Source organism: Blastococcus sp. SYSU DS0619, from assembly GCF_054051035.1.
This window is the reverse complement of record NZ_JBJHAM010000006.1, coordinates 113,394-171,064: the sequence shown is the minus strand read 5'-3', so window position 1 is coordinate 171,064 and position 57,671 is coordinate 113,394. Positions and strand designations below refer to the sequence as shown.

Annotated in this window: 49 protein-coding genes and 3 tRNA genes (2 of these 52 cut by a window edge); 23 read left to right on the top strand and 29 right to left on the bottom strand. The window is 74.0% G+C overall.

The annotated features are described in order from the left end of the window. The 3 genes from ACI79T_RS10635 to ACI79T_RS10625 form a co-directional block, all read left to right on the top strand. Positions 1 to 219 carry the 3' end of a DUF1707 SHOCT-like domain-containing protein gene (locus ACI79T_RS10635; protein ID WP_456610029.1) on the top strand. The gene continues 243 nt to the left of window position 1, outside the view, so 219 of the gene's 462 nt are visible here — the last part of the coding sequence; the start codon falls outside the window, past its left edge; it ends in the stop codon at positions 217 to 219. A gap of 157 nt (positions 220 to 376) precedes the next feature. Then, complete coding sequence (locus ACI79T_RS10630) at positions 377 to 1,291, top strand: ATP-binding cassette domain-containing protein (protein ID WP_456610028.1); 915 nt, start codon at positions 377 to 379, stop codon at positions 1,289 to 1,291. Then, positions 1,288 to 2,931, top strand: a complete 1,644-nt coding sequence (locus ACI79T_RS10625; protein ID WP_456610027.1) for a hypothetical protein — start codon at positions 1,288 to 1,290, stop codon at positions 2,929 to 2,931. Before ACI79T_RS10630 ends, ACI79T_RS10625 begins: the two co-directional genes overlap by 4 nt. Before the next feature lie 67 nt (positions 2,932 to 2,998). On the opposite strand, the gene ACI79T_RS10620 is transcribed toward ACI79T_RS10625, so the two are convergent. Further along, positions 2,999 to 3,084 (bottom strand) — tRNA-Leu (locus tag ACI79T_RS10620). Between the two features lie 177 nt (positions 3,085 to 3,261). Between ACI79T_RS10620 and ACI79T_RS10615 the strand changes: the two genes are divergently transcribed. The 7 genes from ACI79T_RS10615 to pknB all read left to right on the top strand — a co-directional run bounded on the left by ACI79T_RS10615 (position 3,262) and on the right by pknB (position 12,556). Continuing rightward, positions 3,262 to 4,080 carry an FhaA domain-containing protein gene (locus tag ACI79T_RS10615; protein ID WP_456610026.1) on the top strand — a complete coding sequence of 273 codons (819 nt, stop codon included), beginning with the start codon at positions 3,262 to 3,264 and terminating at the stop codon, positions 4,078 to 4,080. Between the two features lie 85 nt (positions 4,081 to 4,165). After that, on the top strand, positions 4,166 to 4,624 hold the full coding sequence (locus tag ACI79T_RS10610; RefSeq protein WP_456610025.1) for an FHA domain-containing protein FhaB/FipA: 459 nt from the start codon (positions 4,166 to 4,168) through the stop codon (positions 4,622 to 4,624). Further along, the gene (locus ACI79T_RS10605) at positions 4,621 to 6,030 is read left to right on the top strand and encodes a PP2C family protein-serine/threonine phosphatase (RefSeq protein ID WP_456610024.1); all 1,410 of its coding nucleotides are present in this window, start codon (positions 4,621 to 4,623) and stop codon (positions 6,028 to 6,030) included. Before ACI79T_RS10610 ends, ACI79T_RS10605 begins: the two co-directional genes overlap by 4 nt. Next, complete coding sequence (locus tag ACI79T_RS10600; RefSeq protein WP_456610023.1) at positions 6,030 to 7,433, top strand: FtsW/RodA/SpoVE family cell cycle protein; 1,404 nt, start codon at positions 6,030 to 6,032, stop codon at positions 7,431 to 7,433. The genes ACI79T_RS10605 and ACI79T_RS10600 overlap by 1 nt, the downstream gene beginning before the upstream one ends. Then, positions 7,430 to 8,872, top strand: coding sequence for a peptidoglycan D,D-transpeptidase FtsI family protein (locus ACI79T_RS10595; protein ID WP_456610022.1), 1,443 nt, complete (start codon positions 7,430 to 7,432; stop codon positions 8,870 to 8,872). Before ACI79T_RS10600 ends, ACI79T_RS10595 begins: the two co-directional genes overlap by 4 nt. Then, positions 8,872 to 10,623: a serine/threonine-protein kinase gene (locus ACI79T_RS10590; protein ID WP_456610021.1), complete on the top strand. Its 1,752-nt coding sequence runs from the start codon at positions 8,872 to 8,874 to the stop codon at positions 10,621 to 10,623. The genes ACI79T_RS10595 and ACI79T_RS10590 overlap by 1 nt, the downstream gene beginning before the upstream one ends. A gap of 142 nt (positions 10,624 to 10,765) precedes the next feature. Next, on the top strand, positions 10,766 to 12,556 hold the full coding sequence (gene pknB / locus ACI79T_RS10585; protein WP_456610020.1) for a Stk1 family PASTA domain-containing Ser/Thr kinase: 1,791 nt from the start codon (positions 10,766 to 10,768) through the stop codon (positions 12,554 to 12,556). 85 nt (positions 12,557 to 12,641) lie between these two features. Here the strand turns inward: pknB and ACI79T_RS10580 are convergent, their stop codons facing one another. Both ACI79T_RS10580 and ACI79T_RS10575 read right to left on the bottom strand, forming a co-directional pair. Further along, on the bottom strand, positions 12,642 to 13,301 hold the full coding sequence (locus ACI79T_RS10580; protein ID WP_456610019.1) for an aminodeoxychorismate/anthranilate synthase component II: 660 nt from the start codon (positions 13,299 to 13,301) through the stop codon (positions 12,642 to 12,644). A gap of 65 nt (positions 13,302 to 13,366) precedes the next feature. After that, entirely contained in the window at positions 13,367 to 14,116 is a 750-nt protein-coding gene (locus tag ACI79T_RS10575) for a DUF881 domain-containing protein (protein WP_456610018.1), read from the bottom strand. Between the two features lie 134 nt (positions 14,117 to 14,250). On the opposite strand from ACI79T_RS10575, the gene crgA reads away from it, so the two are divergent. Further along, complete coding sequence (gene crgA / locus ACI79T_RS10570; protein ID WP_456610017.1) at positions 14,251 to 14,523, top strand: cell division protein CrgA; 273 nt, start codon at positions 14,251 to 14,253, stop codon at positions 14,521 to 14,523. Positions 14,524 to 15,119: 596 nt separating this feature from the next. Here crgA and ACI79T_RS10565 read toward each other — a convergent pair. After that, positions 15,120 to 16,280 carry a thiolase family protein gene (locus tag ACI79T_RS10565; RefSeq protein WP_456610016.1) on the bottom strand — a complete coding sequence of 387 codons (1,161 nt, stop codon included), beginning with the start codon at positions 16,278 to 16,280 and terminating at the stop codon, positions 15,120 to 15,122. Between the two features lie 94 nt (positions 16,281 to 16,374). Here ACI79T_RS10565 and ACI79T_RS10560 point away from each other — a divergent pair, with 94 nt between their 5' ends. Continuing rightward, the gene (locus ACI79T_RS10560) at positions 16,375 to 16,779 is read left to right on the top strand and encodes a PH domain-containing protein (protein ID WP_456610015.1); all 405 of its coding nucleotides are present in this window, start codon (positions 16,375 to 16,377) and stop codon (positions 16,777 to 16,779) included. 13 nt (positions 16,780 to 16,792) lie between these two features. Here the strand turns inward: ACI79T_RS10560 and ACI79T_RS10555 are convergent, their stop codons facing one another. The 8 genes from ACI79T_RS10555 to gyrB form a co-directional block, all read right to left on the bottom strand. Continuing rightward, on the bottom strand, positions 16,793 to 17,548 hold the full coding sequence (locus ACI79T_RS10555; RefSeq protein ID WP_456610014.1) for a rhomboid family intramembrane serine protease: 756 nt from the start codon (positions 17,546 to 17,548) through the stop codon (positions 16,793 to 16,795). Positions 17,549 to 17,676: 128 nt separating this feature from the next. After that, complete coding sequence (locus tag ACI79T_RS10550; protein WP_456610013.1) at positions 17,677 to 18,210, bottom strand: peptidylprolyl isomerase; 534 nt, start codon at positions 18,208 to 18,210, stop codon at positions 17,677 to 17,679. Between the two features lie 83 nt (positions 18,211 to 18,293). Further along, positions 18,294 to 18,366: transfer RNA gene (locus ACI79T_RS10545), tRNA-Ala, on the bottom strand. Between the two features lie 25 nt (positions 18,367 to 18,391). After that, a complete protein-coding gene (locus tag ACI79T_RS10540) occupies positions 18,392 to 18,607 on the bottom strand; it encodes a DLW-39 family protein (protein WP_456610012.1) in 216 nt (71 codons plus the stop codon). Positions 18,608 to 18,612: 5 nt separating this feature from the next. Next, positions 18,613 to 18,686 (bottom strand) — tRNA-Ile (locus ACI79T_RS10535). A gap of 455 nt (positions 18,687 to 19,141) precedes the next feature. Further along, on the bottom strand, positions 19,142 to 19,879 hold the full coding sequence (locus ACI79T_RS10530; RefSeq protein ID WP_456610011.1) for a DUF3566 domain-containing protein: 738 nt from the start codon (positions 19,877 to 19,879) through the stop codon (positions 19,142 to 19,144). 109 nt (positions 19,880 to 19,988) lie between these two features. Continuing rightward, positions 19,989 to 22,457, bottom strand: coding sequence for a DNA gyrase subunit A (gene gyrA / locus ACI79T_RS10525; protein ID WP_456610010.1), 2,469 nt, complete (start codon positions 22,455 to 22,457; stop codon positions 19,989 to 19,991). 109 nt (positions 22,458 to 22,566) lie between these two features. Then, positions 22,567 to 24,597 carry a DNA topoisomerase (ATP-hydrolyzing) subunit B gene (gene gyrB / locus ACI79T_RS10520; RefSeq protein ID WP_456610009.1) on the bottom strand — a complete coding sequence of 677 codons (2,031 nt, stop codon included), beginning with the start codon at positions 24,595 to 24,597 and terminating at the stop codon, positions 22,567 to 22,569. A 286-nt stretch (positions 24,598 to 24,883) separates the two neighbouring features. On the opposite strand from gyrB, the gene ACI79T_RS10515 reads away from it, so the two are divergent. Continuing rightward, positions 24,884 to 26,380, top strand: coding sequence for an SDR family oxidoreductase (locus tag ACI79T_RS10515; protein ID WP_456610008.1), 1,497 nt, complete (start codon positions 24,884 to 24,886; stop codon positions 26,378 to 26,380). Positions 26,381 to 26,476: 96 nt separating this feature from the next. Here ACI79T_RS10515 and ACI79T_RS10510 read toward each other — a convergent pair whose 3' ends face one another. The 7 genes from ACI79T_RS10510 to dnaA all read right to left on the bottom strand — a co-directional run bounded on the left by ACI79T_RS10510 (position 26,477) and on the right by dnaA (position 36,080). Then, positions 26,477 to 28,243, bottom strand: coding sequence for an ABC transporter ATP-binding protein (locus ACI79T_RS10510; RefSeq protein WP_456610007.1), 1,767 nt, complete (start codon positions 28,241 to 28,243; stop codon positions 26,477 to 26,479). A gap of 14 nt (positions 28,244 to 28,257) precedes the next feature. Then, on the bottom strand, positions 28,258 to 29,247 hold the full coding sequence (locus ACI79T_RS10505; RefSeq protein WP_456610006.1) for a hypothetical protein: 990 nt from the start codon (positions 29,245 to 29,247) through the stop codon (positions 28,258 to 28,260). A gap of 42 nt (positions 29,248 to 29,289) precedes the next feature. Further along, complete coding sequence (locus ACI79T_RS10500; protein ID WP_456610005.1) at positions 29,290 to 29,790, bottom strand: DUF721 domain-containing protein; 501 nt, start codon at positions 29,788 to 29,790, stop codon at positions 29,290 to 29,292. Further along, the gene (gene recF, locus ACI79T_RS10495) at positions 29,787 to 30,965 is read right to left on the bottom strand and encodes a DNA replication/repair protein RecF (protein ID WP_456610004.1); all 1,179 of its coding nucleotides are present in this window, start codon (positions 30,963 to 30,965) and stop codon (positions 29,787 to 29,789) included. Before recF ends, ACI79T_RS10500 begins: the two co-directional genes overlap by 4 nt. Positions 30,966 to 30,981: 16 nt before the next feature. Continuing rightward, entirely contained in the window at positions 30,982 to 31,914 is a 933-nt protein-coding gene (gene gnd, locus ACI79T_RS10490; RefSeq protein WP_456610003.1) for a phosphogluconate dehydrogenase (NAD(+)-dependent, decarboxylating), read from the bottom strand. Between the two features lie 109 nt (positions 31,915 to 32,023). Continuing rightward, entirely contained in the window at positions 32,024 to 33,181 is a 1,158-nt protein-coding gene (gene dnaN / locus ACI79T_RS10485; RefSeq protein ID WP_456610002.1) for a DNA polymerase III subunit beta, read from the bottom strand. A 1,132-nt stretch (positions 33,182 to 34,313) separates the two neighbouring features. Next, positions 34,314 to 36,080 carry a chromosomal replication initiator protein DnaA gene (gene dnaA, locus ACI79T_RS10480; protein WP_456610001.1) on the bottom strand — a complete coding sequence of 589 codons (1,767 nt, stop codon included), beginning with the start codon at positions 36,078 to 36,080 and terminating at the stop codon, positions 34,314 to 34,316. 693 nt (positions 36,081 to 36,773) lie between these two features. Between dnaA and rpmH the strand changes: the two genes are divergently transcribed. The 8 genes from rpmH (at position 36,774) to ACI79T_RS10440 (ending at position 42,386) form a co-directional block, all read left to right on the top strand. Beyond that, a complete protein-coding gene (rpmH, locus tag ACI79T_RS10475; RefSeq protein WP_091930872.1) occupies positions 36,774 to 36,911 on the top strand; it encodes a 50S ribosomal protein L34 in 138 nt (45 codons plus the stop codon). Position 36,912: 1 nt separating this feature from the next. Continuing rightward, the gene (gene rnpA, locus ACI79T_RS10470) at positions 36,913 to 37,293 is read left to right on the top strand and encodes a ribonuclease P protein component (protein ID WP_456610000.1); all 381 of its coding nucleotides are present in this window, start codon (positions 36,913 to 36,915) and stop codon (positions 37,291 to 37,293) included. Then, the gene (yidD, locus tag ACI79T_RS10465) at positions 37,290 to 37,685 is read left to right on the top strand and encodes a membrane protein insertion efficiency factor YidD (RefSeq protein WP_456609999.1); all 396 of its coding nucleotides are present in this window, start codon (positions 37,290 to 37,292) and stop codon (positions 37,683 to 37,685) included. The genes rnpA and yidD overlap by 4 nt, the downstream gene beginning before the upstream one ends. Beyond that, on the top strand, positions 37,678 to 38,784 hold the full coding sequence (yidC, locus tag ACI79T_RS10460; protein ID WP_456609998.1) for a membrane protein insertase YidC: 1,107 nt from the start codon (positions 37,678 to 37,680) through the stop codon (positions 38,782 to 38,784). Before yidD ends, yidC begins: the two co-directional genes overlap by 8 nt. An 88-nt stretch (positions 38,785 to 38,872) precedes the next feature. Then, positions 38,873 to 39,466, top strand: coding sequence for a Jag family protein (locus tag ACI79T_RS10455; RefSeq protein WP_456609997.1), 594 nt, complete (start codon positions 38,873 to 38,875; stop codon positions 39,464 to 39,466). Further along, complete coding sequence (rsmG, locus tag ACI79T_RS10450; RefSeq protein ID WP_456609996.1) at positions 39,463 to 40,155, top strand: 16S rRNA (guanine(527)-N(7))-methyltransferase RsmG; 693 nt, start codon at positions 39,463 to 39,465, stop codon at positions 40,153 to 40,155. The genes ACI79T_RS10455 and rsmG overlap by 4 nt, the downstream gene beginning before the upstream one ends. A gap of 94 nt (positions 40,156 to 40,249) precedes the next feature. Next, positions 40,250 to 41,305, top strand: a complete 1,056-nt coding sequence (locus ACI79T_RS10445; RefSeq protein WP_456609995.1) for a ParA family protein — start codon at positions 40,250 to 40,252, stop codon at positions 41,303 to 41,305. Positions 41,306 to 41,330: 25 nt separating this feature from the next. Beyond that, positions 41,331 to 42,386 (top strand): ParB/RepB/Spo0J family partition protein, encoded by a 1,056-nt coding sequence (locus ACI79T_RS10440; RefSeq protein ID WP_456609994.1) that lies wholly within the window; start codon positions 41,331 to 41,333, stop codon positions 42,384 to 42,386. A 73-nt stretch (positions 42,387 to 42,459) separates the two neighbouring features. Here ACI79T_RS10440 and ACI79T_RS10435 read toward each other — a convergent pair whose 3' ends face one another. The 9 genes from ACI79T_RS10435 to ACI79T_RS10395 all read right to left on the bottom strand — a co-directional run bounded on the left by ACI79T_RS10435 (position 42,460) and on the right by ACI79T_RS10395 (position 54,715). Then, a complete protein-coding gene (locus tag ACI79T_RS10435) occupies positions 42,460 to 43,455 on the bottom strand; it encodes a D-alanine--D-alanine ligase family protein (protein ID WP_456609993.1) in 996 nt (331 codons plus the stop codon). Continuing rightward, a complete protein-coding gene (locus ACI79T_RS10430) occupies positions 43,452 to 44,738 on the bottom strand; it encodes an aminotransferase-like domain-containing protein (protein ID WP_456609992.1) in 1,287 nt (428 codons plus the stop codon). Before ACI79T_RS10430 ends, ACI79T_RS10435 begins: the two co-directional genes overlap by 4 nt. Positions 44,739 to 45,223: 485 nt before the next feature. Continuing rightward, entirely contained in the window at positions 45,224 to 46,321 is a 1,098-nt protein-coding gene (locus ACI79T_RS10425; RefSeq protein ID WP_456609991.1) for an N-acetylmuramoyl-L-alanine amidase, read from the bottom strand. A gap of 202 nt (positions 46,322 to 46,523) precedes the next feature. Further along, positions 46,524 to 46,853: a thioredoxin gene (gene trxA, locus ACI79T_RS10420; protein ID WP_456609990.1), complete on the bottom strand. Its 330-nt coding sequence runs from the start codon at positions 46,851 to 46,853 to the stop codon at positions 46,524 to 46,526. Between the two features lie 119 nt (positions 46,854 to 46,972). Next, complete coding sequence (gene trxB / locus ACI79T_RS10415; protein WP_456609989.1) at positions 46,973 to 47,977, bottom strand: thioredoxin-disulfide reductase; 1,005 nt, start codon at positions 47,975 to 47,977, stop codon at positions 46,973 to 46,975. A 69-nt stretch (positions 47,978 to 48,046) separates the two neighbouring features. Further along, entirely contained in the window at positions 48,047 to 49,705 is a 1,659-nt protein-coding gene (locus ACI79T_RS10410) for a hypothetical protein (protein ID WP_456609988.1), read from the bottom strand. Between the two features lie 80 nt (positions 49,706 to 49,785). Beyond that, on the bottom strand, positions 49,786 to 51,537 hold the full coding sequence (murJ, locus tag ACI79T_RS10405) for a murein biosynthesis integral membrane protein MurJ (RefSeq protein ID WP_456609987.1): 1,752 nt from the start codon (positions 51,535 to 51,537) through the stop codon (positions 49,786 to 49,788). 314 nt (positions 51,538 to 51,851) lie between these two features. After that, positions 51,852 to 54,242 carry a DUF6049 family protein gene (locus ACI79T_RS10400; RefSeq protein ID WP_456609986.1) on the bottom strand — a complete coding sequence of 797 codons (2,391 nt, stop codon included), beginning with the start codon at positions 54,240 to 54,242 and terminating at the stop codon, positions 51,852 to 51,854. Continuing rightward, positions 54,239 to 54,715 carry an NUDIX hydrolase gene (locus ACI79T_RS10395; protein ID WP_456609985.1) on the bottom strand — a complete coding sequence of 159 codons (477 nt, stop codon included), beginning with the start codon at positions 54,713 to 54,715 and terminating at the stop codon, positions 54,239 to 54,241. Before ACI79T_RS10395 ends, ACI79T_RS10400 begins: the two co-directional genes overlap by 4 nt. A 214-nt stretch (positions 54,716 to 54,929) precedes the next feature. Here ACI79T_RS10395 and ACI79T_RS10390 point away from each other — a divergent pair, with 214 nt between their 5' ends. Both ACI79T_RS10390 and ACI79T_RS10385 read left to right on the top strand, forming a co-directional pair. After that, positions 54,930 to 56,417, top strand: coding sequence for a CCA tRNA nucleotidyltransferase (locus tag ACI79T_RS10390; protein ID WP_456609984.1), 1,488 nt, complete (start codon positions 54,930 to 54,932; stop codon positions 56,415 to 56,417). A gap of 76 nt (positions 56,418 to 56,493) precedes the next feature. After that, positions 56,494 to 57,450, top strand: a complete 957-nt coding sequence (locus ACI79T_RS10385) for a matrixin family metalloprotease (protein WP_456609983.1) — start codon at positions 56,494 to 56,496, stop codon at positions 57,448 to 57,450. Positions 57,451 to 57,457: 7 nt separating this feature from the next. Here ACI79T_RS10385 and ACI79T_RS10380 read toward each other — a convergent pair whose 3' ends face one another. Beyond that, a protein-coding gene (locus ACI79T_RS10380) for an MFS transporter (RefSeq protein ID WP_456609982.1) crosses the window boundary here: on the bottom strand, positions 57,458 to 57,671 show its final stretch. The gene runs 1,058 nt beyond the window's last position; the window shows 214 of its 1,272 coding nt (coding positions 1,059–1,272); the start codon falls outside the window, past its right edge; the stop codon is at positions 57,458 to 57,460.

The window sequence follows — 57,671 nt, the reverse complement described above, 5'->3', positions numbered from 1 at the left end:
TGCGCAGGTCAGCAGCGGGCCCTCTGGGCGGTGTGGGGCTCCTGGGCGAGCACCGCGCTGATCGTGCTGGCGGTCTGGGCCGTGTCCTGCGTGGCCACGGGGGAGCTGCGCTACTTCTGGCCGTTCTGGGTCATCGTCCCCTGGGGCGCCATGCTGGCCTTCGGCACGCTCGGCGACCGCATGCGGCCGGGCGGCCGGGACGACCGCCGGCTGACCTGACGGCCGGGAGCGCCGGCCCGGCCGGAGCCCTCCCGATCGGCGGTCGCCCGGCCGGGCGCGAGGTACTTCCGCCCGTGACCCGGCAGGTCTAGCGTCTCTCCCCGGAGCGCCGGGAAGCCTGGTCGGCAGTCGTGTTCGTCGACTGCGAGGAGTTCCCATGGCCGCACCCACGTCGTCCGCCCCTGCCCTGCGCCTCGACGGGCTGGGCAAGCGCTTCGGGACCACCGAAGCGGTGGCCGACCTGTCGCTGACCGTCCCGCAGGGCGAGGTCTTCGGCTTCCTGGGCCCGAACGGGGCGGGCAAGTCCACCACCATCCGGATGCTGCTCGGGCTGCTACGGCCCTCCGCCGGCGCCGCCCGGGTCTTCGACGTCCCGGCCGCCGACGTCGAGCGCGCGCACCGGCTGCTGGCCTACGTGCCGGCCGACGTCGCGCTGTGGCCGGCGATGACCGGACGCGAGTGCCTGGAGCTCATGGCCGGCGTCGGCCCGGGCACCGACCTCCGCTACCGCGACGAGCTGGTGCAGCGGTTCGCGCTGGACCCGGACCGGCGCGCCCGCACCTACTCCACGGGCAACCGGCAGAAGGTGGCGCTGGTCGCGGCCTTCGCGACGCGCGCGCCGCTGCTGGTCCTCGACGAGCCGACCAGCGGGCTGGACCCGCTGATGGAGCGGGAGTTCCGGGCCTGCATCGCCGAGGCGGCCGCGCGTGGGCAGACCGTGTTCCTCAGCTCCCACCAGCTGGCCGAGGTGGAGGCGATCTGCTCGCGGGTGGGCATCCTGCGCAGCGGCCGGCTGGTGGAGGTCGCCGGGCTCGCCGACCTGCGGCGCCTGCACCGCGCCGAGGTCGTCGTGGAGCTGGCCCGCGCCGCGCCGGAACTGCAGGGGCTGGCCGACCTCCCGGGCGTCACCGACCTGCGGTGGGCGGGGGCGCTGCGGCTGGAGCTCTCGCTCACCGGCCCACCCGGCGCGGTCCTGCGCGCCCTGGGCGACGCCGACGTCGCCCACCTGCAGGTGCGGGAGCCCACGCTCGAGGAGATCTTCCTCGACTACTACGGCTCGGTGCCGGCATGAGCACCCGGACCGCCCCCGACCGGGCACCGGGGACGACCACCCCGCCGGCGCCGCCCCGCTCCGCTGGCCGGGCGGTGACCGCGGCCGCCGTCCGGCAGGTGCGCCGCGGCACCGCGGTCGTCGCCGTCGTCTCCGGGGGCATGACCGCCCTGGTCGCCGTGCAGTACCGGGGGCTCGAGGGCGCGCTCGGCACGGAGTCGCTGGCCGCGCTGGCCGAGAACCCGGCGATCCGGACCCTGTTCGGTCCGCCGGTCGGGCTGGACACGGCCGGCGGCTTCACCGTGTGGCGCACCGGCACCGTGCTCGCCGTGCTGGTGGGGGTGTGGGCCGCGCTGACCGCCACCCGGATCACCCGCGGCGACGAGGAGGCCGGCCGGTGGGACCTGCTGCTCGCCGGACGGCTGCGGCTGCGGACGCTGGTCACCCGCGTCCTGCTCGTCGTGCTGGCGGCCGCGGCGGTCGTGGGTTCCGCCGGGGGGCTCGGCCTGGCGCTGGCCGGGGCCGGGCTCCCGGGGTCGCTGCTGTTCGGTGCGTGCCTGGCCGGCACCGGCATGGTCGGCGCCGCGCTCGGGGTCGCGGGCGGTCAGCTGTTCGGCGAACGGCGGTCGGCCTCCGGGCTGGCCGTCGCCGTCCTCCTCGGGAGCCTTTTGCTGCGCATGGTCGCCGACGGCGTCCCGGCGCTCGCGTGGCTGGCATGGGCGACCCCCTTCGGCCTGCTGGGGCGGGCCGCGCCCTTCGCGGAGGACCGGTGGCCGGCCCTGCTCGTCCTCGCCCTGCTGGTCGGCTGCCTGAGCACCCTGGCGGTGGCGCTGCACTCCGGCCGCGACGTCGGCCGGGGCCGGTGGGCCGGCCGCGACCGGCGGACCCGGCCCAGCCGGCTGCTCACCTCGCTGCCCGGGCTGGCCGTGCACCGGGTGCGCCGACCCCTCGCGGGCTGGGCCGCCGGGGCGGCGGCGTACTTCCTGCTCATCGGCCTGCTGGCCACGGCGATGACCGACTTCCTGCGGGACAACGCGACCTTCGCGGACCTGGCCGCCCAGGCGGGGTTCGCCCAGCTCGGATCGGTGCAGGGCTACGTCGCCGCGCTGTACACGCTGCTCGCCGTCGCCCTGGGCGCCTTCGCCGCCGGACGGGTGGCCGCCACCGCGGCCGACGAGGACGCCGGCCGCCTGGCGCTGCTGTACTCGCGCCCGGTCGCCCGGATCCGGTGGGCGGCCACGGAGGCCGTCGCGATCACCCTGGCCACCGCGCTCCTCGCCGCCGCGGCGGGCCTGGCCACCTGGGCGGGCGCGGCGTGGGTGGACGCCGGGCTGGGTCTCGGTGCGGCGCTGGCCGGCGCGTTCGCGGTGCTCCCGGTGGCCCTGCTGTGCCTCGGAGCCGCCCTCGCCGCACTCGGCTGGGCCCCGGGCGCCGTGCTGCCCCTCGGCGTGGCCCCGGCCGTGGGGGGCTACCTGCTGCTGGTCCTCGCCGACACGTTCGGCTGGCCGGGCGCGGTCCGGTCGCTCTCCCCGTTCGCCCACCTCGCCGACGTCCCCGCCGAGTCGTGGCACGCGCCCGGCGCAGCCGGGATGGTCACCGTGGCGGCGGCCCTGGTCGCGGCCGGGCTGGTCGGCTACGCCCGCCGGGACGTCGTCACCTGACGCTCCGCACCGGCCCCGGACGACAGAAGAGCGCCGGCCCCGAGAGGGACCGGCGCTCGTCGCGTCCTGGTGGGCAAGGGGGGAGTTGAACCCCCACGTCCTTTCGGACACACGGACCTGAACCGTGCGCGTCTGCCATTCCGCCACTTGCCCTGGCGAGGGAAGACAGTAGCAGCCGCGCGCTGTTCGTCCGGTGGGGGGTCGGTCGTCCGACGGGTCCGACGAAGCCGTGCGGGGCGTCGCGGGTCGCTGGGCGGTCAGGCTCGCCGCGCCCGGCTACGATCACGGGTGGCAGAGTGGGATGTCCGGTGCGAGCGTGAAGGAGCGACGGTGGGTGTGCTCCAGCGCTTCGAGCGCCGGCTCGAAGGCATGGTCGGTCTGGCGTTCGCGCGGCTCTTCAAGGGCAAGGTGCACCCGGCGGAGATCGCCAAGGCGCTGCAGCGCGAGGCCGACGAGCAGCGCTCGGTCGTCGGCGAGGGCCGCGTCCTCGCCCCCAACGTCTACGTCGTCCGCCTCGGCGAGACCGACTTCACGCACCTGGGCCAGTGGTCCGACCAGCTGGCCGGCGAGCTCGCCGACATGGTCACCGAGCACATCGAGGACGAGGGCTACCAGGTCTTCGACAAGGTCACCGTCGCGCTCGAGCAGGACGACGAGCTGACCACCGGCGTCTTCGAGGTCAGCTCCGAGGTCGCCGACCGGGCGCGCCCGTCCGCCCGCGTCGCCGTCCCGCCGATGGCGTCGGCCCCGGTCGGCGGCCACCCGCCGGTGCCCCCGCTCCCGCCGCTGCGCGGCCGGATGGCCACCGACACCGGGAAGCAGAACCCCTCGGTCGTCGGGCGGGCCGGCTCGCGGAGCACCGCCACGCACGTGCTCGTCGTGGACGGCCCCGGTACCCGCCACGAGCTCTCCACCGGGCGCAACGTCATCGGCCGGGGCACCGAGGCCGACATCCGGCTGCCGGACACCGGCGTGAGCCGCAAGCACGTCGACGTCGTCCTCGACGGCGACGTCGCCACGGTCGAGGACCTCGGTTCGACCAACGGCACGCTGGTCAACGGCCGCCGCGTCACCCGCCAGCCGCTCAGCGACGGCGACGTCATCCGCATCGGCCACTCGGTCCTGGTCTACCGGCAGGACGGGGCGTGACCGGTCACCCGCGGTCGCAGCACGACGGGATCGGCCAGCACGAGATCCGCCGCCACGCCGGGCCGGCCCCTGCGGTGGTGACACCGTGACCGAGCTCGTCGTCCAGATCTTCCGCTTCGGCTTCCTCCTCCTGCTGTGGCTGTTCATCTTCGCCGCGTTCCGCGTGGTGCGTGCCGACCTGTTCGGCGGGCGCCCGGGCCGGGTCGCTGCCGTGCCGCCGCGCGCGTCGACGCCGAAGAAGCGGGCCGGCCGCGGCCCCAAGTCGCTGGTGGTCACCGCAGGCCCGCTGAGCGGCACCAAGATCACCCTCGGTGACCAGCCGATCCTCATCGGCCGGGCCGACGACTCGACCCTGGTCCTCACCGACGACTTCGCCAGTTCCCGGCACGCCCGCCTGACCAACCGGGGCGGCCAGTGGTACGTCGAGGACCTCGGTTCCACCAACGGGACCTACCTGGACCAACAGCGCGTGCAGGGCCCGCTGCTGGTGGCCCCCGGCCAGCCGATCCGCATCGGCCAGACCGCACTGGAGCTGCGTTCGTGACCCTGGTTCTCCGCTACGCCGCGCGTTCCGACCGCGGCCTCATCCGCGGCAACAACCAGGACTCGGTGTACGCCGGGCCCCGGTTGCTGGCCGTGGCCGACGGCATGGGCGGCCACGCCGCCGGTGACGTCGCGAGCAAGGTGGTCATCGCCGCCCTCGAGCACCTGGACGACGACACGCCGTCGGGCGACATGCTGCAGGCGCTGCGGTCGGCGGTCTACGACGGCAGCGAGCACCTCCGCGAGGTGATCCGCGAGTCGCCGCAGCTGGAGGGCATGGGCACCACGCTCACCGCGATCCTCTTCGCCGGGGGCCGGCTGGCGCTGTGCCACGTGGGCGACTCGCGCGCCTACCTGATGCGCGACGGCGAGTTCGCGCAGATCACCCACGACGACACGTTCGTGCAGACGCTGATCGACGACGGCCGGATCACGCCGGAGGAGGCCAACACCCACCCGCAGCGCTCGCTGCTGCTGCGCGCGCTCAACGGGCAGGAGGTCGAGCCCGACCTCTCCATGCGCGAGGCCCGCCCGGGCGACCGCTACCTGCTGTGCTCCGACGGCCTCTCCGGCGTCGTCAGCGAGGAGACCCTGGCCGAGGCGCTCAAGGACCCGGACCCCGAGGCCACCGCCGACCGGCTGATCGAGCTGGCGCTGCGCAGCGGCGGGCCGGACAACATCACCGTGATCGTCGCCGACGTCCTCGAGGACACCGGCAGCAACGGGCGCTTCGACCCCGTCGTCGACGGGGCGGCCGGTGACAACATCGGCCAGCGCCAGGTCGACGCCCGCTCGGCCGCCGGCCGGGCCGCACTCGCCGACCCCGGTCCGCCACCCCCGCCGCCACCCACGCTGCCGACGGGCGGCGGCCCCTCCGCCCGCCGCCGCCCGCTACGCATCCTCCTCGTGGCGGGGGCCCTCCTCACCGTGCTGGTGGCGGGGGCGATCGGCATGTACGTGTGGGCGCTCAACCACTGGTTCGTGGGGGTGAGCGGCTCGGGCGACGACGAGCAGGTCGCCGTCTACCGGGGCCTGGACGTCTCCGTCCTGGGCCTGGACTTCTACCGCCTCGACCGCGGCACCGACCTCGCGGTCACCGACCTGGTCCCGGCGGCCCGCAGCCGGGTCCGCGACAGCATCACCGCGGACGACTCCGGCGACGCCGACCGGATCCTCACGGCGCTGGCGGACCAGCGGCTGCCTCTGTGCCGCCCGGACGACGACGACACGACGGCGCCCGTCACGCCCGAGCCGCCGGCCGTGGCCGCGCCCACCACCGCTCAGGAGCCCGCCCTCGGCGAGCCGGCCCTCCCCGAGGTGCCGGTGGCCGAGGAGACGACGACCCCGTCGTCGGCCCGGACGACCTCGTCGTCCGAGCCGGGGGTGGACTGCCGGGAGGCGAGTTGATGCCCGGTCCCGTCACCGACCCCCGCGGCGCCGCAGCCACCACGCCCACCCGGCGGGGCACCGAGGCGGCGCTGCTGGCGTTCGCCGTGGTCATCACGGTCGTCGCCCAGGCGATCGTCGACCTGACCGTCACCGGTTCGCTGCGCCCGGAGATGGCCGCGTTCAGCGCGTGGATCACCGCCCTGTGGATCGTCGCCCACTTCGTCGTGCGCAAGTGGGCCTCCTACGCCGACCCGCTGCTGCTGCCGGCCGTCGCGCTCCTGGTGGGTCTCGGCCTGACCGTCATCCACCGGCTCGACCTCGCGTCCGAGCAGTCGGGGGAGGTCACCCGCGAGGACGCGCCCGTCCAGCTGATCTGGGCCACCCTGGGCGTCACGCTGTTCGTCGCCGTCCTCGTGATCGTGCGCGACCACCGGACGCTGTCGCGGTTCGCCTACACGCTGGCGTTGCTGGGGATCGCCCTGCTGGCCCTGCCGGCCGTGCTGCCCGCCTCCATCTCGGAGGTCAACGGCGCCAAGATCTGGATCCGGGTCGCCGGCTTCTCCATCCAGCCGGGAGAGTTCGCGAAGATCTGCCTGGTCATCTTCTTCGCCGCCTACCTGGTCGACAAGCGCGACGTGCTGGCGCTGGCCAGCAAGAAGGTCGCGGGCCTGGAGCTGCCGCGCGGCCGCGACCTCGGCCCGGTCCTCCTCGCCTGGATCCTGTCGATCCTGGTCCTCGTCTTCGAGCGCGACCTCGGCAGCTCCCTGCTGCTGTTCGGCATCTTCGTGGTGATGCTCTACGTGGCGACCGAGCGGGCCAGCTGGCTGTTCATCGGCCTGGGCCTGTTCGCCGGTGGCGCGCTGATCGCCTACCAGGCGTTCGCGCACGTGCAGGCCCGCGTGGACACCTGGCTTGCTCCGTCCGACCACTACGACGGGGCCGGGTACCAGGTCATGCAGTCGTTGTTCGGCCTGGGCACGGGCGGGCTGTTCGGCGCCGGCCTCGGCGGCGGCCGCCCCGACCAGGTGCCGGTCGCCAAGAGCGACTTCATCGCCGCCGCGGTGGGCGAGGAGCTCGGCCTGTTCGGGCTCGTGGCCGTGATCGTGGTCTACCTGATCCTGGTGGAGCGCGGGCTGCGCACCTCGCTGGTCGTCCGCGACGCCTTCGGCAAGCTCCTGGCCGCGGGCCTGGCGTTCGCCATCGCCTGGCAGGTGTTCGTCGTCCTCGGCGGGGTCACCGGACTGCTGCCGCTCACCGGCCTCACCACGCCGTTCCTCGCCTACGGCGGGTCCTCGCTGGTGGCGAACTTCGTGCTCGTCGCCCTGCTGGTCCGGATCAGCGACGCCGCCCGGCGCCCGGCCACCCCGCACGCACCGGCGCTGCGGCTCGGGGACGCCCCCACGGAGGTGGTCACCCCGTGAACGCCCCGCTGAGGCGGGTGGCGATCAGCGTGCTGGTGCTGTTCACCCTGCTGATCGTCAACGTCAACATCATCCAGGTCGTCCGGTCGGACTCGCTGCGCGGCGACAACCGCAACACCCGGGTGCTGGCCGAGACCTACGACCGGGAACGCGGCTCGATCATCGTCGACGGCACCGAGGTCGCGATGTCCGTGCCCACCGACGGGCGCCTGACCTACCTGCGCACCTACCCGCAGGGTCCGCTGTACGCGCCGGTGACCGGGTACCACTCGCTGGTGTACGGCAACACCTACCTGGAGGACGTCATGGACGACGTGCTCTCCGGGGAGGACGACCGGCTCTTCGTCCGCCGCATCGCCGACCTCTTCACCGGGCGCGATCCCGCCGGCGGGGACGTCGTGCTCACCCTCGACCCTGCCGTCCAGGCCGCCGCGATGGCCGGCCTCGAGGGCGTCACCGGCGCCGTCGTGGCGATCGACCCGCGGACCGGGGCGATCCTGGGCATGGCCAGCACCCCGAGCTACGACCCGGGCCTGGTCTCCAGCCACGACCCGGCGGCCATCCGGGAGAACATGGAGGCGCTGGTCGCCACCGAGCCCGATCCGCGGATGAACCGGGCGATCTCGGACAACTACCAGGTCGGGTCGCTGTTCAAGGTGATCGTCGCCGCCGCGGCGCTGGAGGAGGGCTACACGCCCGAGACCGTCATCCCCGCCGTCGACCTCCTCCAGCTGCCGCAGTCGTCGAACACGCTGGCCAACTTCAACGGCTCCAGCTGCAGCCCGAGCCAGGAGCAGTCGCTCATCGACGCGCTCACCATCTCCTGCAACACCGCCTTCGCCCAGCTCGGCATGGACCTGGGCGAGGAGAAGGTCCGCGCGATGGCCGAGGAGTTCGGTCTCGACGACGAGGGCCTGGAGATCCCGCTCGACGTGGTGCGCAGCACGGTGGGTGACATCGAGAGCGCGGCTGCCCTGGCGCAGACCTCCATCGGTCAGCGCGACGTCCGGATGACCGTGCTGCAGGCCGCGCTGGTCGCCGCCACGGTCGCCAACGACGGCGAGCAGATGCGGCCCTACCTGGTCGACGAGCTGCGCGCCCCCGACCTGTCGGTCCTCGAGTCGACCGACCCCGAGGTGCTGCGGGAGCCGATCTCCGCCGAGATCGCCGACCAGCTCACCGAGATGATGGTCAGCGTCGTCGATCGGGGCTCCGGCCGGGCCGCACGACTGCCCGGCATGGACGTCGCCGGCAAGACCGGCACCGCACAGGTCCGCGAGGGCGTGCCCGACCACAACTGGTTCATGGGCTTCGCGCCGGCCGACGACCCGGAGATCGCCGTCGCCGTGTTCGTGGCCAACGGCGGGGGCACGGGCGGCGACATCTCCGCACCGATCGCGCGCGACGTGATGGCGGCCTACTTCGAGGGGCAGGGCTGATGGCGCTGGGCATCGGGAGCTTGCTGGCCGGGCGCTACGAGATCACCGCCCCCATCGCCACCGGCGGGATGGGGGAGGTGTGGAAGGCCCGCGACCAGGTGCTGGACCGGATCGTCGCGGCCAAGGTGCTCAAGACGGAGTACACCAACGACCCCAGCTTCCTGGCGCGGTTCCGCAACGAGGCGCGGCACACCGCCGCCCTCTCGCACCCCAACATCGCGTCGGTCTACGACTACGGCGAGACGACCGACGACAGCGGCGTCCAGACCCTGGCGTTCCTGGTCATGGAGTTCGTCGAGGGTCAGCCGCTGGTGACGATCCTCCACGAGGAGGGCCGGCTGCCGGTCGACTGGACGCTGCACGTGCTCGCGCAGTCCGCCGACGGGCTGTCCGCCGCCCACCGGGCCGGGGTGGTCCACCGCGACATCAAGCCGGGCAACCTGATCGTCCGCCCCGACGGCGTGGTCAAGCTGACCGACTTCGGCATCGCGCAGGCACGCGACGCCGCCCCGCTCACCCGCACCGGCATGGTGGTCGGCACCGCCCAGTACCTCTCGCCCGAGCAGGCCCAGGGCATGGAGGTCAACGCAGCCTCCGACGTCTACTCCCTCGGCGTCGTCGGTTTCGAGTGCCTGGCCGGGGTGCGGCCCTTCGACGGCGCCTCGCAGGTCGCGATCGCGCTGGCGCACATCAACCGCCCGCCACCGCCGCTGCCCGCCGACATCCCGCCGGCGGTCCGGCTGCTCGTCGAGCGCGCCCTGGCCAAGGACCCCGCCGACCGGTTCGCCGACGGCGGCGCGTTCGCCGACGCGGTGCGGCGGATCGCCGACGGCGGCGGCCTCTCCGCAGCCGCGGTCCCGGCCGTCGGACCGGCCACGGCTCCCACCCAGGTCGTGAGCGTGGCGCCCGGCGCCGACGGGCACACGCAGGTCTTCGCCACCCCGGCCGCCGGCATCCCGGCGGTCTCCCCCGCCACCGGCGGGCGGCCCATGCCCCCGCTGTCCGGTCCGTCGGGCGACGACGACTGGTCGGCCGGCGGGGAGCCGCCGGCCCGCGGCGCCGGCCGGCGCTGGGCGTGGCTGGCCGCGGCCCTCGTGCTGCTGGTCGCGCTCGTCGGCACCACGGTCCTGCTGTTCACCGGCGACGACGAGAACACCGCGCAGCCGGAGGCCGATCCGACCGCCAGCAGCGCATCCACCACGGCCGAGACCGCCGGCGTCCTCCTGGACCCGGCCCGGTTCGTCGGACGGGACGCCGACGACGTGGAGGAGGACCTCCGCGCGGCCGGTCTGACGCTCATCTCGCAGCGCGAGGCCTCCGAGGGCCTGCTGGCCGAGCTCGGGCAGCAGCTGGACGAGGGCGACGTCGCCGGCCTGGACCCTTCCGGCGTCCAGGCCGGGCCGGAGACCGAGGTGACGCTGTACGTCGCCTTCGCGGGCTGGACGCCCGGCGCCGAGGAGGACGAGGAGGAGGAGACGGAGGAGGAGACGGAGCCGGTGCCGTCCACCGAGCCCAGCCCCTCGACGACCAGCCCGTCGGCCACCACCACGGCTCCCACGACGACCGCCACCACGACGACGGCCACCACCACGGCGACGACGTCGGCCCCGGGCACGCCGGCCCCCCCGCCGCCGGTCACCTCGCCGACGGTCACCGAGCCGACGGACGACGACGACAACGACAACGAGGCGGGCGGAACCCCCGGCCTGGACAGCCCCGGTGCAGCGGGTGTGACGGGTGGCGGCCGGTGAGCCCCCTGGTCCTCGCATCCCCGGTTCCGCCCGGTCCGGCGGTTAGGCTCGCCGCCGGCTCCCCGTCCGCGGTGACCGCCGCCGGAGCGCCCCGCACCGCCGGGCCGCGGAGGCCGCACCGAACCGCCCGAGAGGACCTCCGATGACCACGCCGAACGTGCTCGGCGAGCGCTACGAGATCGGTGGCGTCCTGGGCCGCGGCGGCATGGCCGAGGTGCACCACGGACGCGACCTGCGCCTGGGGCGCGAGGTGGCCGTCAAGGTGCTGCGCCACGACCTGGCCCGCGACCCCTCGTTCCAGGTCCGCTTCCGCCGGGAGGCGCAGGCGTCGGCCTCGCTGAACCACCCGGCGATCGTGGCCGTGTACGACACCGGCGAGGACCGTACGCCCGCCGGCGCCACCCCGTACATCGTCATGGAGTACGTGGAGGGCGAGACGCTGCGCGACGTGCTGCGCCGCGAGGGCCGGTTGCCCATCGAGCGGGCCATGAGCCTGGCCGCCGACATCTGCGGCGCCCTGGACTTCAGCCACCGCAACGGCATCGTGCACCGGGACGTGAAGCCCGGGAACGTCATGATCACGCCGCAGGGCACCGTCAAGGTCATGGACTTCGGGATCGCCCGTGCGGTCTCCGACTCCGCGGCCACGATGACCTCCACCGCTGCGGTGATAGGGACCGCCCAGTACCTCTCCCCCGAGCAGGCCCGCGGCGAGGGCGTCGACGCCCGGTCCGACGTCTACTCGCTCGGCTGCCTGCTCTACGAGCTGGTCACCGGCGCACCGCCGTTCACCGGTGACTCGCCGGTGTCGGTGGCCTACCAGCACGTGCGCGAGGACCCGCGGCTGCCGTCGTCGATCAACCCCGACGTGCCGCCGGAGCTCGACGCGATCCTGCTCAAGGCGATGAGCAAGAACCCGGCCAACCGGTACCAGTCGGCCGCGGACATGCGCAACGACCTGCTCCGCGCGCTGGCCGGGCAGCGGGTCGAGGCGACGCCGGTCATGGGCGACGCCGAGAAGACCGCGATCATCGGCGCTCCGGTGGGCGGCTACGCCAGCGGCTACGGCGACGAGGACTGGGACGACGACGCCGACCGGCGCCGCAAGCGCCGGATCATCGCGATCGTCTCGGTGCTCGCCGTGCTGCTGCTCGGCGGGGCGGTCGCCGCGGCCGTCGCGCTCAGCGGGAACGAGGACACGCCGGCCGTCACCCAGGTGGCGGTACCGCCGTTCTCCGGTCTGGACCAGGCTGCCGCCGAGCGAGCCATCGCCGACGCCGGCCTCGTCCTGGGCGACGTCGAGACCGAGGCGAGCCCCACCGTCCCCGAGGGACAGGTCATCGAGAGCGACCCGCGCAGCGGCGTGCAGGTGGACGAGGGGTCGGAGGTGTCGCTGGTCGTCAGCGGCGGCCCGGACACCCTGCAGGTGCCCAACGTCGTCGGGCTGACCGAGGACCAGGCCCGGGCGAACCTCCAGCAGCAGGGCTTCACGAACATCTCCAGCCGCCCGGTCGAGTCCATCGAGTACGACGAAGGCCGGGTTGCGGCGGTCAGCCCGACCGAGGCCAGCCAGGCCGGCGCGGAGGACGTCATCACGCTGAGCATCTCCACCGGCACCATCGAGATGATCAACGTGGTCAACCGCACCGAGACCGCCGCCCGGGCGGCCCTGCAGGAGGCCGGCTTCGGCGCCGGTCAGATCGTGACGCAGAGCGTCGAGCGCGACGACGTCGCCGCGGGCACGGTCGTGGAGACCGACCCGTCGGCCGGCCAGGACGTGGGTTCCGGGGACACCATCACGCTGGTGGTCGCCGTCCCGACGCCCGCGGAGGAGCCCACCACGCCTCCGACGCCGACGACGCCCACCACGACCCCCACCACGACGCCGCCCGGGAACCCGGTCACCCCGACCGAGCCCGAGACCGGCGACTGATCGACAGCAGCAACGCAGCAGGGCCCCCTCCCGGCGGGAGGGGGCCCTGCTGCGTTCCGGGGCCGTGACGCGGCCCCAGCGCCTTTCAGGCCGTGGCGGAGGACAGCCGCGGGACGGTCGCCGCGGCGGCGGCCACCACGTCCTCGTCAGGCGTCAGGCCGCAGGCCGCCAGCCAGGTGGCCAGCATCCGGTGGCCGCCCTCGGTGAGCACCGACTCGGGGTGGAACTGGACGCCCTCGATGGGCAGCTCGCGGTGCCGCAGGGCCATCACCAGCCCGGAGGGCGTGTGCCCGGTGACCTCGAGCTCGGTGGGCACCGTGCCGGGGTCGACGGCGAGCGAGTGGTAGCGCGTCGCCGTGAAGGGCGAGGGCAGGCCGGCCAGGACCCCGTGCCCGTCGTGGACCACCTGGCTGGTCTTGCCGTGCAGCAGCTCCGGTGCCCGGACCACCTCGGCGCCGAAGGCCTCGGCGATCGCCTGGTGGCCCAGGCAGACGCCCAGGACCGGGGTGCCCTGCTCGGCGGCGGCCCGGACCATGGGCACGGTCACGCCCGCGTCCGCCGGTGTTCCGGGGCCGGGGGAGAGGAGCACGCCGGCGACGTCCAGGTCGGCCAGCTCGTCCACGGTGACCGCGTCGTTGCGGCGCACCACGCAGCGGACGCCCAGCTGGCCCAGGTACTGGACCAGGTTGTAGACGAAGCTGTCGAAGTTGTCGACGACGAGGACCGGACGGTCGGCGGCGGTCATCGCGGTCGGGGCTCCTCGGGAGGCGGGCGGGCAGCGCGGGCACCTGCGGGTGCGCGACCGCCCGCCTAGCCGGCGTCCGCGTACTGCAGCGTGAGGCCGCCATCGTAGGCGGGCACGGTGACCTGGGGCCGTGCCCGTACCTCGAACTCCAGGCCGAACGCGTCGACGGCCTGCTGGAGGACGGCGATCTGCGGCGAGGCCTCCAGGGCTGCCTCGACCGCGGAGGCGTCGGCGACGGCGGTGATGACGAACGGCGGCGAGTAGGTACGCCCCTGCAGCAGCAGCGTGTTGCCCACGCACCGCACCGCGCTGGTGGAGACCAGCCGCTGGTCCATGACGGCGACGCCATCGGCCCCTGCGGCCCAGACGGCGTTCACGACCGCCTGGACGTCGCTCTGGTGGATGACGAGGTCGTCGGGTCGGGCCCCCCCGGGGAGGCTGCCGTCGGAGCGCTGCGGGGCGTCGTCGAGGGTGATGACCACTCCGGCACCGGCCACCGGCGTCAGGCCGGCGGAGGGGGCGCCCGCCTCGCCGACGGCCTGGGCCTCGGCGACGGCGCCGTCGCGGGTCGCCGCCTCCTGGGTGAGCAGCTGCACGCTCTGCTCCAACTCGCTCAGCTGGCGACCCAGCCGGGCGACCGCGGCGTCGCGCTGCTCCATCAACTCGGAGAGCTGGGTGACCTCACCGGCGCGCAGATCGCTGCCCTGCGCGGTCCGCCCGGACGTGGCGAAGAGCAGCCCGGCCGCCAGGGCGACCACGGGCACCAGCACGCTCCAGCCGGACGGGCGCCGGCCGCGCAGCGGGGAGCGGATCACGAGCACCTCCTCGGACGGGGACGGACGGCGGCGCGCACGGGTGACGTACCACCGTCGTCGTCCCGGCGAAGTTTAGTCTGGGTGACAGATCCGGCCGGGGATGACTGAGCCCGGCCCCGGGAGGGAGTACGCACGTGCCCAAGTCGAAGGTGCGCAAGAAGTCGGTGTACACGCCGCCGGAGGACGCGCTCCGCTCGCGCGGCGCACAGGCCAAGGCCCTGCAGCCGAGCCCGCGCTGGTACGCGCCGGTGATGGTGGCGCTGATGCTGTTCGGCCTGCTCTGGATCGTCGTCTACTACGTCGCCGGCGACCAGATCCCGTTCATGGTGTCGCTGAACGCCTGGAACTTCGCCATCGGCTTCGGCGCCATGGTGGCCGGCCTGATCATGTCGATGCGCTGGCGCTGACGCCGTCCACCGCGGTCCTTCCGAGGCCCTCGTCCCCGACCGGGACGGGGGCCTCGTCGCTTCTCCGGGCGGGGTCGGGGACCCCTAGGGACACTGTGCACAGCGACCGGCTCCGTCCACAGGTCGACATGACGCCCCACCCCCAGGGTTGTCCACCGAGTGTGGAGGGACGGAGTCGGCCTGCACGCGGCTGACCTGCGGTTTCTCCGCCCGTGGGGCTCGTGTGACATGGGCGCCACGGCCGTAACTACAGCTGTGTGAGTCTGTCCCCAGCTGTGTACCCAGCTGTGGACGAGTCGACTTGTCCGTCCGCCGGGGTGGTGACCGTGGCGCACCCTTACCCGCCCTGACCTGCGGTTACACCCCTCAGCCCGGAGACGCAGGGACGGACCCGTCCGGTCACACCCCGCTGCTGGGTGCACACGGACCGGCACGGATCTCCACAGCCGACGACCGGGCTCCGTCGGGCTACCGCCGACGCCCCGGGCCTAGGACGAGCTGGGCCCACGACGAGCTGGGCCCACGACGACGCCAGCCCCCGGCCGGACGGCCGGGGGCTGGCGGGTCGGCACCGGGACGCCGGTGCGCAGCAGGGGTCAGGCGTCGATCAGCTCGAGGATCGTCGCGTTGGCCGTCCCGCCGCCCTCGCACATCGTCTGCAGCCCGTAGCGGGTGCCGGTGGCCTGCATGTGGTGGACCAGCGTCGTCATGATGCGGGCGCCCGAGCCGCCGAGCGGGTGGCCGAGGGCGATCGCGCCGCCGAGCGGGTTCAGCCGGGCCGGGTCGGCGCCGATGTCGGCCGCCCAGGCCAGCGGGACGGGGGCGAACGCCTCGTTGACCTCGAACACGCCGATGTCGTCGACCGACAGGCCGGAGCGGGCCAGCACCTTCTGGGTCGCCGGGATGGGGGCGGTGAGCATGATGACCGGGTCGTCGCCGGCCATGACCGTGGTGTGGATCCGCACCAGCGGGCGCAGGCCGAGCTCCCGGGCCTTCTCGCTGGTGGTGACCAGGAGCGCGGCCGAGCCGTCGGAGATCTGGCTGGCGTTGCCGGCGCTGATCACGCCGCCCTCCTTGAACGGCGTCTTCAGCGACGCCAGCTTCTCCAGGGTCCCGCCCGGCCGGATGCCCTCGTCGGCGCTCACCACGGTGCCGTCGCCGAGGGTCACCGGCGCGATCTCCTCGTCGAAGGCGCCGTCGGCCTGCGCCTTGGCCGCCTTCTCGTGGGAGGAGAGCGCGAACTCGTCGAGCTGGGTGCGGGAGAAGCCCCAGCGCTCGGCGATCATCTCGGCGCCGATGCCCTGGTTGGGCCAGACGCCGTCGTAGCGCTCGAGGAACCGTGGGCCCAGCGGCTTGCCGGCCACGCCGTCGGCCCGCGCGGACCCCATCGGCACCCGGCTCATCGACTCGACACCACCGGCGACGACGACGTCGGCCTGGCCGCTGATGACGGTGGCGGCGGCGAAGGCGACGGCCTGCTGGGAGGACCCGCACTGCCGGTCGATCGTGGTGCCCGGCACCGACTCGGGCCAGCCGGCGGCCAGCGGCGCGTTCCGGCCGATGTTGAAGGTCTGCTCCCCGACCTGGCTCACGCAACCCCAGAAGACGTCCTCCACCACGGCCGGGTCGATGCCCGACCGCTGCGCGAGCGCCTCGAGCACGTGCGCGGAGAGGTCGACGGCGTGCACGCCGGACAGCCCTCCCCCGCGCTTGCCCACCGGTGTACGGACGGCGGCACAGATGACGGCATCACGCATGGACCCACTCCTCGTCGACGACGGTCCGGCGCGGCCGGGACCGGCCACCCCGCAGCGATCGTATGTTCCACGTCACCCCTGGCAGGCTGTCGGCGTGCACTGGTCCCCTCCGGCCTACGTCCCCGTCGTCCTCGCGGCCGGCGCGGTGCTGCTCGGTGCGGCCGGTCTGCTGCTGGACACGCCGGGCCGGGTGCTGGTGGGCGGCGCGGCCCTGCTGCTGGTCGCGCTCGCCGCCCGGGAAGCGGTGCTGCGCCCGCGGCTGCGCACCGGACCGGACGGCGTCGAGGTGCGCACGCTGACCGGTGTTCGTGTGCTGCCCTGGGCGCTGCTCCGGGTGCGGGTCCGCAGCGCCCGGCGGTGGGGGACGACGGTGCGCACGCTCGAGCTCGAGCTGGACGGCGACGACGGCGTCCTCGTCGTCCTCGGCCGCTGGGACCTCGGCGCCGACCCCGAGACCGTGGCTCGGGACCTGGAGCGGGCCGCCCCCGGCCGGGCGTAGCGCGGCCGGGGAGCTAGGCGATCGCGCCCGGGGGTACCGCCAGGGCCAGGGCGAGGAGCGTCAGGGCGAGCACCGCCAGGCCGACGGCCTGGAGCGCCGGCCGTCGGCGGGTACCCATCAGCAGCCCGGCGACGGCCGCACCGGTGACGAGGCCGCCGAGGTGCCCGAGCAGGGAGACCCCGGGCAGGAAGCTGATGAAGATGTTGATACCCAGGAGGACGAGGATGCCGCGGACGTCCTGCTTGCGGAGCACCATGAGTACGCCCAGCGCCCCCAGGAGCCCGTAGATGGCCGTGGAGGCGCCCGCCACGGGGCGCAGGGGGTCACCGAGCAGCTGGATCGCCGTGGAGCCACCCAGGGCGGCCACCAGGTACAGCGTCAGGTAGCGCCACCGGCCCAGCTGCCGTTCCAGCTCGGAGCCGAAGACGAGCAACGCCAGCATGTTGAGCACCAGGTGCAGCAGGCCGATGTGCAGGAACGCCGCGGTGAGCAGTCGCCAGTACTCGCCGAACTCGACCGCCAGCGGGTACTGGGAGAGGTCGACGAAGACCTGGGACCGGTAGTTGTCGAGCGGTGCGTTGCCCGCCAGCCCGGCGGAGACCGCGGTCACCAGGAACATGACGACGTTGATCGAGATCAGCGTCAGCGTGACCGTGCCCCAGCGCGAGGCCGCGGCGCGCAGCCCCGAGCCGCGGCGCGGAGTGCGGATCGAGGCCGCCCCCTCCCGCACGCAGACCGGGCACTGGAACCCGACCGAGGCCGGGACCATGCACTCGGGGCAGATGGGCCGGCCGCACCGCGCGCACGAGATGCCCGTGGGCCGATCGGGGTGGCGGTAGCAGGCCGGTGACGGGGGCGCGGGCTGGTCGCCCGCGCCCCCGCCGTGCGGTTCCGTGGTCAGCTGCGCTCCACCTCGACGGACTCGATCACGACGTCCTCGGCCGGGCGGTCGTTGCGGCCGGTGGGGACGGCGGCGATCCGGTCGACGACGTCGCGGCCGGCCTGGTCGGCGACCTCACCGAAGATGGTGTGCTTGCCGGTCAGCCAGGAGGTGGGGGCGACGGTGATGAAGAACTGGGAGCCGTTGGTGCCCGGCCCGGCGTTGGCCATGGCCAGCAGGTAGGGCTTGGTGAACGCCAGGTCGGGGTGGATCTCGTCCCCGAACTGGTAGCCGGGGCCGCCGATGCCCTGACCCAGCGGGTCGCCGCCCTGGATCATGAAGCCGGAGATGATCCGGTGGAAGACCGTGCCGTCGTAGAGCTTGTCGGTCGTCTTCTCGCGGGTCGCGGGGTGCGTCCACTCGCGGGCACCCTCGGCGAGGTCGGCGAAGTTGGCGACCGTCTTGGGGGCGTGGTCGGGGAACAGGTTCACGGTGATGTCGCCGTGGTTGGTGTGCAGGACCGCGCGGCGGGCGGGAGTCGATTCAGTCACGGCTCCACTCTCCCACCGTCGTGTCGGCCGGACGTCGCGGGCCCGGTTTCACGTGGAGCAGGACGCCGTATCGGCGTCGCGGGTGGAGACGAGGGGAATCGAACCCCTAACCCCCGCCTTGCAAAGGCGGTGCTCTGCCAATTGAGCTACGTCCCCGGGCGGCCCGTGGTGGGCCGGTGGTTCAGCGGGTGGGGGTGCTGACCGCCCCCGGGCCGCTGGTGGCCTCGTGCCACAGGTCAGCCTCGTTCTTACCGGTCGAACGCTTGCGGACGGCGGCGAGAGCACCGGCCGCGGCGGCGACGAGCGCCAGCTTCTTCAGCACGCGGAGAACCTCCTCGAGCGCTTCGCTCGCCGCGGAGGCGACGTGCGCGGGGGCGCGGAGCCGGAGCTCCGGCACACGGGTGGGCCTGGGAGGACTTGAACCTCCGGCCTCATCCTTATCAGGGATGCGCTCTAACCGCCTGAGCTACAGGCCCGTGAACCTCGAAAAGCGTACCTGACCCCTGGAGCGCTCCCCGCAGGGGGCCCACTCGCACGAGGTGCTCCCCGTCCGCGCCGGCTCCCGGGCCCGACTTCGGCGAACCCGGGCGCCGCGCCGGCCCCTGGACCCCTACTTCCCCGAAGCAGGGGTGCCACCCAGCCGCGCCTGCCTGCTCTGGGGGTGGTGTCCGTGCTCCCAGGGTCCTGCAGAGCCCCCAGAGCGCGAGATCGACCCCCAGAGCGCGCCTGCCCGGTCGTCCCGAGCGGGCCCGGAGGGTCCGCGCAGGGACGACGGACGCGCTCCGCCCTGCGGGGGACGACACCTGGCCGCGGTGTCCTCCGGAGGAGGACAGAGTGCTCGGCCCGGAGGGTCCGCGCAGGGACGACGGACGCGCTCCGCCCTGCGGGGGACGGCACCTGGCCGCGGTGCGGTCCGGAGGACCGCCGCGTTCTAGTCCCGCTCGGAGAGGGTGACCTCGAGCCCACCGACCAGGTCGGAGCACAGGTTGTAGATGAACGTGCCCACCGTGCACAGCGCGGTGAGCAGGACGATGTTGATGGCGCCGATGACCGCCGCGCCGCCGAAGACCACGCCGGGGGTCAGCAGGTCACCGGTGGCCTCCGAGCCCGAGGCGCTGCCGATCTGCCCGAAGAGGTCGTTGACGGCGTCGAAGACACCGAGACCGTTGAGCACCAGGTACAGCAGGCCGACGGCGACCATCCAGATGAAGAACAGCGCGATGGAGAGCACCAGCGAAATCTTCAGGGCCGACCACGTGTCGATGTGGCGGAGCTGCAGCCGTGCCCGGCGCGGGCCGCGGCCGGACAGCTTGCCGCGGGCGGGCTTGCTGGCCGCTGCAGCACCGGTGGCCGGACCGGCAGCGCCGTCACCCAGACTCGGACGTGCGCCCGGGCCGTCCGCCGGGCCGGACGGGTCCGGGGCGGCTGCGGTCGGCGTTGCGGGCGTGGAGCCGGTCTGCGCCGCGCCGGCGCCGGTCTCCGGGCCGAGCGGCTGCGGGACCACGGGCGCCGCACCGGTGCCGGGAGCCTGGGCCCGCTGGGCACCGGTCGTCGGGATCGACTGCGTCGTGGAGGCGTTCCCCCCGGAGGGCGCACTCTCCGCCGGTGCACCGCCCCCTGCCCGGGAGTCGGAATCGGTGCGCACCGAACCCTGCGTCCGGTCGCTCATACCAGTCTCCCGTTCCCCGGCGGCGGCGCCGCTTCCTCGTCACCCGGCTCCGCAGCGGCCCGTGGGGACGCCGCGGAGCCGCGATCGCATGCCTGACTAACTACTCACCCTAGGCCGCAGGCTCGTCGTTGTCCGTCGTACGCGCGATCGCCACGATGCTGACGTCCTCCGGCAAGTTCATGAGCTTGACACCCATCGTGGCGCGGTCCTTGTTGTGCCGCACGCCGTTGACCGGCGTCCGGATGACCCCGCCACCGGAGGTGATCGCGTACAGCTCGTCGCCGAGGGTGACGACCAGGGCGCCGACGAGGGCCCCCTTGCGGGCCTTGGGGTCGGCGGTGAGCACGCCCTTGCCGCCCCGGCCCTGGTTCGGGTAGTTCTCGATGCCGGTGCGCTTGGCGAACCCGCGCTCGGTGGCCACCAGGACGTCGACCCCTTCCTGCACCACCATCAGGGAGAGGAGCCGGTCGTCGTCCGACAGCGAGATGCCGCGGACACCCTCGGTGGCCCGGCCCATCGGGCGCAGCGCGGCGTCGTCCGCCTTGAAGCGGATCGACATCGCCTTGCGGGTGACCAGGAGCAGGTCCTGCTCCGGGTCGATGAGCGCCGCACCGACCAGCTCGTCACCGTCGCGCAGGTTGATGGCGATAACGCCGCCCTGGCGCGGGGAGTCGAAGTCGGTCAGCCGGGTCTTCTTGACCTGGCCCTTCGCCGTGGCCAGTACCAGGTACGGGGCGACCCCGTAGTCCTTGATCTGCATGACCTGGGCGATCTTCTCGTCCGGCTGGAAGGCCAGGATGTTCGCCACGTGCGCACCGCGGGCGGTGCGGTTGGCCTCCGGCAGCTCGTAGGCCTTCGCCCGGTAGACCCGGCCCTTGTTGGTGAAGAACAGGATCCAGTCGTGGGTGGAGCCCACGAAGAAGTGGTCGACGATGTCGTCCTGCTTCAGCTGGGCACCCATGACGCCCTTGCCGCCACGGCGCTGCGACCGGTAGAGGTCGCTCTTCGTCCGCTTCGCGTAGCCGGTGCGGGTGATGGTGACGACGACCTCCTCCTCGGCGATGAGGTCCTCCATGGAGACGTCGCCCTCGTTGGCGACGAACTGGGTGCGCCGGTCGTCGCCGTACTTCTCCACGATCTCGGCCAGCTCGTCGCGGACGATCTGCCGCTGCCGCTCGGGCGAGGCGAGGATCGCCTCGAGGTCGGCGATCCGCGCCTCGATCTCCGACAGCTCGTCGATGATCCGCTGCCGCTCCAGGGCGGCGAGCCGGCGCAGCTGCAGGTCCAGGATGGAGACGGCCTGGATCTCGTCGACGTCGAGCAGCTCCATCAGGCCGGTGCGCGCGGCGTCGGCCGACTCGCTGCTCCGGATGAGGGCGATGACCGCGTCCAGCTGGTCCAGCGCCTTGGCGTACCCGCGCAGGATGTGCGCGCGCTCCTCGGCCTTGCGCAGGCGGTAGCGGGTGCGCCGCTGGATGACCTCGATCTGGTGCAGGACCCAGTTCCGCACCAGCTCGTCGAGGCGCAGCGTGCGCGGCACGCCGTCGACGATGGAGAGCATGTTGCAGCCGAAGGAGGTCTGCAGCTGGGTGTGCTTGTAGAGGTTGTTCAGCACGACCTTGGCGACGGCGTCGCGGCGCAGCGTGATGACCAGGCGGCGGCCGACCCGGTCGCTGGACTCGTCGGCGATCTCGCTGATGCCCTGCAGCCGACCTTCCTTGACGCCCTCGGCGATCGCCTCGGCCAGGTTGTCGGGGTTGACCTGGTAGGGCAGCTCGGTGACGACGAGCTGCACCCGGCCGCGGCTGTCCTCCTCGACCGTGACGACGGCGCGCATCCGCACCGACCCGCGACCGGTGCGGTACGCGTCCTCGATGCCCTCGCGGCCGACGATCAGCCCGTGGGTCGGGAAGTCCGGGCCCTTGATCCGCTCCATGCAGGCGGTCAGGGCCTCCTCGGCCTCCGCCTCCGGGTTGTCGAGCATCCAGAAGACGGCGGCGGCGACCTCGCGCAGGTTGTGCGGCGGCATGTTGGTGGCCATGCCGACCGCAATCCCGGCCGAGCCGTTGATCAGCAGGTTCGGGATGCGCGCGGGCAGGACGACGGGCTCCTCGGTGCGGCCGTCGTAGTTGCCCTGGAAGTCGACGGTCTCCTCGTCGATGCCGGCCAGCATCTCCATGGCCAGCGGCGTCAGCCGGCACTCGGTGTACCGCATGGCGGCCGCCGGGTCGTTGCCCGGGGAGCCGAAGTTGCCCTGCCCGTCGATCAGCGGGTAGCGCATGGACCAGGGCTGGGCCAGCCGCACGAGGGCGTCGTAGATCGCCGAGTCACCGTGCGGGTGGTAGTTACCCATGACCTCGGCGACCGGGCGGGCGCACTTCACGTACCCGCGGTCGGGACGGAAGCCCTGGTCGTACATCGCGAACAGCACGCGCCGGTGCACCGGCTTGAGGCCGTCACGCACCTCGGGCAGCGCGCGCCCGACGATCACGCTCATCGCGTAGTCGATGTAGCTGCGCTGCATCTCCTGCTGGAGGTCGACCGCTTCGACGCGGTCGCGGGGTGGGGTCTCCGTCACGGTTCAGGTCTCCACAGGTCGGTGCACAGAGGTGGACAAAGCTGCTGGTCAACCGGGGCGTCGGGCGGCGATGGGGCGGTGTTCACCCGCCCGCCGCCCGGCGCGTCGGCTAGACGTCGAGGAAGCGGACGTCCTTGGCGTTGCGGGTGATGAAGCTGCGCCGGGCCTCGACGTCCTCGCCCATGAGGATGCTGAAGATCTCGTCGGCCGCGGCGGCGTCCTCGAGCGTGACCTGCCGCAGGATCCGGGTCTCCGGGTTCATCGTGGTCTCCCACAGCTCGCTGGCGTTCATCTCGCCGAGCCCCTTGAACCGCTGGATCATCTCGTCCTTGATCTTGCGGCCGCCCTCGACGCCGGCCTTCACGACGGCGTCGCGCTCCTTGTCGCTGTAGGCGTACTCGTCACCGACCTTGCCGCCCCACTTGATCTTGTAGAGCGGGGGCTTGGCCAGGTAGACGTACTGTCCCTCGACCAGCGGCCGCATGAACCGGAACAGCAGGGTCAGCAGCAGCGTGCTGATGTGCTGGCCGTCGACGTCGGCGTCGGCCATCAGGACGATCTTGTGGTACCGGAGCTTCGAGATGTCGAACTCGTCGTGGATGCCGGTTCCGAAGGCGGTGATCATCGACTGGACCTCGGTGTTCTTGAGGACCCGGTCGATGCGCGCCTTCTCGACGTTGATGATCTTGCCGCGGATGGGCAGGATCGCCTGGTACATCGAGTCGCGGCCGGACTTGGCCGAGCCGCCGGCCGAGTCGCCCTCGACGATGTAGCACTCGGAGTTGCGCGGGTCGGTGGAGCGGCAGTCGGCCAGCTTGCCGGGCAGTCCGCTGACCGACAGCAGGCTCTTGCGGGCCAGCTTGCGGGCGTCCTGCGCCGCGCGGCGGGCGCGGGCGGCCGAGGCGGCCTTGGTGATGATGGTCTTCGCCTCGGTCGGGTTGGCCTCGAACCAGTGGCCGATCTGCTCGTTGCAGACCCGCTGCACGAAGCCCTTGACCTCGGTGTTGCCGAGCTTGGTCTTCGTCTGGCCCTCGAACTGCGGGTCGCCGAGCTTCACCGAGACGATCGCCGCCAGGCCCTCGCGGATGTCGTCGCCGGTGAGCTTGTCGTCCTTCTCCTTGAGCAGCTTCTTCTCGATCGCGTACCGGTTCACGATCGAGGTCAGCGCCGCACGGAAGCCCTCCTCGTGCGTGCCGCCCTCGTGGGTGTTGATGATGTTCGCGAAGGTGTGCACCGACTCGGAGTAGGCGTCCGACCACTGCATCGCGACCTCGAGCGACATCGCCGTGTCGTTCTTGCCGACGCCGTCGGCGGCGAAGCCGATGACCGACTTGTGGATCGCGCTCTTGCGCTTGTTCAGGTGGGCGACGTAGTCGACCAGGCCGTTCTCGTAGCGGTAGGTCACCTCGGTGGGCTCGAACGCCTCGTCCGTGGCCTCGACCGGCGCGGCCGCCTCGGCCAGCGAGTCCTCGCCGATGCCGGTCTCGGCCTTGCCCTGCCCGGGGCGCTCGTCGCGCACGACGATGGTCAGGCCCTTGTTCAGGAAGGCCATCTCCTGCAGGCGCCGGCTGATCGTGTCGAACGAGTACGTCGTCGTCTCGAAGATGCTGGGGTCGGCCCAGAAGGTGATCGAGGTGCCGCGCTTCTTCGTCGGGCCGACCTGCTCCAGCGGACCGGGCTTGGCCTCGGTGTAGGTCTGGTGCCACTCGGTTCCGTTGAGCCAGACGCTGACGTCCAGGCGCGTGGACAGGGCGTTGACGACGGTGACGCCGACGCCGTGCAGACCGCCCGACACGCCGTAGCTCTTGCCGTCGAACTTCCCGCCCGCGTGCAGGACGGTCATGATCACCTCGACGGTGGGCCGCTTCTGGACCGGGTGCATGTCGACCGGGATGCCTCGGCCGTTGTCCTCCACCCGGACCCCGCCGTCGGCCAGCAGCGTCACGCGGACGGTGTCGCAGTAGCCCGCCAGCGCCTCGTCGACCGCGTTGTCGACGACCTCCCACACCATGTGGTGCAGGCCGCGCTCACCGGTCGAGCCGATGTACATACCGGGGCGCTTCCGGACCGCCTCGAGACCCTCGAGGACGGTGATGGAGCTGCCCGAGTAGGCAGACTCGGTCTGGGGTGCTGCGACCACGTGGGGCCTTCCTCTCGAGCAACCGGCGACCGCTGTCCCCCGACTCGGGGGACGGGGGCGGAACGGCGCAGAACGGCGCTCAGCCGGTTGCTGACGGTTTCCACTCCAGACGATACCGCGAGGTCCGACAGGAACAGCGCCGTCCACGCCCTGACGTCGTGTCTGCGCCGCTCCCGGAACGTCCGCCACCATCGATCCTGCCCCCCGGGTCGACACGCCGTCGTCGACCCGATGGGCCGGCCGGAGCACCGGAGCGGCCCGGCGCAGGGGGCGCACACTCGGCCGCATGGCGTCCCCCGACCTCCCCCCGTCCCCCGGGCTCACCTGCCTCGTCACCGGGGCCACGGGGTACGTGGGCGGCCGGCTGGTGCCCGAGCTGCTCGCCGCCGGCCATCGCGTCCGGGTCATGAGCCGCTCGCCGGAGCGGCTGCGGGACCACCCGTGGGCCGGGAACGTGGAGATCGTGCGCGCCGACGCCGGGGACACGGCATCCGTCGCCGGGGCCTGCGCCGGGGTCGACGTCGTCTACTACCTGATCCACGCGCTGGGCTCGGGGCCCGACTTCGCGGCGGCCGACCGGCACACCGCGACGGTGATGGCGCTGGCCGTGCGGGAGGCCGGCGTCGGCCGGCTGGTCCACCTGGGCGGGCTCGAGCCCGACGACGAGGAGCTCTCGCCGCACCTGCGCTCGCGGGCGGAGGTCGCCCGGATCCTGCTCGGCTCCGGTGTCCCGACGGTCGTGCTGCGCGCCGCGGTGGTCCTCGGATCCGGATCGGCCTCGTTCGAGATGCTCCGCCACCTGACCGAGCGGCTGCCGGTGATGGTCACCCCCCGCTGGGTGCACAGCCGCATCCAGCCGATCGCGATCCGCGACGTGCTGCGCTACCTCGTGGCCTGCGCCCGGCTGCCCGCCCAGGTGCACCGCTGCTTCGACGTCGGCGGCCCGGACGTCATGGACTACGCGGAGATGATGCGGCGGTACGCCCGGGTGGCCGGCCTGCCGCGGCGCCGGATCCTGGCGGTGCCGATCGTCACGCCGTCCCTGTCGAGCCACTGGGTCGGCGTGATCACCCCCGTGCCCGCCGGCATCGCACGCCCGCTGGTCGAGTCGCTGCGCACCACCGTCGTCTGCGCCGAGCACGACATCGCGGAGCACGTGCCCGATCCGCCGGAGGGCCTGCTGGGGTTCGACGACGCCGTCCGGCTGGCGGTCCAGCGGGTCCGGGACTCGGCCGTCTCCACCCGCTGGGCCTCGGCGTCGGTGCCCGGTGCCCCCTCCGACCCGCTGCCCACCGACCCCGACTGGGCCGGTGGCAGCCTCTACCTGGACGAGCGGGTGCTGCCGGTGGCGGCCGCGCCCGAGGACGTCTGGGCGGTCGTCGAGGGGATCGGCGGGGAGCGCGGCTGGTACTCCTGGCCACTGGCCTGGCGAGTGCGCGGCTGGCTCGACCGGGCGGTCGGCGGGGTGGGGCTGCGGCGTGGCCGGCGCGATCCCGACCGGCTCTACGTCGGCGACGCCCTGGACTTCTGGCGGGTGGAGGAGCGGGAGGCGGGGGAGCTGCTGCGGCTGCGCGCCGAGATGCGGGTGCCCGGCCTGGCCTGGCTCGAGTTCCACGTGGAACACGATGCCGAGACCGGGGGGACCGCGCTGCGCCAGCGGGCCACCTTCGCGCCCCGGGGGCTGTTCGGGCACCTCTACTGGTGGGCGGTCGCGGCGTTCCACGGGGTCGTCTTCGGCGGCATGCTCCGCGGGATCGCCCGCGCGGCGGAACGACGCGGCTGACCGGTGAGCCTTCCTGGCTCACCGCACGGGGTCCTGGCTCAGGATCGACGGTGAGCCAGGACCCGTGATGATCAGGTCACCTGATCAACACGGGGGTCAGACGAGGAGCTGGGCTGCGGCGAGCTCGCGGTAGAGCGGGCTGCTGTCCACCAGCTCGGCGTGCGTCCCACGGGCGACGACCCGGCCCTCGTCGAGGACCACGATCTGGTCGCTGTCCAGCACCGTGGACAGCCGGTGGGCGACGACCAGGAGCGCGCGGCCGGCCGACGCCGCGGCCAGCGTCGCCCGCAGCAGGCCCTCGTTGCGCGCGTCCAGGCTGGCCGTGGGCTCGTCGAGCAGCAGCAGCTCCGGCCGCGCCAGCAGCGATCGGGCGATCGCCAGCCGCTGCCGCTCCCCACCGGAGAGCAGCACACCCTCGTCGCCGACGAGGACGTCCAGGCCGCGCGGCGACCGGCGCACGACCTCGGTGAGGCCGACGTCGGCGAGCACCGCCCACAGCTCCGGGTCGGTGGCGTCGGGGCGGGTCAGCAGCAGGTTGTCCCGCACCGTCCCGGCCAGCACCGGGGCCTCCTGCTCGACGTAGCCCAGCCGCGCGCGCAGGGACGCCCGGGGGAGGTCCCGGACGTCGGTCCCCGCCCAGCGGATCTCCCCGCCGGAGAGCGGGTAGAACCCCTCGATCAGCGCCAGGACCGTCGACTTCCCCGCACCGGACGGGCCGACCAGCGCCACCCGGCTGCCGGCCGGGACCTCCAGGGAGACCCCGCGCAGCACCGGGGTGCCGTCCGGGTAGCGGAACGAGACGTCGTCGAGCGCCAGCAGCGGCGCACCGCCGGTGCGGACGACCGCAGCTGCGCCACCGGCCCGTTCGGGGCGCTCGTCGTCCTCCGGATCCAGGCGGAGGACCTCCTGGATCCGGGAGAGAGCGCCGAGCCCGGTCTGCAGCTGGGTCCAGGCGCTGATCGCCTGCCCCAGGGGCATGACCAGCAGGAACAGGTACAGGATGAAGGCGACGAGCGCGGAGACGGTGATGGTGCCGTCGGCCACCCGGTAGCCGCCGACCCCCAGCACCGCCAGGAAGGCGCCCTGGACGGCGATGGAGCCGGCCGGGGAGACCAGCGCCTCCAGCCGGGCGACCTGCACGCCCGCCAGGTAGGCCCGCCGGGCGCTGGCGCCCACGGTCGCCACCTCACGCGCCGTCGCCCCGCTCGCCCGGATCGTGCGGACCGCCGACAGCGCCCGCTCGACGGCGGCGGTCATCGCGCCGACCTCCTCCTGGGCCCGCCGGGAGAGCCGCCGCACGCCGCGCGACGCGAGGACGGCGGTCACCGCACCGATCGTGACGGCCAGGACGGTGAGCAGCAGCAGCCAGACGTCGACCACCGCCATGGCCACCAGCGCGCCGACGCCGACCACCGCCGAGCCCGCCACCTCGACGACGCCGGAGGTCACCGTCGCCCGCAGCAGCGTGGTGTCCGAGCCGACCCGGGACATCAGGTCGCCGGTGCGCCGGCGGTCGTACTCCGCCACCGGCAGCCGCAGCAGCCGGTCGGTCAGGGTGAGCCGGGTGGTGAGCACGACGCCCTCCGCCGTCCGCTGGAGGACGAACTGCTGGAGCGCACCCAGCGCCGACGCCAGCAGGAGGACGACGACCAGCAGGCCCACCGCGGGCAGCAGCGGCTCTCCCGCACCGACGACGTCGATCACCCGGGCGACCAGCGCCGGCTGCGCCAGGGCGCCGGCCGCGCCGAGCAGCGACAGCCCGGCGGCCAGCAGGAACGAGCGGCGGTGGGGACGCAGCAGCGGCAGCAGGTCCCGCAGGCCCACGCCGGTGTCGGCGCCCTGGTCCGGGACCGCGGTGGCCACCCGCTCCGACTCCCTCAGGAGCCGGCGGCGAGGGCGCCGGCGACGGCGGTGAGCAGACGCGTGTGGTGCTCCAGCAGCTCCGGCCGGTGACCGTCGGGCCGGACCGCGGCCACGTAGCCGGCACCCGACCAGAACTCGTCGCCGTCGTCGCTGCCGAGCAGCAGGCCGTGCACGGCCGGGTCCTGGGCGAGCCGGCGCAGCCGCGGGTCGTCCTCCGCCGCCAGCAACAGCCAGCGGGCGTCGAAGGCCTCGTCACCGCTGGGCATGGGCACCATGCCGCCGGTGCGGTGCCGCCAGAACCGGGCCGGGCTGAGCCGGAAGCCGGGCACGCTGCCCAGCATCGGGAACGCGGTGACCGCGTACTCGGGGACGACGCCGCGCCGCTCCACGAAGACGATGTCGAACGCCACCAGCTCCAGCCCGCCGGCCCGGCCGCGCAGCACGTTCCCGGCCCGGTGGTCCTTGGTGGCCCGGACCGGCGAGGTGGCGATCAGGTCGGCGAGGACGGCGTCCTCGGGAGCGGAGCCGTCGGACACCGTCCAGCCGTGCTGCAGCGCCCAGCCCTGGGCGCCGACCAGGTCGCCGCCGTAGGCGAACACCCGCTCGACGGCGCCGGGCTCCCGCCGGCGGCGGCCGAACAGGCCGCCACCGCGGCCGGGCTGCCGGACCGGCGGGGGCGGGCCCGGGACCGGCGGGCCCTGCGGCGGGGCTGCGTCCTGCGGTAGCTGGCCTTGCGACCCCTGGTCCTGCGGTGGCTGGTCCTGCGGCGGCTGGTCCTGCGGCCGCTGCGCCGGGCGGGCCGGCTCCACGGCGGGCAGGTCCCAACCCGGCGGCTGCCAGGCCTGGCCGGCGGGCGGCTCGTCCCGGGGCGTCTTCCGGCGGTCGACGAAGTTGGGGCGGTCCTCGTCGTCACCGGCGCCGGAGCCGAGGTGCGGCGGCTCGCGCCAGCCGCGGCCGTCGCCGTCGTCGAAGCCGTCCCGGTCACCGTCGCGGGGGGTGCTCATCCCTGCATCGTCCTCCCGGCGCCGACCCGACCGGCGGGCGCCTCATCCGTAGGTGTCGCGGGGCCCCCGCCCGCGCACGGAACGCGGGCCCTTCTTCCAGCTGGGAGCCGTCGGACCGACAACGCGCAACCTCGTCACGACGTCCCCGCCGACCTGGGCGCGCAGCTTCCCGAGGATCGACGGGGCGAGCAGGCGCAGCTGGGTGGCCCACGCGGTGGACTCGGCGACGACGAGCAGCTCGCCCTCGGTGAGGGTCTCCGGCCGGCAGTGCGAGGCGATGTCCGGTCCGACGATGGTGTCCCACCGGCCGAACACCGAACCCACCTTAGTGCGGGAGGACCAGTCCTCCGAGCTGACCAGCGAGTCGACCAGCCGGCCCAGCGGCTGGGGGTCGTCGGCGCCGGGCCGGGGGCCGCTCCACGCGCGCCGCGGGCCGGCGATGCGCCGGCGGGTCGGCTTCGGCCGGGCGGCGGAGGCCGCCCGGGCCGCCTCGAGGGCGGCGCGCGCGATGTCACTGGGCCGCGCCGGCCGGTCGTCGCTCACGGCATGCCTCCCTCGCCCACCGGGATCGCATCCTTCACCACGAGCGCCATCCCGCCACCCACCTCGACGCGGGTCTCCCGCAGCTCGGCCGGCACGTCGTCGATGACCGCCGCGGTGATCAGCGTCTGCTCGGCCGACCGAGCGACCTCGGCGAGCGCGGCCCGCCGCTCGGCGTCGAGCGTGGCGAACACGTCGTCGAGGATCAGGATCGGGTCCTCGCCCTCGCTCCGGAGCAGGGCGAAGGTGGCCAGTTTGAGCGCCAGGGCCAGCGACCAGCTCTCCCCGTGGCTGGCGAAGCCCTTCGCGGGGGCGGGGCCGAGGTGGATCACCAGGTCGTCGCGGTGCGGCCCCACCAGCGTCATGCCGCGGTCGAGCTCGTCGCCGCGGCGCTCGGCGACCCGCGCCCGCATCGCCTCGGTGAGCTCGGTCCCGGAGGGCAGCTCGTCGCCGGCCCGCAGGGCGGCGCCGTCCCCGGCCAGCGGCACGGTCGAGCTGTACCCCAGGCCCGCGGTCGCGGCGCCCTCCCCGGCGACGCCGGCGTAGGACTCGGCGACGTGCGGCGCCAGGTCGGCGACCAGCCGGAGCCGGGCGGCCAGCAGCTGACCGCCGAGGTCGGTGAGGTGCCCGTCCCAGACGTCGAGGGTCTCCATCGCCTTGCCGCGCGCCAGGCGGGCGGTCTTCAGCAGCGCGTTGCGCTGCTTGAGCACCCGCTCGTAGTCGCTGCGCACGCCCGCGAGGCGGGGCGTCCGGGTGGCGAGCAGCTCGTCGAGGAAGCGACGCCGCTCGGTGGGGTCGCCGCGGATGAGCGAGAGGTCCTCGGGCGCGAACAGCACCGTGCGCACCAGACCCAGCACCTCGCGGGGGCGGGGCAGGGCGGCCCGGTTCACCCGCACCCGGTTCGCCTTGCCCGGGTTGATCTCGATCTCGACGAGCAGCTCCCGGTCACCGCGGCGCAGCGCCGCGCGGACCACCGCCTGGGCCGCCCCGTGACCGACCAGCGGAGCGTCACCGGAGACCCGGTGGCTGCTCATGGTCGCGAGGTAGCCCACCGCCTCGACGAGGTTGGTCTTCCCCTCGCCGTTGCGCCCGACGAACACGGTCGGCCCCGGCCCCAGGGCCAGGTCCACCCGGTCCCAGCTGCGGAAGGAGCCGACCTGCAGGTGCCTCAGGTACACCTCAGGCCCTCCCCGGTCACGCGGGCCGCTCGGCCTCCTGCGCCTGGACGGCGCGCACCGAGTGCCCGCCGAACTGGTTGCGCAGCGCGGCGACCGCCTTCATGGTCGGCGAGTCCTCCTGGCGGGAGGAGAAGCGGGCGAACAGCGACGCGGCGATGGTCGGCACCGGAACGGCGTTCTCGATCGCCTGCTCCACGGTCCAGCGGCCCTCGCCGGAATCCTCGGCGTAGCCGCTGATCTCCTCGAGCTCCGGGTCCTCCTCCAGCGCCCGGACCAGCAGGTCGAGCAGCCACGAGCGGATGACGGTGCCCTGCGTCCAGGACGCGATGACGCCCGGGACGTCCTCGACGAGGTCGACCGCGGCCAGCAGCTCGTAGCCCTCGCCGTAGGCCTGCATCAGCGCGTACTCGATGCCGTTGTGGACCATCTTGCTGAAGTGGCCGGCGCCCACCGGCCCGGCGTGCACGAAGCCGGCACCGGGCATCTCCTGCCCGGACTCGTCGTGGGGGGCCGGCGGCTTCAGAGCGTCGAAGATCGGCTGCGCCGTGGCGACGTCCTCCTTCGTCCCGCCGACCATGAGGGCGTAGCCGTTCTCCAGCCCCCAGACGCCGCCGGAGACCCCGGCGTCGATGTAGCCGATGCCCTTCTCGCGCATCATGACGTCGTGCACCTGGTCGTCGGTGTACTTCGAGTTGCCGCCGTCGATCACGACGTCGCCCGGGCTGAGCAGCTCGCTCAGCTCCTTGATCGTCGCCTTCGTCGGCTCACCCGCGGGCACCATCACCCACACCACGCGAGGCGTTGCGAGCGCCTCCACCAGTGCGGGCAGGCTGTCGACGTCGCGCTTGCCGGGAGCACGGTCGTATCCCACGACCTCGTGCCCGGCGCGGCGCAGCCGCTCGGCCATGTTGCCGCCCATCTTGCCCAGCCCGATCAGCCCCAGCTGCACGGTCCCGCCTCTCTTCGCCGTCGTGGTCGCGATCCATCGTGCTCGTGCCGGGCGGCTCCCGCCCGGCGGCCGACCCCGGGTCCGTGCAGGGGCCCGGAGCGGAAGTGGCTCAGCCCGGCAGCCGCACCGGCATGATCAGGTACCGGTAGCTCCCAGGACGCTCGACCGGCGCCGGCTTGTCGTCGTCGGCCGCCGGCTCCTCGACGCCGGACAGCACGGCCGGCTTGAGCGGGCTGGTGAAGTCCATCCGCGCGCGGTCGGTGTGCACCGCGGCCAGGCCGTCGAGCAGGAACGTCGGGTTAAAGCCGATGGTCAGCGGCTCGCCGTCGAAGTCGACGTCGCAGCGCTCCTCCGCCTGGCCCTCGTCGTCGCTGCCCCCGGCCCGCAGGGTCACCTGGCCCGGCGTGAACTCGCAGCGCAGCGGCGTGCCCCGCTCGGCGACCAGCGCCACCCGCTTGGCGGCGTCGGTGAACAGCCCCACCGGCAGCGTGGCGTTCGCCAGCGACTCGTTGGGCATGATCGCGCGGTACTTCACGAACTCGGCGTCCAGCAGCCGGGTGGTGGTCTGCCGGTCCTTGCCGGAGAGGCCGAGGATGCCCTCGCCGGAGCTGCCCGAGGACAGCGACAGCGTGATCTCCGGACCGCTGGTCAGCGTCTTGGCCGCCTCGGCCAGCGTGCGCGCGGGGACGAGCACCGCGGCCGACAGCCCGGAGGTCTCCGGCCGCCAGGCGAACTCGCGCACCGCGAGGCGGTACCGGTCCGTGGCGGCGAGGGTGATCTGGTCGCCCTCGATCTCCAGCCGCACCCCGGTGAGCATCGGGAGCGTGTCGTCCCGGCCCGCGGCGACGGCGACCTGGGCCACGGCCTCGGCGAAGACGTCGCTCTCGACGATCCCGGCCGCCGAGGGCATCGAGGGCAGCGACGGGTAGTCCTCGACCGGGAGGGTCGGCAGGCTGAACCGCGCGTTGCTGCACGTGATGGCCAGCCGCGGGCCCTCGGCGGTGATCTCCACCGGGTGCGGGGGCAGGGCGCGGGTGATCTCGGCGAGGAGCCGGCCGGGGACCAGCACGCGTCCGTTCTCGCTGGTCTGCACGTCGACCTCCGAGCGGGCCGACACCTCGTAGTCGAAGCCGGAGACCGACAGCACGTTCCCGTCGGCCTCGAGCAGGATGCCCGCCAGCACCGGCACCGACGGTCGCGGCGGCAGGCTGCGCGCCGTCCAGGCGACGGCGTCGGCGAGCACCTCACGTGCCACCCGGAACTTCATCTCTCGACCCACCCATGTTCGGTCCGGCCCCTGCGGCCACCGGGAGGGCGGACGGCGTGGGCACGGAGCTCGTCGTTCGTGCTGCTGCGGGGCGAGGGCTCCGCTGCGGTGCTCATCGTGCCTGTTGCAGTGCCCGGTGGGGAAACCCCGGTCCCTCGACCGGTTGCTGATCGGCCATTCCCGCTGCGGTCCGGGGAGCCCCGGCCCGCAGCGTCCCCACCCAGAGTGTGGTTCAAGAATTCTCCGAGATAACTCCCTCATCCTCGTCATCACACGTGTGGAAGCTGGGGATCGGGCCCCTTCCCGCAGGTCAGCGGGCGTTCGGGGGTGTTGGCCGATTGTGGGTGGTCAGCGTCTTCCTGTTGTCGACACGTGGACAGATCGACGGTTGTGCACCGCGACCCGCGCCGGTCCACCTGCTGTCCCCTGCGTCTCCCCGGTCCGTCCCCAGGTCGTGTGCACGGTGCGGCCGGCGATCGACGTCGTGCTGCATGGCCCGGCGCTCTGTGGTGGCATCGGTGCAGGTCAGCGGCGTGTGGCCGCCGATCGGACGGCTCCGGTCCCGCTGGCGGTCGTGCCGGCCGGGAACGAGGCGGAACGGCGCCGACCCGACTTTCCCCCAGCTGTGCACATTCCTGGGGACAACTTCTCGATGAGTCGACGCCGGTCGGCGACGTCCGGCGGCCCATCGCGCGGAGGACCAGCGATTCCGTCGTCCCCAGGGATCCACACAGGTGTGGACAACGACATGTCGACCACGCCGGAGCGGTGACCGGGAGGCGTCCGGACGGTGACCGTCCCGGCAACGCCGCGTCACCCCCGGCAGCCGTGGATCACCGCCCCGACCACCCCGTCGCCGAGCCGGGAGAGGAACCCGCGTACGCCCGGTCCGACGTCGGGAACGGCACCCGCAGGATCACGCCGAGCGGGGCCCGGAGGGTCCCGCGCAGGCGCGAGAGACTCGCTCAGCCCAGCAAGGGGACGGCACCTGCCCGCGGTGTCACCCCGGTCGGGACGGCACCGAGCAGGGCTGTGCCGAGTGGGCCCGGAGGGTCCGCGCAGGCACGGCGGATCGGCTCAGCTCAGCAGGGGAACGGCACCTGGCCGCGGTGTCGTCCGGAGGACGACAGAGTTACTGCCGGGCGCGGCTCTTGATGCGGGCGGTCAGCTCGGTGACCTGGGTGTACGTGGCCCGGCGCTCGCTCATCAGGTTGGTGATCTTCTTGACGGCGTGCATGACCGTGGTGTGGTCCTTGCCGCCGAAGGAGGCACCGATGCGCGGCAGCGACAGCTCGGTGAGCTCCCGGCACAGGTACATCGCGATCTGCCGTGCGTTCACCAGGGTGCGGCTGCGGTTGGTGCCCTGCAGCTCCTCCATCGTCACGGAGAAGTACTCGGCCGTGGCCGCCATGATGATCGCGGCGGTGATCTGCGGGCCCTGCTCGTCGCTGATCAGGTCCTTGAGCACCAGCTCGGCCAGCGGCAGGTCGACCTGCTGCTTGTTCAGGCTGGCGAACGCGGTCACCCGGATGAGCGCGCCCTCGAGCTCGCGGATGTTGGTCTGCACCTTGCTGGCGATGAACTCGAGCACCTGGTCGGGGACCTGCAGCCGCTCGCCCCAGGCCTTCTTCCGCAGGATGGCGATGCGGGTCTCGAGGTCGGGCGCCTGGACGTCGGTGATCAGGCCCCACTCGAACCGGGTGCGCAGCCGGTCCTCCAGCGTCGTCAGCTTCTTGGGCGGACGGTCGGAGGTGATCACGATCTGCTTGCTGGCGTTGTGCAGCGTGTTGAAGGTGTGGAAGAACTCCTCCTGCGTGCGCTCGGCCCGCTCGAGGAACTGGATGTCGTCGATCAGCAGGAAGTCGATGTCGCGGAACCGGCGGCGGAACTCCTCCGCCCGGCCGGAGTGCACCAGGTTGATGAACTCGTTGGTGAACTCCTCGGTGCTGACGTAGCGCACCCGCACGTTGGGGAACATCCGTGCCGCGTAGTGGCCGATCGCGTGCAGCAGGTGCGTCTTGCCGAGGCCGGACTCGCCGTAGATGAACAGCGGGTTGTAGGCCCGCGCCGGCGCCTCGGCGACGGCGACCGCCGCCGCGTGGGCGAACCGGTTGCTGTTGCCGATGACGAAGGAGTCGAAGACGTATTTGGCGTTCAGGCCCGGGTCGAGCCCGGCGGGGCGACCGGCCTCGGGCCGTCGCGTCCGGCCACCGGACCCGACGCCGGGACGGCGCTGCTCCCCCGCGGAGCCGTCGACGTCGAACGGCAGCACGTCCGCGCTGCGGTCGTCGTCGACGCCGCCCCAGTCGCGGCTGCCGGAGCCGCCTGCCGCGCCGCCCCCCCACGTGGTGGTGCTCCAGTCCTCCGGCGCGCCGCGGTCCACGGGCGGGCGCTGCGGTCCGTCCGCGGGGTGCAGCTCGCGGACCTCGGGGAAGTCGGGCGGTGCGGGGCGTTCGGCCGCGGCGCCGCGGTCCCAGGGGGCTGCGGTGCCGACGACGTCGGTGCGCACGCCGAACGCACTGCGTCCGTCGTCGGCGCGGTCCCGGGTGGCGCGGTCCTCCTCGGCGCGCTGCGCCTCGGCGGCCGACCACGGCCGGCGGACCGGTTCGTCGTCGCGGCTGTCGGTCGGGGGGGCGGCGGGGGCGTCCTCGAGCTGGACGGCGACCCGGATGTCCCGGCCGAACTGCTCGGACAGCGCCTCGGCGAGGACCCGGCGCATGCGCGACTCGAGGACCGTCTGGGTGAATTCGTTGGGCGCGGCGAGCACCGCGGTGTCCTCGACCAGGCCCAGTGGCCGGGTGAGGTTCAGCATCGCGTTCTGCTGCGGGGACAGGCTGGTCGCCAGTCGCTCCCGGATCTGGTCCCAGACCGTGGCCAGGTCCAGCGTGGCATCGGCCATGCCGTGTAGTCCTCCCATGCAGTCGACCCCGTGGCCGCTCCCGGTGCCCGGCACCTGCCGTGCCGGCCTCCCCGCGACCGTGGTCCGTCCACCGGTGGGTGCCCCGGCTGTGGACATACGAACGCATGTGGTCCACATCGGTGTCCACAGGCTGTGCACGGCCGGCGGGATGGTGCGCCGGCTCCGCACGGGACGACGGCCGGTACAGCAGAATCGCTGGTCACGGCCGGGATCGGGCGGCTGGAGGAGGGGCTCGGCGGTCGGTCGACCGACGGGGTCGGCCCGCGCGCCGTGACCCTGACGCCCGACGCGGAGCGACGGCGACGCTAACAGCCTCATCCACAGCCCGGCAACGCCGCGGTGTCCGGCGGGCGCGCCCCGGGGAGCCGGAGACCACCCCCCCCGTCGTGTCCCGTGCACCGGCGCGCCGGGGGACCCCGGCGGACCGGCCGGGCCATCATGGGCGGTCGCTCGCCGGCAGCCACCGGTCCTCGGCTATGCTGGCCGGAGTCTGTGGACGGGTCTGCCCGTTCCCGGCCACTGCAGCGTGCCTGCGGGGTCGGGTACCGGTCCGGCGCTCCGCAGTGCCAGCTTCCGGGGTGCCGGGGGTGGCCGTCGCGCCGACCCGACACCCTGCGCGTCCCCGTCCACCGACGGGGACGCACCGCCGATGCCGTGTAGTGGGAGTACCTCGTGAGCAAGCGCACGTTCCAGCCGAACAACCGTCGCCGGTCCAAGACGCACGGATTCCGGCTGCGGATGCGGACCCGCGCGGGCCGGGCGATCCTCGCCACCCGTCGGCGCAAGGGCCGCGAGAAGCTCTCCGCCTGACGTGCTGCCTGCGCAGGCACGCCTGCGCCGGCGCCCGGATTTCGCCGCGGTCGTCCGATCCGGTCGACGCGCCGGGCGGCCGACCATGGTGCTGCACCTCCTCCCCGAACGGCCCGAGCAGCCGACCGGCGACCCCGCGTCGCCGGTGGCTGCGCGGGCCGGTTTCGTGGTGGGCAAGAGCGTGGGCAACTCGGTGGTCCGCCACCGGGTGACCCGTCGCCTGCGCGCCGTCGTCCGTGCCGAGCTGGACCGGCTCCCGTCGGGTGCGGACCTGGTGGTCCGGGCTCGTCCGGAGGCCGCCGCTGCGGACTCCGCCGTACTGCACCGGGACCTGGCCGCCGGCCTGGACCGGTTGCTCGGCGACCGGGCGCGTGCCCGGTGAACGACACCCGCGCCACGACCCCGCACCACTCCCCCGTCGCCCGGCTGCTGCTCCGGGCGGTGGGCTTCTACTCCCGCGCCATCAGCCCGGCGCTGCCCCCGCGCTGCCGGTTCCACCCGACCTGCAGCGCCTACGCGGCCGAGGCGGTGGCCCGGCACGGCGCGGGTCGCGGTACCTGGCTGGCGTTCGTGCGGTTGCTCAAGTGCGCCCCCTGGCACCCCGGGGGCGTCGACCTCGTCCCGCCGGTGACCGGGCGGCCCGGAACCGGGACGGGCCCCCGCTCGTCCACCTCAGCGGCACGCCCCTCGGGTGCGCCGTCCGATGACCCCGGCCGCGAGGCCACCCCGCCGGCCTCGTGCCGGACCCCGCAGGAGGAGTCCTCCGTTGCTTGACTGGCTGTACACCGCCATCTCCTGGGTGATGGCCCGGTGGCACTCGCTGTGGAACGTCGTCCTCGGCGACCCCGCCGCCGAGACCGGACTGGCCGGCCTCACCTGGGTCCTGGCGATCGTCTTCCTGGTCGTCACCATCCGGCTGATCCTCTTCCCGCTTTTCGTGAAGCAGGTGAAGTCCCAGCGGGCCATGCAGGAGCTGCAGCCGGAGATCGCCAAGCTGCGCAAGCAGTACGGCAGCGACCGCCAGGGGATGGCCGTCGCGATGCAGCAGCTCCAGAAGGAGCGCGGGGTCAACCCGCTGGCCGGCTGCCTGCCGATCCTGCCGCAGATCCCGATCTTCCTGTCGCTCTTCCACGTGCTGCGGCGGCTCGCCCCGGACAAGCAGGGGCTCTACTCCTGGTCGGACGAGCTCACCGACCAGGCGGCCCGCGCCAAGCTCTTCGGCGCCCCGATCTCCTCGTCGTTCAACATGAGCGGCGCCAAGGAGCAGGCGATCCTGGACATCCAGGGCGTCACCTACACCAACATCCGGATCGTCGCCTTCGCGCTGATCCTGATCATGTGCTTCACGACGTACTTCACCCAGCGGCAGATCATGTCGCGCTCGGGCCCGGTCGAGGGCCAGGCCGCCATGGTCCAGAAGCTGATGCTCTACGGCGTCCCGATCAGCCTCTTCGTCTCCGGCTTCATCTTCCCCATCGGCGTCCTCATCTACTGGATGGTCAACAACCTCTGGACGCTGGGCCAGCAGTTCTTCATCCTCCGCAAGCTGCCGCCGCCCGGCTCCGACGCCGCCAAGGCCAAGGCCGCCGAGGGCAAGCCGGTCGTCGACCCCCGCACGCTCGCCCCGAAGCCCGGCGCCAAGCCGGTCCGCCCCAAGCAGGGCCGGCCGACGCAGCCGCCCGTCACGCCTCCGGCGTCCGGTGAGGCGCACGGCAGCACGGCAGCCGGCGCGGACGGGTCGCCGCCCGCCGGGAGCAACGGTGCGGGGCCCGCCGGCGGCGGCTCGGCCAACGGGACGCCCCGCGCCGGGGGCGGTTCCCGGCCGGGCTCGGGACAGGGCCCGGCCAACCGCGGCAAGCGGAAGCGTCGCTGACCACCGCTCGACCGCACCTCCGCCGGTACGCCCGGCACACCGACCACCGGGGACACCCGGCCGCCGCACCGAACTGGGAGGAACACCCGTGAGTGCTCCGCAGCAGCCCGTGACAGACAACCCGCCCGCCCTGCCCGACGCGGACGCCGCCAGCGACGACGCCGTCGTGGAGCCGGTGGACCTCGAGACACGCGAGGCGGGTGGGGCCGGTGGGACCGGCGACGACCTGCTGGTCCGGGAGGGGGACGTGGCCGGTGACTACCTGGAACGCCTCCTCGACATCCTCGACGTCGACGGCGACATCGATCTCGACGTGGAGGGCGACCGCGCGTCGGTCGCGATCGTCGGCGGCCGGCTCACCGACCTGATCGGACCCGAGGGCGCCACCCTCGAGGCGCTGCAGGAGCTCACCCGGCTCGCGGTCGCCCAGTCGACCGGAGTGCGCAGTCGGCTGATGCTCGACGTCGGTGGCTACCGGGCCAAGCGGCGGGCCGACCTGACCACCCTCGCCGGCGAGACCGCGAGCCGGGTCTCCGCCAGCGGTCAGCCGGAGCGGCTCAGCCCGATGAACCCGTTCGAGCGCAAGGTCGTCCACGACGTCATCGCCTCGGTGGCCGGTGTGCACAGCGAGTCGGAGGGCGAGGAGCCCAACCGCCGCGTCGTGGTCCTGCCCGACAGGTGACCGACGGACGTCCGGCGCCGGGCGCGGCGGCCGGTGCCGAGGATGTGGTCGCGCCCGCGCCGCCGGCCGTGGCCGCCGGCGTCTTCGGCGATGCGTTGCCGGCCGCTCAGCGGTATGTGACCCGGCTGGCCACGGACGGGGTCACGCGCGGGCTGATCGGGCCACGCGAGGTGTCCCGGCTGTGGGAGCGGCACGTGCTCAACAGCGCGGCGGTCGCCGAGGCGGTGCCCCAGGGTGCCCGCGTGGTCGACGTCGGGAGTGGAGCGGGGCTGCCCGGCATCCCGCTGGGGCTGGCCCGGCCGGACATCGAGCTGACCCTGGTGGAGCCCATGGCCCGCCGGGTGGAGTTCCTCGAGGACGCGGTGGCGGACCTCGCAGGATCGTCGTCGTGGCGGGTCGTGCGGGGGCGCGCCGAGGACCGGGGCGTCGTCGCCGCCGTCGGCCGGGTGGACGTGGTCACCGCGCGGGCGGTCGCGCCACTCCCCCGCCTCGTCGGGTGGTGCCGCGGCCTGCTCCGGCCGGGCGCCCAGCTGGTCGCCCTCGTCGGGGCCCGAGCCCTGGAGGAACTCCCCGGCCTGCTCCCGGAACTGCGGGCCGTGGGAATGCGGGACATCGCGGCGCGTGCCGTCGGTGCATCCCTGGGAGACGCTGCCACTACCGTGGTGGTCATGACGCGTGGAGAACGGTGACGACGCTCCCGCGCCGGGTCCTGTTCCACGTGGAACAGGCGCAATTACCCGATCCGTTCCACGTGAAACGCCGCCGGCAGAGGAAGGACCCGCGATGACCGACCCGGGCGAGCGGCTGCGCAGCAACCTGGCCGCAGACCAGTCGTCGGCGTCGTCCGCCGGGAGCATGGCGGACTTCGACAGCCCGATCGCGATGGAGGCGCTGCGCGCGACGCGCGTGCTCCACGCCGCCGATCAGGAGCCCTTCCCGGCGCCCGGACGGATCAGGGTCATCACCATCGCCAACCAGAAGGGCGGCGTCGGCAAGACGACGTCCACGGTGAACCTCGGTGTGGCGCTGGCCCTCTACGGGCTGCGGACGCTGGTGATCGACCTCGATCCGCAGGGGAACACCAGCACCGCCCTCGGGGTGGAGCACACCGTGGGGACCCCGAGCATCTACGACGCCCTCGTCGGCGACAGCACGCTGTCGGAGGTCGTGCACCCGACGACCGCCAGCCCGAACCTGCTGTGCGTGCCGGCGACCATCGACCTGGCCGGCGCCGAGATCGAGCTCGTCTCCGTCGTCGCCCGCGAGCACCGGCTCCGCCGCGCGATCGAGGCCTACGTCGCGGCGCTCCCCCAGGAGCGCCGCCCGCACTACGTGCTCATCGACTGCCCGCCGTCGCTGGGTCTGCTGACGCTCAACGCGCTCGTGGCCGGCGACGAGGTGCTCATCCCCATCCAGTGCGAGTACTACGCGCTCGAGGGTCTGGGTCAGCTGCTCAACAACATCGACCTCGTCCGCCAGCACCTCAACCCGGGGATCGCCGTCCGGACCATCCTCCTGACGATGTACGACGGACGGACCAAGCTGGCCGACCAGGTCGCCGACGAGGTCCGCAACCACTTCGGCGAGCTCGTGCTCCAGGCGGTCATCCCGCGGAACGTCCGCGTCTCCGAGGCGCCCGGCTACGGGCAGTCCGTCCTGACCTACGACCCGGGGTCGCGCGGGTCGACCAGCTACGTGGAGGCGGCGCGCGAGCTCGCCCAGCGCGGGGTCGCCCTGCAGCCGCTCGACAGCGGGGCCGGCAGCAACGGCGCCACCCCGGTCGGCGCCCTCGCTTTCGGCGAGACCGCGGTTCCCTTCCGCACCCAGGAATCCCAGTGAGCAACACTGCCAGCGAGGAGCAGTCATGACGAAGCGAGGCGGCCTGGGACGCGGGCTGGCGGCGCTCATCCCGACCGGGCCGCCCCCCACTCCTTTGCCGGCGGCCACACCCGCTCCCCAGCAGGCCGAGGACGACGCCCGACCGGAGTCGGCGCCGGCGGGCCCGGCGAACGGCGCCGGTCAGCCGGTGCCCGGGTCCCCGTCGTCGCCGATGAGCCTGGTGCCCGCCCCTGCGGCGGCACCGGATACCGGCACGGTCGGGGTGCCCGGCGCGCAGCTCCGCGAGGTGGCGGTCGACGACGTCGTCCCGAACCCGAAGCAGCCGCGGCAGGTGTTCGACGACGAGGCGCTCGAGGAGCTCACCCACAGCGTCCGGGAGTTCGGTCTCCTCCAGCCGATCGTCGTGCGTGAGGCGGGCGACGGCCGGTACGAGCTCATCATGGGCGAGCGAAGGCTGCGCGCGTCGCGGGCGGCCGGGTTGGAGAGCGTCCCGGCGATCGTCCGCGACACCACGGACGACGCCATGCTGCGCGACGCCCTGCTGGAGAACATCCACCGCGTCCAGCTGAACCCGCTCGAGGAGGCCGCCGCCTACCAGCAGCTGCTGGAGGAGTTCGGGGCGACGCACGAGGAGCTGGCCCAGCGGATCGGCCGGAGCCGCTCGCAGGTCACCAACACCATCCGGCTGATGAAGCTGCCGGTGAAGGTGCAGACCCGGGTCGCCGCCGGCGTCATCTCCGCCGGCCACGCCCGGGCGCTCCTCGGACTGCCCGACGCCGAGGCGCAGGACGCGCTGGCCACCCGCATCGTCGCCGAGGGGATGTCGGTCCGGGCGACCGAGGAGGCCGTGGCGATGGCGGCGACCGAGCAGCCGACGGCCAAGCGCCGCGCTCGGAACATCAGCGCTCCCGGGGTGGAGGAGCTGGGGTCACGGCTGTCCGACATGTTCGAGACGAACGTGAAGATCCAGATCGGCCGGGCCAAGGGCAAGATCGTCGTCGAGTTCGGCTCGGTAGACGATCTCCAGCGGATCATCGGCGTCATGGCGCCGGAGATCACCGGACGTCGTCCCGAGGTCTGAGAGCCACCTAGCCCGTGCGAAAACGCCCCTTACGTCACTGACGTAAGGGGCGTTGTCGTGCCGGGTGCGCGGATCAGCTGCCGGCGCCGGCCCGGCGGGCCAGCAACCGGGCGAGGACGTCGCCGAGCTCGTGGCCGGCCGCCTCCACCGCCATGGGGAACATGGAGGTCTCGGTGAGCCCCGGCGAGACGTTCACCTCGAGGAAGTGGACCTCGCCGTCCGGCGTGATGATCGCGTCGGTGCGGGAGAGGTCGGCCAGCCCGAGCACCTGGTGCACCCGGACGGCCACCTCGGCGGCGCGGGCGGCAGCCTCGTCCGGGATGCGGGCGGGGGCGTGGTACTCGGTGAGACCCGGGGTGTACCGGGAGGTGTAGTCGAAGACGCCGGACTCGGGCTCGATCTCGACGGCGGGCAGCGCCTCCGGGCCGTCGCCGAGATCGATGACGGCCAGGGCCACCTCGACCCCCTCGACGAACCGCTCGACCATCACCGTGTCGCCGTAGGCGAAGCAGCTCACCATGGCGGCGGGGAGGTCCTCGACCCGGCTGACCTTCTGCACGCCCAGGGCGGAGCCGCCGGACGCGGGCTTGACCATCAGCGGCAGGCCGAGCCGGGCGACCATCAGGTCCAGGACCGCGCCCGCACCCAGTTCGCGGAAGGTGCTGTGCGGGAGCGCCACCCAGTCCGGCGTCGTCACCCCGGCGGTCCGGACGACCGACTTCGCGGCGGGCTTGTCCCAGGCCAGGCGGCAGGCGGCCGCCGGTGAGCCCACGTACGGCACCCCGGCCAGGTCGAGCACGGCCCGGAGGGCGCCGTCCTCACCGGTGGCACCGTGCAGGGCGATGAAGACGGCGTCGGCGGGGGCGGCGGCCAGACCGGGCAGGAGCTCGGCGTCGGCGTCGCGCAGCTCCGCGTCCAGCCCGGCGCGGGTCAGCTCCTCGACGACCTGGGTGCCCGAGGAGAGGCTGACCTCCCGCTCGAACGTCAGCCCACCGGCGAGGACGACGGCGCGCAGCGGCTCCGGCGGGGCGTCGGGGGCCGGCGCGGGCGCGGCGGTGGACTCGGTCATGCTCGGCCGTCCTCGTATCGGTCGCTGTTGGCCGGCCCGACCATCGACTCGGCGTCGTGACCGGAGCCCGCCCGGACGGCGCGGAACGTCCCGGTGTCGACCTTGTCGAAAGTGGAGTGCAGGTCCAGCTCGGCCTCGATGACGCGCGCCAGCCGGCGCACCCCCTCCCGGATCTGGTCCGGCTCCGGGTAGCAGTAGGACAGCCGCATGTACTCCTGGCCGCTGCCGTCGGCGTAGAAGCCGATCCCCGGCACGTAGGCCACGAGCGCCCCCACGGCCCGCGGCTGCATGAGCTTGGCGTCGAGCCCCGCCGGCAGCTTCAGCCAGACGTAGAACCCGCCGTGCGGGTGGGTCCACGAGGTCCCGGCCGGCATCATCGCCTCGAGCGACTCCAGGCAGGCGTCGCGGCGCTCCCGGTAGAGCTCGGTGAACAGCTTGATCTGCTCGCGCCAGGGCTGGGTGTCCAGGTAGCGGGCGACCGCGTACTGGGTCAGCGACGGCGGGCAGAGCACCTGCGCCTCGGTGGCCAGGACGAGCTTCTCGCGGACCGCCAGCGGGGCGAGGACCCAGCCGACGCGCAGCCCCGGGGAGAAGGTCTTGGAGAACGAGCCGAGGTAGATGACCCGCTGGGCGTCCCGGGCCCGCAGCGCGCGCATCGGCTCCTGCTCGAAGCCCAGCAGCCCGTAGGGGTTGTCCTCGACGATCAGCAGGTCCCAGCGCTCGGCGATCGCCATGATCGCCTCGCGGCGCGGCTCGGACAGCGTGACGCCGGCCGGGTTGTGGAAGTTCGGCACCGTGTAGAGGAACTTCACCCGGTCGCCGGCGGCGCGGCAGGCGACCAGCGCCTCCTCCAGGGCCTCGGGGATCAGCCCGTCGTCGTCCATGGCGACGTGCCGGACGCGCGCCTCGGCGGACTGGAAGACCCCGAGCGCGCCGACGTAGGACGGCGCTTCGGCGAGGATCACGTCCCCGGGGTCGACGAACACGCGGGTGACCAGGTCGAGGCCCTGCTGGGACCCGACGGTCACGACCACCTCGCTGGCCGAGGCGTCGGTGATGCCCTCGAGCGCCATGACGTCGCAGATCCGCTCGCGCAGCCGCGGGTCACCCTGGCCCGAGCCGTACTGGAGCGTCTGCGCGCCCATCCCCGACACCAGGTCGCCGATCATCGAGCCGACGGCGTCGAGCGGGAGGGCGGTGACGGCGGGCATGCCACCGGCGAGGGAGACCACCTCGGGACGGCTCACCACGGAGAACAGCGCGCGGATCTCCGAGGTCTTCATCCCGTGCGTGCGTGCTGCGTACCGGTCGGCCAGCGGGTCGAGCCGCGGATGCCGCGGCGCGGGATGGGGGTGCGCACCAGGGTGCGCCCCTTGCTGTCCGGGACCGGCAGGCGTGCCGGGCGGGATGGTGGCCACCTTGAAGAGTCTAAGCAGCGCGGGAGGACCGGCCGCACGCAACACGTGAAAGGACGGACTGTTCAGTCACTACGGCATCTGCCGCCCTCCCGGGCGGCACCGCGGCCAGGTGCCGCGGTAGGCGGGAACGGCACTGGTCCGGTCGTGCTGAGTGGGGCCCGGTGGGTTCCGCGTAGGCGCGACGGAGACGCTCAGCCCCATAGGGGGACGGCCGTTGGCCGCGGTGTCCTGTGCCGGGTCGTGCTGAGTGGGGCCCGGAGGGTTCCGCGTAGGCGCGACGGAGACGCTCAGCCCCATAGGGGGACGGCCGTTGGCCGCGGTGTCGTCCGGAGGACGACGATGCAATAGCGCTACGCCTTGCCGGGGAGGACGAAGGTGCCGGTCGGGGGGTCGGCCTCGGCGGGGAGGTAGAGCCGCTGGACGGCGGCGAGGACGCCGTGGGCGATGGCGCTGCGGACCCGTGCGTCGAGCAGCAGCAGCCGGTCGACCGGGTGCGACAGGTAGCCGCAGTCCAGCCGCACCGCGGGCATGCGGGTCATGCGGAGCAGGTCCCACGTCTTGGGGTGGGAGCCGAGGTCCAGCATGCCGGTGCGGGCCACGATCTCGCGGCGCACCAGGTTGGCGAACTGCTCCCCCACCGTCGACGACGCCCCGGAGCCGGTGCCGTAGTAGTAGCTGGCCACCCCGCGCGCGTGCTCCGAGCTGTGCGCGTCCATGTGGAGGGAGAGGAAGAGGTCGGCGCGGGCGTCGTTGGCGAAGGCGGTCCGCTCGGCGAGTGCCGGCCCCTGTGACCGGCCCCGCGTCAGGTAGACGGTGGCCCCGGCGGCGGCGAGCCGACCCTCGATCCGGGAGGCGAGGTCGAAGACCAGGTCGGCCTCGGTGGTCTCGCCGGAGGTGATCCCGGCGTCGGGGCCGCCGTGCCCGGCGTCGACGACGATCCGCCGGCCGATCAGGTGCGGCCCGCTCTCGACGAACGACGCACTCTGGCGCAGCAGCTGCGGACGCCCGCCGGTGACCTTGCGGCCCAGCTGGCGCAGGGCGCGCAGGGTGGCCGGCCCGCAGGTGCCGTCGGAGGTCAGGCCGTAGTCGCGCTGGAACGCTCGCAGGCCGACCTCGGTCTCCGGGCCCAGCATCCCGTCGGCGCGGCCGGCGTCGTAGCCGAGCTCGAGCAGCCGCTCCTGGAGGTTGATCACGTCGTCGCCGCGCATGGGGCGCTCGGGGTCGTAGCGCAGCAGCCGGTCGCCCAGCGACCAGCGGGCCTCGCTGAGCGCCCGGTAGGTCTCCTCGCCGACCCGGCCGTCCACGGACAGGCCGCGCACCTGCTGGAAGTGGCGGACGGCGAGCTCGGTGGCGGCGTCGTACTCCGCCGAGTCCAGGCCGGGGTCCGCGCCGTCAGCGGCGGCGGGGAGGAGGCCCAGACTGCGGAGGGCGGCGTGCACGTCGGCCACGGCCGGTCCGCGGTCCCCCGGCCTCAGGGGCTGCATGCGGCTGTCGGTTCCCATCGTGCCCCCGATTGTCGTCCTTCCCGCCCCGGTCGGCGCACCCGGGGCGCGCGACCCTCCCCCGGGGACGGCGAAGGCCCACCCGTCCGGTGGACGGGTGGGCCTTCCTCGTACCCAGCGTGACCACGCCCCGTGCGGGGCACGGTTCCTACTGGATGTAGTCGGCGAGGTCGTTCAGGATCGCGCCCTTGGGCTTGGCCCCGATGATGCTCTTGACCGGCTTGCCGCCCTGGAAGACCGTCATGGTCGGGATCGACATGACCTGGTAGTCGCGGGCGATCTGCGGGTTCTCGTCGATGTTGAGCTTGGCGATGGTGAGCTTGTCACCGTGCTCGGAGGCGATCTCCTCCAGCACGGGGGCGACCATCTTGCACGGCCCGCACCACTCCGCCCAGAAGTCGACGAGCACGGGCTTGTCGCTGCCCAGCACCTCGGTGGCGAAGCTGGCGTCGGTGACCGTCACGGTGTTGCCTGCCATGGTCGTTCTCCCTATTGGTCGACTGGCTCGTTGCTGGCGCTGACGAGATTCCCTGCCCGGACAACGGGATCGGCCCGGCGGTTATGCCCGGTCGTCCGACGGGGGGCGGGGAGGTCGGCTCAGCGCTCGTCGAAGGTGTCGGCGAGCCACCGCTCGGCGTCGATGGCGGCGGCGGCACCCGTGCCGGCCGACGTGATCGCCTGGCGGTAGATGTGGTCGACGACGTCGCCGCAGGCGAAGACGCCGTCGATGTTGGTGCGGGTGGTCGGGTGCTCGACCTGGACGTAGCCCTCGTCGTCCAGCTTCAGCTGGCCCGCGAAGAGCTCGCTGCGCGGGTCGTGCCCGATCGCCAGGAACATGCCGGTCGCCGGCATGGTCTCCGTGGCACCGGTGACGACGTCGGTCAGCTGCACGGCCGAGACCGTGGCGTCGCCGATCACGTCGGTGACCTGCTTGCCGAGCGCCCAGCGGATCTTGTCGTTGTCCTGTGCCCGCTGCTGCATGATCTTCGAGGCCCGCAGCTCCTCGCGGCGGTGCACCACGGTGACGGTCTTGGCGAACCGGGTGAGGAAGGTGGCCTCCTCCATCGCGGAGTCACCGCCGCCCACGACCACGATGTCCTGGTCGCGGAAGAAGAAGCCGTCGCAGGTGGCACACGCGGAGACACCGCGGCCGAGCAGGCGCTGCTCGTTGTCCAGGCCCAGGTACCGGTACTTGGAGCCGGTCGCGACGATCACCGCGTGCGCGCGGTGCACCGTGTCGCCGACCGTGACGGTCTTGGGGGTCGCGGTGAGGTCGACCGCGGTCACGTCCGAGGGCACCAGCTCGGCGCCGAAGTGCTCGGCCTGGGTCCGCATGTCGTCCATCAGCTGCGGGCCCTGGATGCCCTCGGGGAAGCCGGGGAAGTTCTCCACCTCGGTCGTGGTCATGAGGGCGCCACCGAACTGGGAGCCCTCGAGGACCAGCGGGTGCAGGTTCGCCCGGGCCGCGTAGATGGCCGCGGTGTACCCGGCCGGACCCGACCCGATGATGATCAGATCGCGGACCCCGTCGTGCTCGGCCGGCGGGATCTCCGGCGCAGCGCTGGTCGGGACCGTCAGGCCGGGAGTGGGATCGTTGCTCATCACGGGCGGCACAACCTCCGATCGTAGGCGCGGCATTCCCTCGCGGCGGGGGGTCCCCCGCAGGAGGGATCAGCCGGCGCTGCGGACCTCGACCTCGGCCAGCTCCGCGGAGAAACCGTCGGGACCGTCGACCAGGCCGGTGAACCACACCAGCACGTAGCGGGCGGTGGCGGTCTCGTCGAAGGCCAGGTCGGTGCTCTCGGCGAGCGTGTCGGCGGCGGCGACGGTGAAGTCGTCGAGCGCCCCGTCGGGCGAGTCGCCGGTGCGCACCTCGACCGTGGCGCCGGGCGTCGCCGTCTGCACCGTGACGCCGGCGAGCGGCTGCTCCTCGCCGAGGTCGTAGACGACGCCGACGCCGGGCTTGAGGTTGCCGAAGGCCGGGGAGCCGCGGTAGTTCAGCGTGCTCCAGGCGGTGGCCGGGTCGCCGTCGTAGGACAGGGGCACGTCGGCGTCGTTCTCCGGCTCGCCGTCCCCGAACGGGTCGAAGACCTGGGCACCGCTGACGGCGACCGCGGCGCCGGCCCCGGGCGCCGGCTCCTCCTCGGCGCCGTCGGCCGCCGGGGCGCTGCTCGCGGGCGGGGTCGAGCCGCCGACCTCCTCGTCCACCGAGTCGGCCACGGACAGGACGCTGGAGCCGAACCACCACGCCAGCGCGATGACCACGAGGAGGGCGAGCAGCGGCAGGCCCACGACGACCAGCCGGTGCTTCCGGGCGGCGTCCTCGTCGTCGGCGTCGTCCGCGAGCTCGGGCGGGTAGTCGCCGTCGTACCTGTCGTACCCGTAGTCCCGTGTTCCGGCGCCGTGCAGGACGCCGAAGGGCTCGTCGTCGGCCCCGGGAGCGGGCGGGAGCGATGCCGGACCGGCGGCGATGGTGTCGCCGCCCAGGGCGGTGGCTCCGACCGGGCGCATCGGCGGGACCGGCGGCAGCGTGCCGGGCTCGAGCCGCACCGGGGCGCCGCCCTCGCCGCGGCGACGCCGGCGGCGGCCGCCGTCGGTGTCGTCGCCGCGGTTCGGGTGGAGGTTCTGGGTGGTGCCGCTGCGCCCCCGCTCGCCCAGCAGGGCCGCCATGGCCGCGACGCTGGACAGCCCCTGGCCGGGGGCGGTGGACCGGGCCCGGCGGGCGAGGGCCACGAGGTCGGCGGGCCCGGACACCGGGGAGGCGCCGGGCCCGGTGCCGGTCAGGCAGGCCTCCAGGAGCTCGCCGAGGGCGGCGATGTCACCTTCGACGGTGCCGGCGGCCGCGGGCACGGCCCGGAGCCCGACCAGGCCGTTGGGCCGCAGCACCACGTTCTCCAGCGAGAGCCCGCCGACGGCGAGGCCCACGCGGTGGGCCTCCGCCACGCCCTCGGCGAGCCGGCGCAGGACCAGCCGGACCTCGCGCTCGGGCATGGGGCCGGAGCGGAGCCGGTCGGCGAGCGTCTCGCCATCGATCCACTCGTTGACGACGTAGGCGGCCCCACCCGGGGACTGCGGGTCGCCGCTGCCCTCGGAGGCGTCGTAGACCATGGCCAGCGCCGGGGTGGCCAGCCCGCCGGCGGTGAGCGCGCGGGTGATCCAGGCGTGCGCGGCGGGACCGGCGGGGACGTGCACCCGGATCGCGACGTCGCGGTTGAGGACGCGGTCCTTGGCCCGCCAGCTCTGGATGACGCCGGTCGGGGTGGTCTCGTCGGGACCGATCTGGTCGAGCGGGCGGTAGCGGTCGGGCAGGCCGGTGGTCGTGGACGCCATCGACACTGTCGACTCCCTGTGCTGCTCGAACCGCCGAGGCGGACGCTTCGGCACGGCCGGCTCCGACCGGTGGTCTCCGGTCACCTGCGTCCCAGCCGGGCCCTGACCGCAGCCAGGGGCTCCCGGAGTTCCGGAACGCGGGCCACCACCAGACCGACCAGTGCGACGCCGCCGACGACCACGGTACCGATGAGCACCTGCAGGAGCGACCCTGTGGTGGAGCGTCCGAGCAGGTCGTCGGTCACGATCCGGACAAGACCGCCCACGAGGCCCGCCGCCAGGGCCACCGCGGCGATCCGGGCGAGCGGGCCGAACGTCTCGCGGGTGCGCAGGCCGCCGAACCGGCGGCGCAGCGCGAGGTCGCCGATGACCCATCCGGCGATGTAGGTGAGGCTGGTGACGAGCATCAGGCCGGCCACGACGAGCTCGGGGCCGACGAGCACGGGGACGAGCACCAGCAGCGGCACCCGGACGGCGACCATCCCGATCTGGATGAGGGTGGGCGTGCGGGCGTCCTTCATGGCGTAGAACACCCGGAGCTGCAGCAGCGTCACCGCCATGGGCAGCAGGCCGAAGGCGCCGACGGCCAGGGCGGTGCCGATCGCCTGGGCCTCGTCCACCGAGGTGTTGCCGCGGGCGAACGCCAGGACGCCCAGCGGCGGGCCGAGGACCGTCAGCACCGCGGTGACCGGCAGCAGGCCCAGCGCCGACAGCCGGGTGCCGAGCGACAGGTCCTCGACCACGCCCGGCACGTCCTCCCGCGCCGCGGCCCGGCTCATCCGGGGCACCAGCGCCGTCAGCAGGGCGACGCCGATGATGCCGTAGGGCATCTGGAACAGCAGGCTGGCGTACTGGAACGCGGTGGAGCCCAGGCCGCCCTCGCGCTGGGCGGCGTTGGCGATCCGCAGCGCCACCACGACGCCGATCTGGCTGACGGCCACGTAGCCGATCACCCACAGCCCGAGGCCCCCCGCCTCGCGCAGCCCGGTGTCGCGCAGTCCCCAGCGGGGCCGTAGGGGCACCCCGGCCTTGCGGAGCAGCGGGACGAGCACCACCGCCTGGAGCGCGATGCCGAGCACCGTGCCGATGCCGAGCAGCCACACCAGCCCGGGGGCGATGGTGCCCGGCTCGAGGGCGCCGGGGCCGGCCGCCACGAGGAACGCCAGGCCCGTGGCGATCACCACGAGGTTGTTGAGCACCGGTGCCCAGGCCGGTGGCCCGAAGACCCCGCGGGAGTTGAGGATCGCCTGGGCGAAGGCGCCCAGCCCGTAGAAGACGATCTCGACCAGCAGGATGCGGGCCAGCCAGTTGGCCACCCGGTACTGCTCGGGATCCTCGTCGAGACCGAGGAGCGAGGTCAGCAGTGGCGCGGCGAGGACCGCCAGCACCGTCATGACCAGCAGGCCGGTCAGCGCGATGGTGGCCAGCCGCTGCGCGTACGCGACCCCGTCGTCCCGGTCGCGTTCCTGCGCGTGCACCAGCAGCGGCACGATCACCGAGGTCAGGACGCCGCCCAGCAGCAGCTCGTAGACGATGTTCGGCAGCGTGTTGACCGTGTTGTACGCGTCGGCGAACAGCCCCACGCCCAGGGCGGCGGCGAGCACCATCGTCCGCAGCAGGCCGGTGATGCGGGAGACCAGCGTCGCGACGGCCATCGTGCCGGCCGCGCGCAGGATGCCCCCGCTGGCGCCGGGAGCGCCCTCCCGCCGCTCGGCCTCCTCGTCGGTCTCCTGCGCGGTGCGCGGGACCGGCGGGAGCACCGGCATGGGGAAGACCTGGGTCTCGTCCGCGGCGGGCACCCAGCGGTGCCGCAGCGGCGGCAACGGGGGCACGGGAGCGGCAGGGGGACGCGGCCTGCCCGCGGACGGGGGGACCGGGGGCAGCGGGGGCCGGGGTCGTGACGGGGGCGGGACGGCTCCATCGACGACGGCCTCCTCGGGACCGCCGTCGGCCGGCGGCGGCGCGGCGAAGACCGCATCGCTCGGCGGGGTCGCGAGGTAGGGGGCCGGGGGCAGCGGAGCGGGGGAACCCCAGGCGCGGCGCCCCGCGGCCGCGCGGGCGGGCGGCGGGGGCAGGCGGACGGGGCGGGCCCGGTCGGGGGCGTCCGGCGCCGCTGCGCCGTCGCCGGTGGTCTCGGGCCGATCGCTCACACCGGGCTCCGGGTGGGCGGGGCGGCCAGGCCGCCCGGTACCGGGCCGGTCCCACCGGTCCCGGCAGGGGTCCCCCGGCGACGGCGGAGCACGAAGTGCACCAGCCGGCGGAGGAACAGCAGGGCGAGCAGCGAGGCGGCCCCGATCGTGATGGACAGGGAGATCGGGCCGTACGCCGTGCTCTTCACCTGCATCTCGACGAGGTTGCCCAGGGGGCTGCCCGACGGCGTCGTCACCTGGGCGGTCACCGCGAACCCGCCGGAGCGGTGCAGCTCGGTGGGCACCTGGAGCGTGGTGCGCTGCTCCGGCGGCAGGGTCTGGACGCCGATGTCCCCGACGCTGAGGCCGCGGTTGCCCGGCGTCTCCACGCGGAGCCGGACCTGCACGGGGAAGGGCAGCGGGTTGTCCACCGTCAGCACGAGGGGGGCGCTGCTGGAGGCCAGGCTGTAGGTGCCGTCCACGGGGGCGACGACGGTGACCCGCTCGCGCAGCCGGGCCAGGGTGTCCCGCGCGTCGGCGGCGGCCGCCGTGAACCCGTCCGGTTCACCGCGCCAGAGCACGGACGCGGCCCGCGCGATGCCGGCGTCGTAGGACTGCAGCGCCTGGTCGGCCTCCCCGGCGACCGCCGCGGCGAGGTCCTCGCGCGCGGCGACGGCGGCACCGAGCGTGGCCATGCCGGCACCGTCCAGGCCGGTCGGCTCTCCGGGGGGCGCCAGCGACCCGGCGTCCGCCGCGGGAACGTCGCTCAGCGCCGCGACGCCGGCCGCCTGCAGCCAGGGGAGACCGAGGTCGGAGATCATGGCGCCGGCGCCCTCCAGCCCGGCCTCGACGTCGCGGGGTGGGGCGACCAGCACGGTCTGCTCGCTCCCGGGGGGCGCCTGGAGGGTGAGCGCGGCCAGCTCGGCGAGGTAGCGCTGCTCGGCGATGCGCGGCCCCCCGGCGGTCGTCTGGGCCGCGCCGACCACGCTGCTCAGCGTGGGGTCGGCGACCAGCACGTCCAGGGGTTCCTCCCCGATCGCCACGGAGGTGCGGGCCGCGGCGTCGGACCCGTCGAGGCCCACCGCGGATGCGCCCCCGGTCAGCGCGCCGCTGCCGAGGACCACCCGGTCGATCCCCCCGGCCTGCAGGGTGGCGAGCGTCGCGGGGTCGTAGAAGCCGTCCGGGGCCCAGGCCAGGTCGGTGGACGGTACGACGTCGAGCACCTCGGCCAGGATCTCGGCGCCGGCGCCCCGCTGCGGCGGCTCCCCCGGGTCGGCCGGCGGCACCTCACCGTCGCCGGCCGGGTCGGCCGGGGCCGGGGGCGGGCCGATCGGGTCCTGGGCGGTGCCCTCCGGAGTGCCCGGCAGGCTCCGGGTGACGACCGCCGGCAGCCCGGCGGCCTGGAGGCCGTCGGCATCGACGTCGCCGTAGGGCAGGGCGACGACGGGCCGGGACGCCACCACCGTGCCCAACCGGTCGAGGAACGCCTGCGCCTCCTCGGTCCCCGTCCCGGCGTCCGGCACGCCGGCGACGGCGTAGGGGCCGTCGGCCATCAGGGCGAGCTCCTCCACCAGCGCCGGGTCGATCGCCAGGGTGACCGGCAGCGGCGCCGCCGGCCCGGTCCCCGACTCGGGAGCCCCACCGGGCAGTCGCTCCACGACGGCGAGGGCGCGGTCGAGCCGGCCGCCCACGCCGATCGCCTCGGTGAGCTCGTCGTCGACGAAGTTCCCGGAGGCGTCGCGGTGGCTGAGCTCGGACAGCGGCCACAACCAGGCGACCGTCGTGCGGGAGGAGGGGACGACGGGCTGCTGCACCAGGAAGGTCGCCAGCTCCCCGACCCGGCGCTCGTCGTCGCCGTCGACGGTGCCGTTGACGTTGAACAGGACGGGGTAGACGCCGTCCTGCTCGAGCCGCAGCTCGGCGGAGTCGAGGGTGTAGCTGAACTCGGTGCCGGCGCCCGGACCGAGCTCGAAGGGCAGCGGCTCGAACGCGGGCTGCACGGCCGTGGCCGGATCGGGGTCGCTGACCGCTTCCGCCAGCGCGGGACGGTCGGTGAGGACGGGCCCCCGCTGCAGCCGGACGGCGAGGTCGGTGATCGGCTCGGTGCCGGTGTTGGTCAGCGTCCCGGTCACCGTGATGAGGGAACCGGGCGTCACCGTCCGGGGCTCGAACCGGGCCACGTCCACGCGGACCGGGTGCTCGGCGTCGGTCGTGTCGGCCGGGGCCGCCGTTCCGGGCGCCGCGACGGCCGGGGGGAGCCCGGCCCCGGGGAGCAGGGCCGGTCCACCGAGGGCGAGGGTGCCGGCCAGCAGCGGGACGAGCGCGGCCGCGCGCCGGGCGGCGCCGGACGGGGCAGGCGCGGCGGCGGCGGGGCGGCCACCGGCGCGGGCGGCAGCCGGCCGCGTCACGCGCTGTCGGCCAGGAGTCCGGGCGCGCGCTCGACGAGCGCCCGCTCGTCGGCGTAGGCCAACCGGGTGCTCAGCTCCTCCAGCGGGACCCAGGCGACCTCGGTGACCTCCACATCGGCGTCGGACAGGGCGCCGCCGACGGCTCGCAGGAGGAAGTGGTGCACCGTCTTGTGCACGCGGCGGCCCTCGGCGACGAACCAGAAGTCGATGATGCCGAGCGGCGCGACCACCTCGCCGATGATCCCGGTCTCCTCGGCCACCTCGCGGACGGCGGTGTCGGCGGGGGTCTCCCCCGCCTCGATGTGCCCCTTGGGGAGCGACCAGAGCAGCCGGCCGCGGCGGTCGGTGCGGCCGATGAGGGCGGCACGGGGCCCGGTCACCCCGTCGTCGGCCACCACCAGGCCCCCGGCGGAGGTCTCGTCGACCCGGCGCAGCCGGCGGCCCGGGCGTCCTCGCCCGCCCGTTCCAGCCATGTCAGGAGGGTAGCGCGAGTCCGGCGACAGCCCCGGGAGCATCGCAGCGAGCGCCAGCGAGCGAGGAGCGGACCGGGGCGCGGAGCCGGACCGGAGGGTGTGCCGGCGACAGCCCCGGGAGCATCGCCAGCGAGCGCCAGCGAGCGAGGAGCGGACCGGGGTGCGGAGGCGACGGTGGAGGGACGGGTCGGCCGCCGCACTACCCTGGCTCGTCGTGTCCGCCACCCCGCCGCGTCGTCCCGAGCCGGAACCCGTGCCCCCGGCCGTCCAGGAGACCGTCCGGAAGCTCGTGGACGTCTCCCCCGTCCTGACCGAGCTGGGGCAGCGGTTCGCCGCGGCCGGTTTCGAGGCCCACCTGGTCGGCGGCTCCGTGCGTGACGCCCTGCTCGCTGCCGGGTCGGGTGGCACCGGCGTCGCGGGCGACCTCGACGTCACCACCGACGCCCGACCGGAGCAGGTGCTCGAGTTGCTGCGCGGCTGGGCCCGTTCCACGTGGAACACCGGCATCGCCTTCGGGACCGTGGGCGCCGAGGTCCGCGGGGTGCGCGTCGAGATCACCACCTTCCGCGCCGACCGGTACGACCGCACGTCGCGGAACCCGGAGGTGGCGTGGGGCGACTCGCTGACCGACGACCTCGCCCGGCGGGACTTCACGGTGAACGCGATGGCCGTCTCCCTGGGCAGCGACCGCACGGTGACCGACCCCTTCGGTGGCCTCGGCGACCTGCTGGCGAAGCGGCTACGCACGCCCGGCGCCGCCGTCGAGTCGTTCGCCGACGACCCGCTGCGCATGCTGCGCGCCGTCCGCTTCGTGGCCCAGCTGGGGCTGGCCCCGGACGAGGAGGTCGTCGCGGCGATGACCTCGCTGGCCGACGAGCTGGCCCGGATCACCCCCGAGCGGGTGCAGGCGGAGCTGTCCAAGACCCTGCTCCAGGACGCTCCGCGGGCGGCGCTGGAGCTGTTCGTCGACACCGGCCTGGCCGACGTCGTCCTCCCGGAGCTCTCCGCCCTGCGCATGGAGATCGACGAGCACCACCAGCACAAGGACGTCTACACCCACTCGCTGACCGTCCTCGACCAGGCGATCGCGCTCGAGCGGGCCGACGACCAGCACGACTCCCCCGACCTGGTGCTGCGGCTGGCCGCGCTCCTGCACGACATCGGCAAGCCGGCGACCCGGCGGCACGAGGACCGCGGCCGGGTCTCCTTCCACCACCACGAGGTGGTGGGCGCCAAGCTCGTGCGCAAGCGGCTGACCGCGCTGCGGTACCCCAAGGACGTCATCGAGGCCGTCGCCCGGCTGACCTTCCTGCACCTGCGCTTCCACGGCTACGGCGACGGCCACTGGACCGACTCCGCCGTCCGCCGGTACGTCACCGACGCCGGTGACCTGCTCCCCCGCCTGCACAAGCTGGTGCGCTCGGACTCGACGACGCGCAACAAGCGCCGGGCCGCGGCGCTCTCCGCCACCTACGACTCGCTGGAGCAGCGGATCACCGAGCTCGAGGCGCAGGAGGACCTGGCGCGGGTCCGCCCCGATCTGGACGGCAACGCCATCATGGAGATCCTCGGGCTGGGCCCCGGGCCGGAGGTGGGCGCGGCCTGGCGCTTCCTCAAGGACCTGCGGCTCGAGCGGGGCCCGCTGGACCCCGACGAGGCCGAGGAGGCGCTGCGGGCGTGGTGGGCCGGCCGGCAGACCTGACCGGCTCCGCGGACCGGCCCGCGCGGGCCACCCGGGCGGGGTGGCCGGGGTCCAGGAGAGCGACGGGGGTGCCGAGATGACGGGTGTGCACCCGCAGCACCCCGACGACGACGGCGCCCGCCCGCCGGCGTCGCCCACCGGCCGGACGCCGCAGTGGCTCCTCGACGAGCTCACCGGCGTCGCGCCCGCGCCCGAGCCGGCCCCGGTCCGCCGCCGTCGCCGCGGCCGATGGGTCGTGCCGGTGCTCGTCGCGGCGGTGACCGGCGGCCTCGTGCTCTCCGATCCGCCGGCGTGGCCGTGGTCCGGCGACCCGCCGGCCGCCGCACCCGGCCTGACCGCCCCCACGACGCCGGCCCGGCCCACCGACCGGCCGCTGCCGTCGGGCGCGACGACGCCCCTGGGGCGTCCGCCGCTGCCGCCGTCCCAGGGCGGTACCTACGGCTACGTCTCCCTGCAGGAGGACGGCGTCACCCCGGTGGCCTACGACCCCTGCCGCGAGATCCGCTACGTGCTCCGCCCGGACGCGGCGCCCCCGGGCACCGAGCAGCTGGTGCACGACTCGGTCGCCCGGGTCGCCGAGCTCACCGGGCTGCGGTTCGTCTTCGAGGGCTACACCGACGAGCAGGTCATCGCGGAGCGGGCGCCCTACCAGCCCGACCGCTACGGCGACCGGTGGGCACCGGTCCTGATCGGCTGGCAGACCGAGGCGGAGAACACCTTCCTGGCCGGGGACGTCGTCGGGCAGGCGGGCAGCACCGCGGTGTCCCTCGGGGACGGCCCGCGCGTCTACGTGACCGGCACGGTGAGCCTGGACGCCGGGCAGGCACCGGAGATCCTGGCCACCCGCGACGGCGTCGCGACGGTGCGGTCGGTGGTGCTGCACGAGCTGGGGCACCTGGTCGGCCTCGCCCATGTCGACGACGACCGCGAGCTCATGTTCCCGGAGACCCGGCGCGCGGTGACCGACTTCGCCGGCGGTGACCTGACCGGTCTCGCCGCGCTCGGGCAGGGTCCGTGCGTCCCGGAGCTGTGAGCGCGTCTCAGCGCCGGGCCATGCGGGTGTGCAGCAGGGCGGTGGCGACGTACCCCGCGCCGACGACGGCGAGCAGCGGAGGGGACACCCCGGAGGCGGGCAGGACGAAGGCGCCGGCCACCAGCGCGGCGACGTAGCCCACGTTGACCAGGGTGTCGTAGACGGAGAAGACCCGGCCGCGGTGGTCGTCGTCGATGGACTCCTGCAGCGTGGTGTCCACG

Bases quoted from the DNA above. Each gene is read 5' to 3' on its own strand.
- ACI79T_RS10590 (WP_456610021.1), top strand. From the start codon at position 8,872: ATGGCGCTGGGCATCGGGAGCTTGCTGGCCGGGCGCTACGAGATCACC.
- ACI79T_RS10515 (WP_456610008.1), top strand. From the start codon at position 24,884: ATGGCGTCCCCCGACCTCCCCCCGTCCCCCGGGCTCACCTGCCTCGTC.
- dnaA (WP_456610001.1), bottom strand. From the start codon at position 36,080: ATGGCCGATGCCACGCTGGACCTGGCCACGGTCTGGGACCAGATCCGG.
- ACI79T_RS10530 (WP_456610011.1), bottom strand. From the start codon at position 19,879: ATGAGCGACCGGACGCAGGGTTCGGTGCGCACCGATTCCGACTCCCGG.
- ACI79T_RS10430 (WP_456609992.1), bottom strand. From the start codon at position 44,738: ATGAAGACCTCGGAGATCCGCGCGCTGTTCTCCGTGGTGAGCCGTCCC.
- ACI79T_RS10385 (WP_456609983.1), top strand. From the start codon at position 56,494: ATGACGGGTGTGCACCCGCAGCACCCCGACGACGACGGCGCCCGCCCG.
- ACI79T_RS10410 (WP_456609988.1), bottom strand. From the start codon at position 49,705: ATGGCGTCCACGACCACCGGCCTGCCCGACCGCTACCGCCCGCTCGAC.
- ACI79T_RS10580 (WP_456610019.1), bottom strand. From the start codon at position 13,301: ATGACCGCCGCCGACCGTCCGGTCCTCGTCGTCGACAACTTCGACAGC.
- ACI79T_RS10625 (WP_456610027.1), top strand. From the start codon at position 1,288: ATGAGCACCCGGACCGCCCCCGACCGGGCACCGGGGACGACCACCCCG.
- ACI79T_RS10440 (WP_456609994.1), top strand. From the start codon at position 41,331: ATGACGAAGCGAGGCGGCCTGGGACGCGGGCTGGCGGCGCTCATCCCG.
- trxA (WP_456609990.1), bottom strand. From the start codon at position 46,853: ATGGCAGGCAACACCGTGACGGTCACCGACGCCAGCTTCGCCACCGAG.
- ACI79T_RS10505 (WP_456610006.1), bottom strand. From the start codon at position 29,247: ATGAGCACCCCCCGCGACGGTGACCGGGACGGCTTCGACGACGGCGAC.
- trxB (WP_456609989.1), bottom strand. From the start codon at position 47,977: ATGAGCAACGATCCCACTCCCGGCCTGACGGTCCCGACCAGCGCTGCG.
- ACI79T_RS10555 (WP_456610014.1), bottom strand. From the start codon at position 17,548: ATGGTCCCGGCCTCGGTCGGGTTCCAGTGCCCGGTCTGCGTGCGGGAG.
- ACI79T_RS10445 (WP_456609995.1), top strand. From the start codon at position 40,250: ATGACCGACCCGGGCGAGCGGCTGCGCAGCAACCTGGCCGCAGACCAG.
- ACI79T_RS10435 (WP_456609993.1), bottom strand. From the start codon at position 43,455: ATGACCGAGTCCACCGCCGCGCCCGCGCCGGCCCCCGACGCCCCGCCG.
- ACI79T_RS10395 (WP_456609985.1), bottom strand. From the start codon at position 54,715: ATGGCTGGAACGGGCGGGCGAGGACGCCCGGGCCGCCGGCTGCGCCGG.
- pknB (WP_456610020.1), top strand. From the start codon at position 10,766: ATGACCACGCCGAACGTGCTCGGCGAGCGCTACGAGATCGGTGGCGTC.
- ACI79T_RS10565 (WP_456610016.1), bottom strand. From the start codon at position 16,280: ATGCGTGATGCCGTCATCTGTGCCGCCGTCCGTACACCGGTGGGCAAG.
- ACI79T_RS10630 (WP_456610028.1), top strand. From the start codon at position 377: ATGGCCGCACCCACGTCGTCCGCCCCTGCCCTGCGCCTCGACGGGCTG.
- dnaN (WP_456610002.1), bottom strand. From the start codon at position 33,181: ATGAAGTTCCGGGTGGCACGTGAGGTGCTCGCCGACGCCGTCGCCTGG.
- ACI79T_RS10600 (WP_456610023.1), top strand. From the start codon at position 6,030: ATGCCCGGTCCCGTCACCGACCCCCGCGGCGCCGCAGCCACCACGCCC.